Below are 57,671 nucleotides of genomic sequence, written 5' to 3' on the forward strand. Positions count from 1 at the left end.
GGGAAGACTTATTAATCAGCGCAAACCGGGAAATTGATGAAATTGCCATGTACCGGATTACACCATAGGTGGAATAACCGGGTTTCTAAAAGAGAATAGACAATTATACCTTTGTGAAGTATACTGAAATTAAGTTGAACAGCAGATTTATCCATAAATTTTCTGCTGAGACACAAAGGAGGAATTGTCATGAAGAGCATAAAAAACAAAATATTTCTTTACATGGCTTTAACTGTTTTTATCTCACTCACAGTAGTTGGCGGCATCAGTATTTATTTAAATTATTACAGCATGATCGGAACCATGAACCAGTCCATGACAGAACTGGCTGAGACAGCGTCTGAGCGGGTGGCAAAGGAGCTGGATATTTATAAGAATCTTGCTTATGAAGCGGGAAGTATTGCAAGACTGGCTAACCCTGAGACAGGTATTGATGAAAAGAAGTCTATTATTGATCAGAGGGCCAAGACCCATGAGTTCCAGAGAGGGAATATTATAGGGACCGACGGTATCAGCATTTTTGATGGAAAAGACTATTCGGACCGGGATTATTTTAAGCGTTCAATCAAAGGAGAGATGGCGGTATCAGAACCATTAATCAGTAAGGTCACAGGGCAGATGACGATTATTATATCAGCCCCTTTGTGGGAAAAGGGAATTCCCGGTACGAAGGTGGTTGGAGTTGTTTATTTTGTTCCCAGGGAAACCTTTTTAAATGATATTGCTGCATCCATACAGGTCAGTAAGGATTCCAATGCCTATCTTCTCAATCAGTCCGGAAAGGTAATTGCCGATCCCAATATGGAAAAGGTTACCAACGGAATCAATGTCCAGGAAAGTGCATCAAAGGACTCAGGGCTTTCCCAGCTTGCAGCGCTTGAAGCAGAGATGACCCAGGGAAAAAGCGGTTTCGGACGTTATGAAAATCAGGGGCATAAGATGTTTCTTTCCTATGCGCCGATCGCAGGAACCGATGGCTGGAGCATTGGAATCAGTGCACCCATGTCAGATTTCATGGGATCCACTAAAACAGCCAGCGGGGTTACACTTATACTGATTGCAGTATTTCTCGTAGTTGCAGGAATTGTATCCGCTGTTCTGGCAGGCAAGATAGCAAGTCCCGTTACTTCCTGTGCAAACCGGTTAAAGCTGCTGGCAGAGGGGGATCTGGATTCTCCTGTAGCAGAGATGAAAAACAAAGATGAAACAGGTATCCTTGCAGATGCCACCAGAGAACTGGTTTCCAGACTTGGTATGATTATTAAGGATGTGGATTACGTTCTTCATGAGATGGCAGCAGGAGATCTGACAGTCAGCACCACCTGTGACTCTGCCTACGTAGGAGGATTCAAAGGCATACATGAGGCGATGCATCAGTTAAAAGCACAGCTGGGGGATACTCTTTTAAGCATCAGCCGTTCTTCCGGTGAAGTGGCGGCAGGAGCCGACCAGGTATCTGCAGGTGCTCAGGCATTGTCACAGGGAGCTACGGAACAGGCAGGCTCTATAGAGGAACTGGCTGCTACGATTGGTGATATCTCAAAGCAGGTGGAAGGAAATGCAAGAAGTGCCAGGGAGGCCAGTAACAAGGCGAAAGAAATGGCTGAGGAATTAAGCAGCGGAAAAGAACAGATGCTAAGGATGACAAAAGCCATGGATGAGATTTCCCAGACGTCAGGGGAAATCGGTAAAATAATAAAGACAATTGAAGACATCGCTTTCCAGACCAATATTCTGGCACTGAACGCGGCAGTAGAAGCTGCGAGGGCGGGGGAAGCAGGAAAGGGCTTTGCAGTCGTTGCAGATGAAGTGAGAAATCTGGCCTCAAAAAGTGGGGAAGCATCAAAGAATACATCTTTCCTGATCGAGAATTCCTATCAGTCTGTTCAAAATGGAGCACTGATTGCAGCAGAAACAAAAGAATCCTTAGACCGGATCGCTGCTTCTTCTGAAAGAACCGTATCTTTGATCAATGAAATTTCCAATTCATCAGCAGAGCAGGCTGTTTCCATTGGGCAGGTAAATCAGGGGATTGATCAGATTTCCAGTGTGGTTCAGACAAACTCCGCAACAGCCGAAGAGAGTGCAGCAACCAGTGAGGAACTTTCCGGTCAGGCACAGATTTTAAAGAACTTAATCGATCGGTTTCGACTTTAATCGACTTTATTAAAATAGCGTTAAGATTCCATCCATTCTCTATCTTTTTATAGGATATATTACTAAAATAGAAGGGTAGAAGGAGGGATAAATTATGGGGTTTATGATTGTTTTGCTTATGGCGGTATATGCTGTGATCGGTGGACTGACAACGCTTTATCTGTTTTTCAGCTTCCCGGCAGTGATCATTTGGAAATTTTACAGAAAACTGAAATATGGAATTTCTGTCTTTAACTGAACATGCAAGGAAAAGAAACAGGCACCAGATCATCCTGATATCAGGAACTCTGGTGCCTGTTTCTTAAAAATCAGATGTTGGTAAGCCGTTCAAATAAATTATTTACATTGATTCGTCCGTACCCCCATACATTGTTAGGATAAACTTCTGAGGGGCTTCTTACGGCACCCCTTATAATTAACCGGTTGACGTCATATCCGGTCAGAGAAGTATAGTTGCCTCTTGGAATTCCCCATTCAAGCACCATGGCAATAATTCCTGCTGCATGGGCACAGGCGGCTCCGGTGCCGGTTGCAGTCCCGTACTGGTTGCCGGGAGCAGCACAGGGGATCTGGTAGCCGGGTGCTGCAATATCCGGCTTAACCAGACCGCTTCTGGTATAACCCCTGCTGGATTCAGGAAGAATGCCATCGTTAAACTGATTATAAGCTGTTACGGTCAGCTGGTTGGCACCATTGCCCGGAGATGTAATGGTAGTATCCGGATTCGGTGCTAAAAAATAGGTGCTGTCAGATATGATTGATCCACTTGGGAGCCAGCAATGAAACGAAAAGGATTCATTTTCAAGACTCTGAGCCCGTAAAGACCATACTCCGGGCTGAGGATTTAAAAAACGGATTAAAATAAGCTGATCTCCGGTTTCCTCTTCAAAAATAATATTATTCACCCAGACCACACTCTGGGTAAAAATAAAATTAAATTTCCGGCAGTCTGAGATGGAAGGATAAATCCTCTGGGTGGATTCCCTGTTTGGAGTAGATATATCAATGGAGATTCGTTCTGGTGCGTATGGCCAGATTTCCATCCAGAATTCTTTGTCATTTTCTCCAATTCTCAATTCGAAATCATTATAAAAAGGCACAGCAGATGTACTGTTAAAATAATGCCTTTGTGTATTTCCTTGATTTCCGGCGGAGGTACACACGCCAATTCCAGGAAGCTGTACCAGATAGGTTAAATAGCTGCTTAATGTCCCTTTGCCATCATGGCTGCCCTGGCTTGTGCCAAGTGAAATACAGATAACAAGGGGAAGACTCAGTTTCTGAGCAGTCAAAAAGAGATATCTGATCCCCAGCAAAATGTCTGATTCCTGGAAGCAGTAGGTATCTTTTGGTATGGTAAATACATTTTTTAAGTTTTCTTTCGCATCTTTCAGTTTTACTATTACAATCTGGGAATTGGGAACCACTCCGGCAAAGACCTCATCAGCACTGACGCTGCCGGCTGCAATGCTTGCCATAGCAGTTCCATGTCCGTTGGTATCAGTAGATGGAACAATGGAAAGAGGATCTTCTGAGGTTAAGGCCAGATTGATGGCCTCTCGGTTATATTCACTGCCAAAGGTAAATCCTTCCGGAATAATCCCGGTCTGCACCGTCTGATCCCATATAGAAACAATGCGTGTGGTTCCGTCGTTATTGCGAAATGCGTTATGCTGGTAGTCAATGCCTGTATCCACAAAGCCCATTAGAACGCCCTGACCGGTCAGATTTAAAAATGGATTTCTCTGAACCGTGCCAATACCCGATTTTTCTATACTGATGGTGGATTCAAGCGTATAAAGTGAGGGAAAGACGTTATAGGGGTGTGTTCCTAAATCACAGGGATCCGTTCCAGTTGTGGGAATATGAAGCAGTGAGCTTCGCTCTGTGAGTGGTGTGATATTGTCTCCCGTATCATAGGAGGGGACCGAAATATTATTAATGATTAAGTCGTAATAATTATTATCCAGTATTTTATTCAAAATCAGGCCTCCTCACTGCACCAATATTAAGAATTAAAACACCCGTTCAAGACAACCGGATCAGATATTGGTCAGCCTTCGAAACAGGTTATTTACATCAAGCCGGCCATATCCCCAGATGTTGTTTGGGTAGATGATAGAGCTGTCACGTGCAGCTCCCCGGATCAACAACCGGTTCACGTCATTTCCGGTCATGGATGTGTAATTCCCCCTTGGTATTCCCCATTCCAGTATCATGGCGATGGCTCCCGCTGTATGTGCAGCGGCGGCACCAGTTCCAGTCATGGTTCCATAGAGATTTCGCGGAATCGCACATGGTATCTGATATCCGGGAGCGGCAATGTCTGGCTTTATCAGCCCGTTTCTTGTATAACCTCTGCTGGATTCAATGAGAATACTGTCATTAAACTGATTATAGGCAGTAACGGTCAGCTGACTGATTCCATCTCCGGGAGAGGTAATGGTAGTATCCGGATTCGGATTTAAAAAAAATGTGTCATTTGTAATAATATCACCGGAAGGAAGCCAGGAATGAAATGAAATGGGCTCATTTTCCATGCTTTGTACCCGGATATTCCAGACTCCCGCAAGGGGATTTTGAAAACGCAGGAGAATCAGCTGATCGCCGGATTCTTCTTCAAATATAAAGTTATTTACCCATACGGTACTTCCTGTAAAAATAAAATCAAATTTTCTGCAGGAACCAATGGTTGGGTAAATGGGCTGAGTGGATTCTCTGTTTGGGGTGGAAACATCAATGGAAACACGGCCCAGTGCATAAGGCCAGATTTCCATAAAAAACAAGGAATCATTTTCTCCTATTCTTAATTCAAAGTTATTATAATAAGGCGGTGCTGTGGTACTGTTAAAATAATGACGTCTGTCATTGCCTTCATTTCCTGCTGAAACAGATATTCCGATTCCCGGCAGTCTGGAAAGATAATTTAAATAGTTGCTAAGTGCATCTGTGCCGTCATGACCTCCCTGGCTGCTGCCAAGGGCAATGCAGATAACTAACGGGCGGCTGGCATTCTGTGCATATGTTTCCAGATACCGGACACCCAGCATAATGTCAGATTCCTGGTAGCACAATACGTCCGGCTTTACAAAGTTCATACTCCTTAAATTCTGTTTGGGATCTTTCAGTTTTACAACGACCAGTTCCGCTTCCGGTACCACACCGGTAAAGGAATTCGCCGGATTATATCTGCCTGCGATGATGCTTGCAACAGAAGTTCCATGCCCTACAGTATCGACGGAAGGTACAATCGATAAGGGTTCATCTGATCTCAAAGCTATATTAATGGATTCTCTGTTATATTCTGTCCCATATGTAAATCCCACCGGCGGATTGTTGCTTTGAATGGATTGATCCCAGATCGAAAGAATTCTGGAAGTGTTATCATTGTATAGAAACGCTTCATGTCTGTAATCGATCCCTGTATCAATCACTCCCACAATAATTCCCCGCCCTGTGAGATTTAAAAAAGGATTTCTCTGTACAGGACCAATTCCCGATTTTTCTATGCTGATGGTGGAGTTGAGCGTATAAAGTGTGGGAAATGTATGATATGGATATTCTCCAAGCAGGCATGGAGTTGAACCGGCTGCCGGAATATGGAGCAGGGAATGTCTGAAATTAATCATGGTTATATTATCTGAGTTATAATTGGGAATTGAAACATTGTTAATGATCAGATCATAATAATCGTTATCCAGAATCTTTTCCAAAAGACAGTCCTCCGGTCCATTTTTCCATATTTGCCGTTACAGATTTGTAAGCTGCTGAAAAACTTTATTTACGTCAAGCTGGCCATACCCCCAAAGGTTATTTGGATATGTGTTAGCTGTCCCGTGCCTGGCGGCTCTCATGAACATTCGGTTAATATCATATCCGGTTAAAGTCGGGAGATTTTTTCTGACGATTCCCCATTCAAAAATCATGGCTGCAGCACCGGCAGCATGTGCAGCAGCAGTACCAGTCCCCGTCGCGCTGCCGTATGAATTCCCTGAAACAGCGCAGGGAAGCAAAAAACCGGGAGCGGAAATGTCTGGTTTGATCATACCCGCCGTTGTATAACCCCTGCTGGCATCTGTAAGGACGCTGTCATTAAATTGATTGTAAGCAGTAACTGTTAACTGATGAGTCCCATTTCCGGGAGAGGTTATGGTCACAGAGGAATCTGGATTTAAAAAGTAAGTTTCATCGGACAGGAAATTCCCGTTGGGAAGCCAGCAGTGAAAGGAAAAAGGTTCTTCCTTCATTGACTGCACCCGCAGATACCACACTCCGGGCATAGGATCCTTAAATCGCATTACGATTACCTGATTCCCTGTTTCATCATCAAAAAGAATATTATTCACCCAAATGATGCTTTGTGCAAAAATAAAATTAAATTTTCTGCATTCGTTCAGGGTAGGATAAATTCTCTGTGTGGATTCTCTGCTGGGTGTTGAAATATCAATGGATATCCGGCTTGTTGCATAAGGCCAGAGAACCATACAAAATTCTTTGTCCTTTTCGCTGATTTTCAGCTCAAAATCATGATACCAGGGGATCTGGCTTGTAATATTAAGATAATGTCTGGCGTTGTTTCCTTCATTTCCAGCGGAAGCAACAAAACAGATTCCCGGATCTTGTGTTTTAGCGGTCATGAAACTGCTGATTGCCCCGTTGCCGTCATGACCACCCAGGCTGCTTCCCAGGCAGATACATATTACTATGGGTCTTGCCGCTTTCTGGGCAACTGACAGCAGGTAACGGAGCCCCAGATAAATATCTGATTCCTGAAAACAGTAGGTATCTTCAGGAACAAAGAAAATATTTTTCAGATTATTTTTGGCATTCTTTAGTTTTACTATCACAAGCTCTGATAATGGAGCGACTCCTGAGAAAGAGAGGTCTGCTGAGGGCGATCCGGCAGCTATGCTGGCAATGGCGGTTCCATGACCGTTGTTGTCTGTGGAAGGAACCACAGACAGCGGCTGGGAGGATAATAAAGCTTCATTTAGCTGTTCTTTGCTGTATTCGGTTCCAAAGGTAAAACTATCTGGAGGAGTTCCTTCCTGTATTGTCTGATCCCAGATGGAATAGATCCGGCTGGTACCGTCCGGATTTTGAAATGCCGGGTGTGTGTAATCAATTCCGGTATCAACTACGCCGATCAGTACTCCTTTTCCCATGAGACCCAGATATGAGTTTTGCTGAACAGAACCGATGCCTGATTTATCAAGGCTTACCTCAGATTCCAATGCATATAAGGTAGGAAAGCTGTTATAGGGGTATGTTCCCAGATCACAGGGATCCGGGGACGTAATTGGTATATGAAGCAGAGAGTAGCGGTCGCTCAGCGGGGTTATATTATCGCCCGTGCCGTACCCCGATATTATGGTATTGCCCATAATAAGGTCGTAATAGTTATTGTCCAGAATTTTATTCAATAAAAGTCCTCCTGTCTTATACTGAGGGCATATATGATAAGTTTATGCAGCAGGAATTCTAATATGAAAGGAGGGGGGAGAATGGAAAAATGTTACATCCATTAAATATTGGTAAGTCGTTGAAACAGTTCATTCACATCTAACATTCCATAACCCCAGATATTATTGGGATATATAATAGAAGATTGCCGTCGTGCTCCACGGGTAATCAGACTGTTAATCACATTACCTGACAGAGTGGTATAGTTGCCTCTGGGAATACCCCACTCTAAAATCATTGCAATAGCACCGGTGGCATGGGCGGTTGCAGCGCCTGTGCCGGTTAAGGTCCCAAATCGGTTTCCAGGAAGTGCACAGGGGATCTGGTGCCCTGGAGCGCTGATATCCGGTTTCACGAAATTATTTCTGGAATAACCTCTGCTGGCCTCTGTTAAAATGCTGTCATTAAACTGATTATAAGCGGTGACTGTCAGCTGGTGAGATCCATTTCCAGGGGAGTTAATGGTTGTGCCGGGATTGGAATTTAAAAAGAACGTATCATCGCTGATCAGGCTGCCTGCTGGAAGCCAGGAATGAAAAGCAAGCGGTTCTTTTTCCATACTTTGCACGTTAAAACTCCAGATGCCTGGCATGGCGTTTTGAAAACGCAGCAGAATCAGCTGGTCCCCGCTTTCCTCCTCAAAGCTCATATTATTAACCCATAAGACAGATGGGGTGAAAACAAACTTAAATCTTCTGCATTCCCCCAGTCCAGGACGTATGAGCTTAGTCGATTCCCGGTTGGGCGTGTTAATATCAATGGAAAGTCTGCCGAGAGCGGATGGCCATATCTCCATGGAAAACATGCTGTCTTTTTCCCCGATTCTCAATTCAAACCGATTGGTAAATGGTTCCTGCTGTGTAGAATTATAATAATGCCTTCGGACATTTCCCTGATTTCCGGCTGAAACAGCAATTCCATAACCGGGGAGCCGCACCAGATAATTCAAATAATTGCTCAAAGCCCCATTGCCATCATGGGCTCCCTGACTGCTTCCCATGGCAATACAGATGGCAAGAGGGCGGTTGGCTTTCTGCGCGATGGAAAGAAGATAAGTGATGCCCATCATCAGGTCAGTCTCCTGATAGCAGGAAATGCCATCTGGAACAAAAAACAAATCCTTTAAATTTTTCTTCGCTTCCTTCAGCTTGACAACTACCAATTCGGCGAATGGAACAATTCCGGAAAAAAACTGTTCTTCTTCCGGTGCTCCGGCAATGATACTGGCGATTGCAGTCCCATGCCCATCTGCGTCATTGGAAGGAACAATGGATAACGGATTGTCAGAAGCCAGAGCCAAATTGATCAAGTCCCTTGAATATTCAGTCCCATATGTAAAATGTTCCGGTGGTGTTCCATCCTGAACAGACTGATCCCATAAAGACAGAATTCTTGAAGTGCCGTCATTAAAAAGAAATGTATGGTGCTGGTAATCAATTCCTGTGTCTATAACACCAACGATAATTCCCCGCCCATTGAGATTTAAATATGGGTTACGCTGTACGGCTCCCATTCCGGATTTTTCATGGCTTACGGTGGAGGTAGGAGTATAAAGGGATGGAAAGTTGTAATAAGGATATTTACCCAGATTACATGGATCAGCGTTTCCTACAGGGACATTCAGCAGAGAATGTCTGATATTTAAAGGTGTGATATTATCCCCTTCGTCATACAGAGGCACAGAGACGTTATTAATAATGAGATCATAGTAATTATTGTCCAGTATTTTTTTCAAAAGGGGCCTCCCTTAAAAAAGGTAGGAGCATTTGTTCTATATTATGCTGAAAAAAAGTGAATATGAGAGAGTGGGTTATATGGTGGGAGGAGTTTTGGGGTTTGAAGAGAAATAATTTATCAAGGTTATTTTGATACAGTCTGAGGATTAAATATTGATTATTCCGAACTGATATATTATTATAATAGGAAATCGTTGAGTAGGAGATAAAAAGAATGGATGAAATCAGATTAATAAAGCCAGCAATGGAATATGCAGACGATATCATGAAGTACCGTCAGGAATTTTTAGATTCCGGTGACAGCCTGGATGGCTGCGGTAATTTAAAGCTGTGCTCTTCAGCAGATGAATGGATTAGAACCATTGATCTTTTGGAACATGATGAAACCTGCCCCGAAGACAGGGTCACATCTAATACATTTATTGCGGTCAGGACAGCAGATCATAAGATTATTGGAGTTATTGATTTCAGACATCACATAAACCATCCTATTTTGAGCGTTTGGGGCGGTCATATTGGATACTCCGTTCGACCTGATGAAAGAAGAAAAGGTTATGCAAAAGAGATGCTGCGGCAGAATTTAAAAAACTGTAAAGATTATGGTTTAGATAAAGTCTTAATTACCTGCGATTATAATAATGTGGGAAGTGAGAAGACGATTCTGGCAAACGGAGGGATTTTTGAGAAGGAAGTAGTTGTGGATGGGGACAGGATTAAACGGTACTGGATTCATCTATAAATAATTTATATAATAATAGTAATCATAAACTGCTAACTATCAGTACTAGTTAGTGGTTTTTTTATTCATCGCAACAGGTGGGGTTATCTGTTGAAGGAGTGTTGTTTGTACAAGAATTCGATATTGAACGCCTGACAGCAATTGCGCTTAAAGCATCGCTCAGTAAGAGTATGTCGGCTGCAAACAAAGATAATTCATCGTCGTCTAAGCAATCTGCTATTTGACAAGCTAATGTAGAAATTAATAATACATCACAACAATAACTCATTGTATCACCTCAGTTATGTATCTATCATTAATACTATTTTATGCTGTTAAGCCAGAATTATTTTAGAAAAAGGAGTTGCACAATTTGTACAACTCCCATATGTGATGTACTGATGATTTGTTGCAGATATTGTTCTGCTTGAAACCACCTTTTTCGTTGTATTATCAATACAATCGACCCTTATTTTTGCAGTTTTAGGCAATGAACATTCAGCATCTATTCTTACTGGGAGTGTAGTTCCGTAATCCCATTGTTGGAACTATAAAATGAGTATATCCGCCACTCATATATGGATCGTCATACAAATCGCCATCTAAATAATAATCAAAAACAATTCTCTATAGGGTATAGTAACATGTTTCCGCTTTGCATTGCCTCTTTCCGCTTGGTAAAAAAGTAATTAAAAAGACAATTTCTGGATGTAGTATTGAGTATTAATAATAAACCACATTTGGGTATCAAATCTCATAATAGTCCATAGGGATAAACCTTGAAGATCATATTCTGCTACCAGCCCGGCTCTCGCCTCAAAACTTCTCGCATCATTAAACCACACTAAGTGATGAATCCCATTACTATCCATATAATAGAAAAAAGGTGACTGTGCTGCTTCGTTAAATTGTATTGGTATATTGTTATCTGCTGCAATCTGTATTGCATTATTGTTTGCTATAGCAGTTGCTTCTGTTGCACCCGGAACATAGGGTAGTGTCCAATCATAACCGAGTGTAGTGATTCCTAAGAATAATAAGTCCTGTGGAATAATACTGGTTACGTAGGCTAATAGTTGTCTTAAAACATTAACTGGGAAAATCGAGCTTGGATAACTATAAAATCTAGCCCAATCATAAGAAGCAAATAGAATTCCATCTACATATTCAGATAATCGTGAATAATCCAACTTTTCAAAACTGACAATAGGCCCCTGAATATTCATAATTGGCGTAGTGGTGATTAGTACTCTATAACCTTCAGAACGAAATATAGCAGAAGCCTTTTTTATGTATTCTACAATACTATTTATGTTATCCGGTGTAATATCTTCGATATACATATTCACTCCATAATAACCCTTTGCTTTTATCATTTGTAGAATATTGTCAATAAGACGATCTTGCACAGAAGACTTATTTAAAATATTCTGAGTTACTTCACGAATAATAGTTCCCTCTTCCGTAATCGTAGAAACAAACATCATGGGCGCAACACCATAAGTTTTAGCCAACTGAATTACATCAGCATCCTCAGCAATAGTAATAATTTCTCCTTCACTTGTAGCTCTATAATTGAATATAGTCAAATATGTTAAAAAAGGAAGCGTTTTTACTAAAACAGATTTATCTATATATGAAAAAGTATAACCACTAGTAGCAATTGTTCTTGTTTTATTCGATTGATAGCTTATAACTATGGATTCACCGATATACAAAATTTCTCTATCGGAAAGATAGGGATTATTTCTTAATAATTCCATTGGAGTAGTACCATGCTGCTTTGCTATACTTTCCAAAGTGTCGCCTGCCTGAACAACGTAGAGTGTTTCCGGTTGTACAATTATGATGGTTTGGCCGACTGCTAAATTATCGGGGTTTGTAATTTCATTTTCCAATATCAATCGGTCAACTGGGATTTTATAATACTCTGATATGGAAACGATGGTATCACCTGGTTTGACAACATGAATGATCATGAATTCCCTCAAATGATCTTATTAATTCTATTATATGCTAATGTGTTGTATTTATGGGTATATACATGCTTTATTAAGCAAATTGTTACGAAACAAAACCACCGGAATCCCCTGTATACACAAGTGATTCCGGTGGTTTGGCTGTTTATAGAAAAATGGAAGTAATGGGGCTCGAACCCATGACCTTTCGCGTGTGAGGCGAACGCTCATCCCGGCTGAGCTATACTTCCATTTCGTGGAGATAGCGAGACTCGAACTCGTGGCCTATGCGTTGCGAACGCATCGCTCTCCCAGCTGAGCTATATCCCCTTGTCTAAATTATAGCATGAAGATTCTGAATTACAAGTATTATTTGCACAAATAGAAAAATATTTTTCGATCTTTTCTGTGGATTTTGTTGTAAAAAACTTCCAGTAATAACATAGAAAAGAGGCATCTAATTGTGAGATACCTCTCTGGTTCTTAATTATAAAATTTTATTAATCTGGTCGCCTTCCATCCATTTTTTCAGGTTCTCAAATACGATCTGGGCTCTTAACTTCATCGATTCTGCAGAGGCAAAAGCAATGTGGGGAGTAACAATGGTATTTTTACAGTTTAAAAGTGGGTGGGAAGTATCAATCGGCGGCTCGTTCTCAAACACATCGATACCGGCACCTGCCAGATATCCGCTGTTTAAAGCTTCCGCAAGGGCTTTGGAATCCACTACCGGACCTCTTGCAGCGTTAATAATATAAGCACCCTGTTTCATTTTAGCGATTGTATCTTTGTTTATTAAATGACGGGAATCTTCATTTAACGGGCAGTGGAGGCTCACGATATCAGAATTAGATAGAAGTTCATCCAAAGACACAAATTCCATGAAATCCGGTTCATTTCCAGTAATAGTACGCTTGCAGCCAAGAACGCGGCAGCCAAAGGCTTTGCAAAGTTCTGCAGTTCTTGTTCCGATTGCGCCAGCGCCAACAATACCGATGGTCTTTCCTCTCAACTCGCAGCCTACCAGACCATCCTTTGTCTTTCCTTCCCGGCAGCGGGCATCTGTCTGCATCACATTGCGTAAAAGGGAGAGCATAAGACATAAAGACAGCTCGGCAACCGCTTCAGTTGAGTAACCGGCGGCATTGCTGACGGAAATATTATTTTTTCTTGCTGCTGCCAGATCTACGTGGTCCACCCCTGTAAAAGCAACATCTATAAATTTTAAGTTCTTACAGGCGTCGATGACTTCACCGTTTAGTGGCATGTTGGCAATCATAATGACATCGGCATTTTGAGCTTGTTCAATCTGAACTTTGGTATCTGTGCTTTTTTCAAAAGCTGTAAAAGTGTGACCTGCATCAATTAATGGTTTTGCACATTCATTTAACAGGCTGTCAGGTATTCCAAGAGATTCTAATAATACGATATTCATATGTATCACTCCGATCAATCATAAAATTACAGGGACGAATAATAATAGTCCTGTAAAAACAATTATAACACCATATGACAGAATGAAAAGGGATAGTTATGAATTTGTTAAAATGTATGGGAGTTTCCGGATTTTTTCGATTAAGTATTTCCATTGTCCTGTTTCTATATTATAATCTCATAGATAGTGTGTCAGATGACTAACAGTGACAAAAATAATATTTGACAACAGAAAGGCACAGGCAATGGATAAATTGGATCATTTTATAAACGGAGAACTGGCGAAAAAAATAATCAGTATTATTCTTTTGGCAGTTTTTCTTTATTTTTTAAGAGGAATGATAAATCAGTTTTTGCTGATATTTATGGTTACTTTCATCTTTGGCCAGCTTCAAAAATTTATATATGATAAGGTAAATAAGTATATAAAGATCAGCCGGAAGCTTATTACCATTTTAATGTATCTTATATTTTTACTTATTTTTATCATTACCATGATAGCTTATATTCCTAAAGTTACCCAGCAGCTGATTGATGTAATCAATCTGATTTCTACCTTTGACTTAAATCAGTTACAGAATTATGACCGGTTTAATCTGTTAAGCAGCATTCCGGAGGATCAGATCAGCGACTACATTCGTATGGCGGAAAGCCATTTGCTGACCTTTGTAACGACTGCAGGAACTTTCAGCATTAACATTTTGCTGTCTCTGTTGATCAGTTTTCTCTTTCTTCTGGAAAAGGAAGAGATTATAGCATTTTTTAAGCATATGGAGCAGAGTAAAGTGTCATTTCTCTATAAGTATTTTACATTTTACGGAAAGAAGTTTTTGAATTCCTTTGGAAAAGTCATTGAATTGCAAATCGTCATTGCATTTATTAATTCGTTCTTGTCTGTAATAGCATTAACAATTATGGGATTTCCCCAGACGCTGGGACTTGGAGCCATGATTTTCATACTTGGACTGGTTCCGGTTGCAGGAGTGATTATATCACTCATACCTCTTTGCATTATAGCGTTTAACATCGGAGGTGCGTTTAAAATTATAGAAGTTATCATTATGATATTTGTACTTCATTCACTGGAGACCTATGTGCTCAATCCTAAATTGATGTCGGCTAAAACCAAATTACCGGTATTTCTGGTTTTTCTTATTCTTTTAGTCAGTGAGCATTATATCGGAGTGTGGGGACTGCTTTTAGGTATTCCCATGTTTATGTTCTTATTGGATATTTTAGATATCAGAGTGAAAAATGAATAAATTTATCACCCATTAAAAAGGGGGCTGCATTAAATAGAAGATTCTATTAGGGCAGCCCCTCACTTTTTAATGATACTACATAGGCTGACTGTAAATAGAATAAGCCAGCTGATTGGCAGCTTCCTTTCCTGTATACAGTGCTCCCTGCATCCAGCCGTGCTTTGTGGATACATGCTCGCCGGCAAAGAAAACCCTTTGATTATATTCAGGCTTCAGCATCTCATAAGCGAATAATTGCTTCTGACCTGGGAGTGACTCGGCAAAAGCCCCCCGGTTATAAGGCTCATTATCCCAGACCACGGTTTTATGGTCTGCCACAATGGGATCTAAGAATCCTCTTGGCAGTCCATGAACTTCCTCCACGCTTTGCTTTATATATTCAAACCGTAGAGGTTCTGACATATTCCCCACTCTTGTTGAGTTTAAATGATAATTATAGGAAGCGATGAGTACACCTGGTTCATTTGGTGAGCAGAAAGAAGGATCCGGACACAGAAGATGATCTCCAGGATAGAAAATGTACTGAATCGGCAGATCTGTCTGAGAAAATCCTCCAACAATACGACCATAATCCGTATCCTGTTCCCAAAAACGTTCTTTGCATAGAAAAAAGGTTTTTTGAGAATTGGTATAATTGTATTCTAAGATCGCCTGCATCTTTGGATTACTGAAACTTGGTTTGATTTCCACTTCCCGCAGAGTGGAGTAGGGGATTGCACAGATAACGTAATCGAACGTATCAGAAGTACTGCTTAAATCCCGTACATTGCGATGGGCAAGAACAACCTGATCGCTGTTTTCCTGCTGGTAAATACCTGTGACCGACTGACCGGGCCAGTAAGTGACAGTGCCTAGCTGAGAGGGCGGAATATTTTGATATTGGGGTAAATTGTCTTTGTAGAAGGATTGAATAAAGGCGTAGGGCAGGTTTACAATCCCGTCTTCAATGGTATAGGTATTACGGTAGTCAATGGTATATTCCTCCTGGACAGTTTCAGCGTAACTGGCATCAATTAAAGACCCGGTTCCCGGATCCACCCCTGAGATCAGGCTGATTGCCCCCTGGCTGAGACCCAGATTTTCCAGAGTCTGCCGCACAGAATTGTTCATAAGAGACAAAATTTCCGGAGAATAACGGGGTAAGATCTGTATCAGCTCCGATCGAATGTCAGGCGAAAGCTGCATCATTGGATACGTAAAGGCGTAGTCATTTAGCTCTGACCAGGGAGTATTTCGTTCCTGGGGAGTTAAGTCATACAGGGGATAAAGATTCTGCTCGATGGATTCTGTTGTTCTTAAGCGGGTGTTATGTACATACAAAAAATTGTTGCGCTGCCTTACAGAGAGAGGACGGGTATTGAGACCAAACAAATTAATATAATGCCAGGTGGTTTCGTGGGTAACCGGGATTCTGTGGGCGCCGAATTCGTTATAATATTCCGTGTTAAAATAGTAGGTATATACTCTTCCTCCTACTCTGCTGTCATTAGCCTCAAGGATGGTAATGTCAGCCCCCAGCTTTCGAAGCTCAAATGCAGCGGACAGACCGGCGAGGCCTCCTCCAATCACGCCGATTTTTACGCCCTTTAGTGCCCCTGGCTGTGCATAATTTGTAATGTCCGGAGGCGGACTCAGCAAACGGACAATATTTTCGTAATCTTCCGGACGGCCAGCCATCTCCAATGAATTCCTGATCATTTCCTGCCGCTGCTCATTGGTGGGATTCAGTATCTGAGTGAATGGAGCATTCATTGATTTCACCTCATAAAGTCACTATGATAAGGGGACAATTGCCTGTGCAATGTCCCCTTTGTTGTTGAGATAATTATTTGGCAGCCTTCTCAGAATACTCAGTCGTCACAAGATTTTCATAAGGAACCCGGTCTTTTAACTGACCAGCCTCCTCCAGAATATTCTCTAAAAGCTCAAAGCTGTCTTTGTTAAATACAGTATCCTTTTTCCAGGTATCCTGGGCTTTGTAACGGTCTACGATGGCAGCAATGGTTTTTACATCGGTTTCCTTAAACTGGGGCTGGATTACTTTTGCAATTTCTTCCGAGGAATGAGAATTTACATATTCCAGGCCTTTTTGAATGGCGTTGGTAAATTTCTGTATTGTTGCCGGATTCTTTTCCAGGTAACTTTTTTTGGCACTGTAGGCGGTATATGGAATATAGCCTGAGTCTACGCCCAAAGAAGCGACTACGAAGCCATTGCCTTCCTTTTCCAGTCCTGTTGCAAACGGTTCAAATTCAACGGTATAATTTGCATCATTGCTGGTAAAGGCTGCTGCCGTCAGTCCAAAATTAATGCTCTGATCGATTGTCAGATCTGTGGCAGGATTAATTCCGTTCTTTTTCAGGATATATTCAAATACCATTTCCGGCATCCCACCGGCTCTGCCGCCCAGTACTTTCTTCCCTTTTAAGTCGGCCCATTTAAAATCAGGCTGTTCACTTCTTCCAACAAGAAAATTGCCTGCACGCTGAGTCAGCTGTGCAAAATTAACTGCGTAATCCTGGGAACCGTTTGCATAAGTATAGATTGAGGCCTCAGAGCCCATAAAACCAATATCTGCATCACCGGATATAAGGGCGGTCATAACCTTGTCAGCGCCGGCTCCGTTTACTAAGGTTAAATCAATGCCCTCATCCTCAAAGTATCCCAGCTCTATGGCTGCATACTGAGGGGCATAAAAGATGGAATGGGCAACTTCATTTAATTTGACCGGGGTTAAGTCCGATGACTTTGTCTTTGAACCGCAGGCGGTTAAGCTGAGTAAAGACGCTCCGGTGAGAACGGCCATGATAAATGTACGATAGGCTTTTCTCATAAAATCCTCCTTTTTCATATCTTAATACTACATTGTATTGTTGTAATACGGGAAAGTACCTTGTCTTAAAAAATTTTAAATAATAAAGATCTGGGCGGATACGTGGGAAAAAAGGGGTTTGATGTGTTTTCTGGATGTTGTTCTGCAGCTGGTCAGTAAAGCAGCGACCACAATTACAGCCAGAAAGATTGCAATTGCTTTCTTCATTTGGTTCTCCTCCATTCATCCTCCTGTTAAAATTCTATGTAGTCTGACAGGCAGAGTTTACGACCTATTCCATATTTTCTTATTTAAAGATGGTATATAGGTTAAAACTGTGCTATACTGCTATAGTAAAATTTACAAAAGCAGGTGAAGTACAATGAAATATCGTATAATAGTGCTTGATTTGGATGGGACGCTGACGAACCGGGATAAAGAAATCACGCCCAGAACAAAAGAAGCACTTTTTGAGTTGCAGCGCCAGGGCGGAGTGATTGTGCTGGCTTCCGGCCGCCCGACTTATGGAATCATGCCCATTGCAAAAGAATTAAAGCTTCATGAAACCGGCGGTTATATTTTATCCTTTAACGGAGGACGTATTATAGACTGTAAATCAGGAGAAACCATCTTTGCAAAGGAGCTGCCGGTATCTTCTAACCAGAAGATAATCCGGATGGCGAAGGAGCACGGGGTTAATATCTTAACTTATGAAGATGATTTAATCATAACCGGGAATGCCAAAGATGAATATGTAGGCAAGGAATCTGCCGTGAATAAACTGGAAGTCAGAGAAGTGGAAGATATGGAAGGCTATGTACAGTTTCCCGTAGTCAAATATCTGATGCTGGAAGAAGGGGACTATCTTGCCATGGTAGAACCCAAGGTGAAGGCTGCACTGGGACGTGATTACAGCGTGTACCGATCAGAACCTTACTTTCTGGAGATTCTTCCCAAAGGAATTGATAAAGCGGCAAGCCTGGAACGGCTTCTTACGCATCTTAACATGAGCAGGGAGGAGATGATTGCCTGCGGTGACGGATACAATGATTTGTCTATGATTGAGTACGCCGGACTTGGAGTGGCCATGGAAAATGCAGTTCTTCCAGTCCGAAAAGCAGCTGATTATGTGACTGCTTCCAACAATGATGACGGAATTGCTCTGGTAGTAGAAAAATTTATGCTTTCCTGATACCACAGGGGTGGATTTTATAACGTTAATATGTTAAAATACAGATAGACCATAAGGAATAAAAAGGGGATAGATCTCATATGAATAAAAAAATTAAGACAGATGCAGTTGATCATCTGTTTGAAGCAATTCTAACCTTAAAAACACCGGAGGAGTGCTATACGTTTTTTGAGGATGTGTGTACGGTGAATGAGCTGTTAAGCTTATCCCAGAGATACGAGGTAGCAAAGATGCTGCGGGAAGGCAGAACCTATCTGGAGATTGCAGAGAAGACCGGTGCATCCACAGCGACCATCAGCCGTGTGAACCGTTCCTTAAATTACGGGAATGACGGTTATGATATGGTATTTAAGCGTCTGGAAGAGAAGAAAGAGATATAGAAAACAGGGGACAAGTCCATACCGGTTCTTGTCCCCTGTTCGTTATTTCTTCTTTTTTAAAGAAGGATCTTCTCTTAAATCGTCAATAAGCTGTTCGATCACCTGTTTTTTTACGTATACATCCAGTGACAGCTCGCAGATCCAGGAAAAGAGGCGTAAGTATTCCAGGTCATCACCCTCAATTCCTTTTTCCTCAAAGGTCTTGCTGGAATGCTGGTACTTTTCCAGTATGTCAGATTTAATACGTTCTAAATCAGAATCTTCCTGGGAAAATACTTCCTTATAGATTGCTTCCAATGGCATGCCGTCAGAAGGATTAAAGTGTTTTTCGGTAATTGGTCTGAAAAGCTGTTCAATATCATTAAAGGATAATAAATTTTTAAAATAGTAGATGAATATAAGCAGAAGAATATGTTCTTTCGTATATTTCTTTTTACTAGGAGCGGGAAGAAGATTATTCTTGGCATAATTGTTGATCATAGTCTTGGTTAAGACCTTATCATCCGGATAACGCTTTGTTTCACTTAAATGCTTATCCATAAACGTAGTGACCTGATCCATATATAAATCAATGTTTGGAATGGTTTCCGGCGAGATATAGTCAAGCCCATCCAAATGCTCTAAAATTTTTTGTAATCGTTCCTCGTTGGTTTTCATATGTCCTCCGTTCTGCACGGGAAAGCTCCGCACATGTGATAATCCCCTTAGTCATATTATATAGTATTCAATACCAGATGACAAGGGGTAAAAACTCCACTTAAACTAAATATTTTTGAGCATACCAAAATAATTTTCTTGACTTTTGAAGAATGTGTGTTAATCTAGAAATATCATTGAAATGAACGAAAGGAGATACATAATTATGAAAAAAGTTTTGGCGACAGAAAAGGCTCCGGCAGCAATTGGTCCTTATTCTCAGGGTGTTTGCGGAGGCGATTATGTGTTCGTGTCCGGCCAGCTTCCCATTGATCCGGCAACTGGTGTATTTGCAGGTGAGGATATTGCATCTCAGACAAGACAGTCTTTAACCAATATAAAGTCCATACTGGAGAGCGGTGGTTTATCCATGGATCAGGTGGTTAAAACAACGGTATTATTAAAGAATATCAATGATTTTGCAGCAATGAATGAAGTGTATGCAACCTTTTTTGAAGGAGAATGTCCAGCCAGAGCAGCATTTGGAGTGGCAGCTCTTCCAAAAGACGCTTTAGTGGAAATTGAAGCCATTGCATATTGCGGAGAATCATAAATTGTATCAGATAAGCAGAAAGGGGATGCCGGTTAACTGGCATTCCCTATTTTAAATTCAGGCAAATTTTCCCTTTCCGGGAATGCACGGGGGACAAGATGTAGAAATAAAGGACTTTTTGCGAAAGAAATGGGTTGCATATTGGCAGACTTATATTATAATTAATTGAGGAAGCTGGATCAGTCCGTTTTCTATGAATTTAAGCAGGAAGTTGGTACTTTAAGGATGAGATTTGAAGAAACGGCAGAGGAATATTTAAGCCGTATCCCGATGTGGGCGAAAAAGAAGAATTCACTGGAAGTGATCAGGACGTTTTTAAAAGAGATGGGAGAGCCTGATGAAACCATGAGAATCATTCATGTTGCAGGGACCAATGGGAAAGGTTCTGTATGTGCTTTTTTGCAGTCTGTGTTCTTAAGTGCTGGATATAAAGTGGGTACATTTACATCCCCTCATCTGATTGATATAAGAGAACGTTTTTGTGTAAATGGAGAGATGGCATCGGAATCAGCTTTTACAGACAGCTACCGGACAGTAAGATCACTTTCTGAACGGATGTCAGAACAAGGATACTGCCATCCGTCTTATTTTGAATTTCTATTTTATATGGCTATGGATTTATTTCAGAAGTCGGGGGTTGATCTGGTTATACTGGAAGTTGGCTTAGGCGGAAGGCTTGACACAACCAATGTCATCCGTCATCCGCTGGTATCTGTTATCACCTCCGTCAGTCTGGATCATACGGAATATTTAGGTAATACAATAGAAAAGATCGCTTCTGAAAAGGCAGGTATAATTAAGAAGAATGTTCCGGTTGTGTTTGACGCAAATGACCAGATTGTTTCGGACGTGATCCGAAAAAGGGCTTTGGAGCAGGACGCACCTTATTTTGAAACGGACAGGCATTGTTACCAGATCACAGGATCAGAAAACAACGGCTTCCAGGTAGAAATGAAAGGGATAAAAGGGGAGGTATATCAGGTAATGATTCCTTCTCCAGCCAGATATCAGGTTATGAATGCCCTTCTCGCTTTGCGGGCAGTGGAAGTATCCGGATTACTGGGAGATATGAGACTGAATAAAGCAAGGGAACAGATCAGGACAGGCTTTTTAAAAATGCGCTGGCCTGCCAGAATGGAAGAAGTCCAGCCAGACGTATTTTTGGATGGGGCTCATAATCCAGGGGGAATGGAAGAATTTGTAAAGACTGGGTCTGAACTGTGTGCAGACAGGAAAAAAAGGGCGAATCTTTTGTTTTCTGCCGTTTCCGATAAGAATTATCACGAAATGATAAGATTGATCGCAGCCAGTCTGCCACTGGATGAAGTGGCAGTGACCCATATAGATTCCGACAGAGGTATTAAGACAGAGACAGCCTTACATGAGTTTGAAGAAGTAACTCACTGCGAAATAACAGGATATCAAAACACAGAGGATGCATTGCTTTCTATGCTTCATAAACAGGATGAGGATCATCTGCTGTTTTGTGTAGGTTCACTCTATTTAATGGGTGAGATAAAAGCCGTTTTAAGGAGGATTAAACATGATTGATTTTGATTCTGAGATTAAGGACTACAGGCCAAGCCTGGAGGTCGATGCAGTTGAAGATGCCATTGTAAGAAGTGATTTAACCGATATGAATGATCTTATGATGAATCTGATTAAAGAAGTCAGCAAGGAATAGGCGGATAAAATATGGATTATGAACGAAGAATCCGGGTGATTGCAAACAGCTATTATAATATGGGACTGGAGAAGGCCAGGCTAAGAGATTTAACCGGATCAGTTGATTGTTTAAAAAAGTGTCTTCATTTTAATAAATATATGACAGATGCAAGGAATCTTCTTGGTCTCATCTACTATGAGGTAGGAGAGGTGGGAGATGCACTGGTTCAATGGGTTATCAGTAAGAATTTACAGTCTGAGGATAACCGGGCCGATTACTACCTGGAAGTGATTCAGAAGAAAAAGGGCACCATGGATCTGGAGCGGAGGGCAGTGCGCCGGTTTAATCAGGCTCTGGCTTACGTCAAAAGCGAAAGTGAGGATCTGGCCATTCTGCAGCTTAATAAAGCCGTGGAGGACAAGCCCAATTATGTAAAAGCCCAGCTTTTATTTGCACTCCTGTACATCGTCAGGGAGGATTACCAGAAAGCCGGGAAAGCAGTAAATAAGGTGCTTCAAATTGATCATAATCATCCGAAAGCACTTTATTATAAATCAATTATGAAAGAAACCGGTACCAGGGTTAAGCCAGAACGGGAACCGGAAAAAAGAAAACTAAAGAACGTGGTTTCCCACAGGCAGATGCAGGATGATGATGTGATTATCCCGCCAAGCTATAAGGAAAACACCAGGGATCAGGCGGTTTTAAACATACTGGCAGGACTTTTGCTGGGAGCCGCAGTGGTGTTCTTTATGGTTATGCCGGCGAACACCAAATCCATTAACGATAACCACAACAAAGAGATGTTAAAATACAGCGAGCAATTAAGCCAGGCCAATCAAAAGGCGGATCTTTTGACCCAGCAGCTTAATACTCTGGAATCAGAAAAGAAGACAGCAGAGGATTCCCTGGCATCCTTAACCAATAACTCTGACAGCGTTCTGGCTCAGTATCAGTCGGTTATCGGTATTTTACAGGCATATAAAAAGGATGATTTTCCGTCTGCCGTCAAAATCTATGCAGATCTCAATCCCGGGCTGATTGCTTCCGCAGATGTTCAGGCGATTATTGTTGAGATAAAAAAGGATATGGCACAGAAGGGCTGCCCCATTTTAGAGAGTCTGGGTGATAAAGCCATGGAAGCAGGGGACAGTCAGTCCGCCCTTAATTATTATGCAAAATGTATTGAGTTAAAACCAGACAGCTGGCAGGCGAAGTTTAAGACTGCCGTTATCTACAAGGGAATGGATCAGAAGGATCAGGCCAATGGTTTGTTTTCTGATATCATAAATAACAGCAAAGACGAAACGTTATCTGCTAAGGCGAAAACAGAACGAGGTTTTTAATGGCAGAATTCGAAAAGACACTACAGAAGAAACATATTTTTGTGGTGTCTTTTTTTATTCACCCGGATTATTTTTCGGTATAAAAAACACTCTTCTCTGGTATTACGGACAGACAATAAGAAATGGAGGAGTATTGCATATGAATCAACCACACTTTACGTATGAGGCAGAAGGTCATACATTAATCGTTCATCTGCCGGAGGAACTGGATCATCATAACTGTTCCGGGTTAAAATATGAAACAGATTTAATCCTTTCCGAGAATTATATCCGCCGTATTATATTCGATTTTTCCAGAACAAGATTTATGGATTCCTCCGGAATCGGAATCCTGCTTAACCGTTACAAGCAGATGGCATTAAGCGGAGGAAGTGTAGCCATTTACGGTGCGGGATCTCAGGCTCTCCGCATTTTAAAAATGGGAGGAATTTTAAAATTAATGAAATTATATGACTCTAAGGAAGCAGCAGTCACAGGTTGAGGAGGAACATATGTCAGAACAAAACAAACCAGAAATTCTGAAAATGGAATTGGAAGCCCTGTCCCAAAATGAAGAATTTGCCAGAGTAGCAGTAGCCGTTTTTATGGCCAGACTGGATCCTACCCTGGAGGAGGTGGAGGATGTGAAAACGGCTGTCTCAGAGGCAGTCACAAACGCAGTCATCCATGGATATCAGGGGAAGGGAGGAATCATCTACATAGAAGTGACGGTTGAGGGACAGGAACTGACTGTTTCCGTCAGGGATACAGGAATTGGGATTACGGATATTAAACAGGCGATGGAACCCATGTTTACCACGGATCCTGATGGAGTCCGGTCTGGTATGGGATTCTCTTTTATGGAAGCATTTATGGATCAGGTGGAAGTTAAATCAGAGCCAGATAAGGGAACTGCGGTGATTATGAAAAAGAAGATTAGCAGGTGAGCCCTATGGATGAGACCATGAGATTGATACAAATGGCTCACGATGGAGATAAAGCGGCAAGAGACCGGCTTGTGACCGAGAATTTCGGTTTGATCTGGAGTATTGTGCGCAGATTTACAGGGCGTGGTTATGAGCCTGAGGATTTATTTCAGATTGGAAGCATTGGTTTAATGAAAGCCATCGATAAATTTGATTTATCCTATGAAGTCAAGTTTTCCACCTATGCAGTTCCAATGATAACCGGAGAGATCAAACGTTTTTTAAGAGATGACGGAATCATAAAAGTCAGCCGGTCCATTAAGGAAATGGGAATGAAGGTAAAAAATGTGCGGGAGGAGCTGGTTTACCGATTTGGAAGAGAGCCTACGGTAGAAGAGATTGCAGGAGAAATCGGGGCCAGTAAAGAAGAAGTGGCAGCTTCCATAGAAGCTGGAGCTGAGGTGGAATCGTTATATCGTTCTGTCAATAAAAATGACGAAAACAGTCTGCTTCTGATTGATAAAATAGAAGAAGAAAGTTCTGCACAGGAAGAATTGTTAAACCGTATGGTGCTTCGGGAATTGTTAACCGATTTATCGGATAAGGACAGGGAAATTATTATACGACGGTATTATTACAACGAGACCCAGAGTCAGATTGCGGATAAGCTTGGCATTTCTCAGGTTCAGGTTTCCAGGCTGGAAAAAAAGATTTTAAAACAGATGCGCGAAAAATTATAGAATAAAAAATTTCATACGGCTCATACTAATTTTGAAAAACCAGAGAAAAGGATGTGAGCATGTATGGAATCCATGAAACATAAGCTAGTCATGACGCTACTGGTCATATGCTTAATTGCAATCGCAGCTGCAATCTGGTATATGATCGCCGTTATGCCCGATGGGACTCAAAAGGAGGGAACACTTGTTGAGGCCGCTCCCAGATGGGAGATGGTTGCATGAGTAAGACCGTATATTTAAACATCAGTGAAATTACAGAGGTACACCACAAGGAAGTGCAGCTGAAAGATGTAGCTGATGTCTATTGTGACGATTCTGCCGTTATGAATAAGTGTAATGCACTGCGGATTAAAACCATTCATTCGGATCGTAACAAACGATATATTGAGAGCACACTTGATGTGATTAAAAAGCTGGTGGAAATGGACCCGGCTATTTCCGTCAATAACGTGGGCAAGGTTGATTATATCATTGATTACCACAGACCCAAATCTCCAAACTGGGTGTGGCAGTGGATAAAAACTATTTTTGTCTGCGTGATTTGTTACTGCGGTGCAGCTTTTGCAATTATGACATTTAATAACGATGTAAGCGTTACCGATGTATTCAAGGAAATTTATAAGATTATTATGAGAGAGGAATCCAATGGTTTTACAATTCTGGAAGTCAGTTATTCGGTTGGACTGGCAGTTGGAATTGTTGGATTTTTTAATCATTTTGCAAAAATCAAGATCAATACCGATCCGACCCCACTGGAGGTGGAAATGCGTCTTTATGAAGATAATATCAGCAAAACCCTGATCCAGAATGAAGGGAGAAAGGAGTCTGATATCGATGCTTCTTAAAGAGGTGTTGCTATGCTTTGTCGGATTAAGCGCTGGCGGCATCATAGCAGCCGGCGTTTTTGCCTTTTTGGCAATTATTGGAGTGTTTCCCCGCCTGATTGGATTTACTCATACAAAGAAACACATTATGCTGTATGAGTCATGTATCATTCTTGGTGGTGTGCTTGGAAATATCGGTGATATTTACGAAACACCCATTGGATTTGGAGGTAATATATTTTTAGGCGTCTTTGGACTTGCTGTGGGAATATTTATCGGCTGCCTGGTGATGTCTCTTGCAGAAACGTTGAAAGCGCTTCCTGCTATCAGCAGAAGAATTAATCTGGGCGTTGGACTGCAATATATCATTTTGTCCATCGCCCTTGGAAAACTGACCGGTTCCCTGGTGTTTTTTGCAGAACGCATCGGACAATAACAGCTTTTTACAGAATGGAGGAAAAAATGGAAGTTAATAAAAAAGCCTATGAAGCTTATGTAAAGGAAGTAACTCCGGTAAATAAAAAACTTCCCAATATCATCAAAGCTTTTTTGGTAGGAGGAATTATCTGTACCATAGGTCAGATTTGCACCACACTGATTATGAACCAGGGAGTGGAAAAGGATACTGCATCCGCCTGGACAACTTTGATTTTAATTGCGGCCAGCGTGATTCTTACAGGATTAAATATCTATCCTAAAATAACCAAGTTTGGGGGTGCAGGAGCATTGGTGCCCATAACTGGCTTTGCAAACTCTGTGGTGGCGCCTGCGGTTGAATTTAAAGCAGAGGGACAGGTATTTGGAATCGGCTGTAAGATATTTACCATTGCCGGTCCGGTAATTCTTTACGGCATATTAAGTTCGTGGATACTGGGAGTGATCGCCTATGTCCTGAAAGCCTTCGGCATAGTGTAGACCAGACTGAAAGAGAAATGGAGTGAGTAAAATGCAGGTTGGAAAAGCAAGCATAAAATTTGAAGAGCCTCCGGTAATTGAAAGTATGGCTTCCATAGTCGGAAAAAAAGAGGGAGAAGGACCCCTTGGCAAGCTTTTTGATGTAGTGGAACAGGATGATATGTTTGGGGCAGATACGTGGGAGAAGGCGGAAAGTGCACTGCAAAAGCAGACCGCAGATCTGGCAATTGAAAAAGGAGATGTCCGGAAAAAGGACATCCGTTATTTGTTCGCCGGGGATTTACTGGGACAGCTGATTGCAACATCATTTGGTACAGTTGATCTGGAAATTCCTTTATTTGGTCTTTTTGGTGCCTGCTCCACCATGGGTGAGGCCTTAAATCTTGGCTCTATGACAGTGGCTGCAGGTTATGCGGATAAAGTAATGGCAATGGCGTCCAGCCATTTTGCAACAGCTGAAAAACAGTTTCGATTTCCGCTGGGTTACGGAAGTCAGCGCCCGTCTTCTTCTTCCTGGACAGTGACCGGCTGCGGAGCTGTTATTCTTACCAAACACAGAAAAGAAGGAATTGCGGCAATTACCGGTATTACCACCGGCCGTATGGTGGATATGGGAATCAAAGATTCCATGAATATGGGAGCAGCTATGGCACCTGCCGCATTTCATACCATACAGCAGAACTTTGACGATTTTAATGTAGATGAAAATTATTATGATAAAATCATAACTGGAGATCTTGGCCAGGTCGGCCGTACCATTCTCCTGGATTTCATGAAAAATAAAGGGCATGATCTGGAGACCATCCATACAGACTGCGGGATTGAGATATTTGATCCTGATTCCCAGGATACCCATGCAGGAGGAAGCGGCTGTGGCTGTGCAGCGTCAACGCTCTGTTCTTATATATTACCAAAAATCAAGGACGGAACGTGGAAGCGGGTTCTTTTTGTACCAACTGGAGCACTGCTGTCCACAGTAAGCTTTAACGAAGGAGAAACCATTCCTGGCATTGCTCATGGAGTTATGATCGAGCATATAGACAACTAATCTGGAAAGGAGAACGCTATGGAATTTGTAAAAGCATTTCTGGTAGGCGGAGCAATCTGTGCAGTGGTTCAGGTTGTGATGGACAATACCAAGTTGATGCCTGGGCGGATTATGGTGCTTTTGGTAGTAATCGGAAGTATTCTTGGAGCCCTTGGAATCTATCAGCCCTTTAGTGACTGGGCAGGAGCAGGTGCAACGGTTCCTCTGCTGGGATTTGGCAATTCTCTATGGAAAGGCGTCTTAAAGAGCATGGGAGAGGACGGTTTTCTGGGAGTGTTTAAAGGTGGATTTACTGCAAGCGCAGTGGGCATATCCGGTGCTTTAATTTTTGGATATCTGGGATCCATTATATTCAAGCCGAAAATGAAAAGCTGATTTTTATATAAGGAGAGGGCATCAGACCTGGTTTAAGGTTTGATGCCCTTCTTCATTTTATCAATAATCTTCCCAGGGATAAATGGGTTTGTTTGCGCCGGGATTTTGTGGAATGTAGCCCGGTGCGTATTGCTGGGGCGATGTCTCATCCTCGTAAGGATAACTGCCTGGAGGTATGGTAATGGAATTTGCTGAATGAATGGTGCAATATCCAGGCATTGCGTATTTGGAATCATCTGTCTGACCGGTCTCGCCGTTTGGAAGAACCATAAATACGGCAGTTGTCCGTTCCGGACAATAAGGAGTGGGCAGCTGATGGGATACAGAACAAACAGTTGCTCTTACGTGATTGTTACATACGTCTGTAGGTACCGTTCCTTTTGCAAAGTATTCCGTATAAACAGCATTGCCTCTGGGATCTTCCGTGCAGACACCGGTCACTGCCAGTTTGCCGGATTTTCGGCAGATCTGAGCCGTTTCTACACTGTCAGGCATAGGGAAACCGGGATCTGGCTTACCTTCATGGATTCTGGTCATGATCTTGCGCCAGATTGCCTTGTGGAAGGAGGCACCTCCGTTTTGCTTTGTCAGTTTCTGGTTATCGTCGCATCCAGCCCAGATACCGGCAGTATAGTAGGGGGTATAACCTACAAACCAGATATCGTTGTTGGCTGAGGTAGTACCACTTTTTCCTGCAGCGGACATTCCCGGTATTTTAGCAGCAGGGCTGGTGGAACTGGGTCCTGAGCTGGAAAATTTCCGGCTGCTATCCATGGAAGCTGCCATCGCATCGGTTAAGAGAAATGCAGTGGAGTCTTTTAAAACACGATGGGTCTCAGGTGTATTATCAATTAATACCTTGCCGTCGTGATCCAGGATCTTGGTGAAAAAGACCGGTTTTGTATAGACTCCGCCATTGGCAATGGTGGCAAAAGCGCCGGTAAGCTCTAAGTTTGAAACTCCCTTGGTGATTCCTCCCAGTGCAAGAGCCGGATTGTAATCGGTGTCAGTCAGGGAAGTAATTCCAAAGTTTCTTGCATACTCCACACCCAGCTGGGGCTTCACTGTTTCAACCAGACATCGCACTGCCACAATGTTCATGGAATAAATGATACCGTCACGGATGCTTGAGTATCCCTGATATCCGGAGCTGTACCAGTTGGAAAATGTTTTATTGCCAATCGTATAAACAGAATCATAATAAACGGATCCCAGGGTGGCACCGCAGGTGTCCAGTGCCGGAGAGAATGCGGTGAGGATTTTAAAGGTAGAACCTGGCTGACGATAGGTGTTGCTGGCACGGTTTAATGTCAGGCTGGCCAGTTTTTGTCCCCGTCCTCCGTTAATTGCTTTTACTTCTCCTGTTTTCTGATCCATAATGACAAAGGATGCCTGAGGCTGCAGGGTTTTATGAAGGCTTTCTCCAATTATGGTATCTCCTTCTTTCAGCTGATAGCTTTTATAGCCCTGTATATCTGCCTCCGCCGCTTCTTCGTTATTGTATAAGCCATCATAGCCGTTGTCCCCCATCTCCTTGTGATAGCGCTTGACATTTTCTTCGGAGTAGTGGGTGGTTGTTCCATCCTTGTGAGTGACGGACAGCCGGTATTCGATGGAATAGCGTGCTGCAGTATAATTTTCCGGATTATTGATTTCCTCATCTACAATGGTCTGGATACCAGGATCCTGGGTTGTGTAGATGGAGAGACCTCCGCTGTATAGCATATTATGAGCCTGAGTATCGGTATAGCCTAACTTTTCTTTCATGGAAGTAATCACTTCTTCCACCAGTTTGTCTGTAAAATAACTGTATGGAGAAGCAGTTTCCTTGGTTGCAGTGTCAACATTCTGGATTCGGGAATAGACGTCATCTGCAAGAGCCTGATCTTCCTCTTCCTTTGTAATATATCCCTGATCATGCATGTATTGAAGAATGACTTTTTGCTTTTCTGCGTTATTCTTCTGACCGGAAATAGGGTTAAACTTAGAAGGGTTCTGGGTAATTCCTGCTAAAACTGCACATTCCGATAAAGTCAGTTCCGATACATTTTTGTTAAAATATCTCTTGGCAGCCACTTTGACGCCCAGGGTATTGTTGCCTAAGTTAATGGTGTTTAAGTAGTTGGTAATGATCTGCTCCTTTGACATAACACCGTCAAGTTTAATGGCCAGAAACCACTCCTGAAATTTTCGTTCCAGGCGTTCTCCAAAACTTTTTTCCATACCACCGCCAAACACACTGTTTTTGATCAGCTGCTGTGTAATGGTGCTTCCGCCTCCGGCTGTGGAATCGCCGGTCAGTACGCCTCTTACCGCTCTCATAATGGAGCGCAGGTCGATTCCGTTATGTTCCCAGAATCTGGAATCTTCATAAGAAACAAAAGCATTGACCAGATTTTTAGGAAGTTCCTCGTAAGTGGCTTCCTCTCTGTTTGAACCTGCGGTTACCAGGGTCTCAGTGACATTGCCTGCACTGTCGTAAACGGTAGTGGCATATTCGTTGGGGACAATGGTTGAGATGTCCACATCAGGAGCATTGTCTATGATTCCTTTTACCATGCCTAATAAGACGCTTGCAGCCACAATGCTTCCAAACAGGCATAGAATAAACAGACTTTTTAAAAAGGCAAGAAAAACCTTTGTAGTGTATTTCCTCGCTTTTGAATTGGCAGATTTGATCTTTCTCTCTGTCGATTGCTTGCCGTAATTCATGGGAAACCTCCTTTACCGGTTCATTATACCAAAAATTGTCGTGCAATTCAACACTTACCATTTTCGGAAGAAATTTATCCATTTATACATGGAACCTTGATCCTGCACCTTATTTTGGATATAATGGGAAAGGATTGTTTATATAGAAGAAATGAGGATGCGTATGAGAAAAGCCTATAAAATATTATACAAAGAAGGTACGGGAGAAATTATTGAGAAGAAATCCCGTTTTATAGCCAGTTTTCGGCCTGTTAAAACAGAGGAAGAGGCTCAGGCATTTATAGAGGAAATAAGAAAAAAATACTGGGATGCCAGCCACAATTGTTATGCCTGGATTTTGGGAGAGAATGGGGAAGGAAAGCGCTGCAGTGACGATGGAGAACCCAGTCAGACAGCCGGAAAGCCCATGCTTGACGTTCTGGAAGGGGAGGAAATCGTGAATCTCTGTGTGGTAGTCACCCGGTATTTCGGCGGGACCCTTCTTGGCACGGGAGGTCTTGTAAGAGCGTATTCCGGCGCGGTAAAGGAAGGCCTTAAGTCATGCACGGTACTTAATCTGGTACCGGCAAAAAAACTTATTATTGATACAGATTATAATGGAGTGGGAAAAATACAGTATCTCTTGGGCCAGTCAGATATTACGACGTTAAACAGCGAATATACGGATCGTGTCATGCTCACCGTGCTGGTGCCTGATGAGGAAGTTCTAAAGCTTCAGGCAGATATTACCGAGGCTACAGGAGGGAAAGCAAATCTTGAGACAGGCGATTCTGTATTTTTTGGCATACACGAAAAAGAAGTCTTATTGTTTCCGGAAGGATCATAGATTTGCAGAAAATAAAAAAAATCTTGCAATATTATATTTCAGGTGTTATACTAATAAATCGTGATAATGTAGATGAAACTAAGGGCATAGCAGGTCCTTAGTTTTTTATGATATGGGAGTGAATTACCTGTATTATGCTTGAATAACAGAAAGAAGAGTACATTTATGAAGATGAAAAGAGAAGACGTCAGGAATGTGGCAATCATTGCCCACGTCGATCATGGTAAAACTACGCTTGTGGATGCCCTGTTAAAGCAGAGCGGTGTATTCCGTGAGAATCAGGAAGTGGTAGAGCGCGTTATGGATTCCAACGATATTGAAAGAGAGCGCGGAATCACCATCTTATCCAAGAATACGGCAGTTCATTTCAGAGATACAAAGATTAACATTATTGATACGCCTGGACATGCGGATTTCGGCGGAGAAGTAGAGCGTGTATTAAAGATGGTTAACGGAGTTATTCTGGTGGTAGACGCTTATGAAGGTGTTATGCCCCAGACCAAGTTCGTATTAAGAAAAGCACTGGAATTAGGACTTTCTGTGGTAGCCTGTATCAATAAGATTGACAGACCGGAAGCAAGACCGGAAGAAGTAGAAGAAGAAGTGTTAGAGCTTCTTATGGATCTTGATGCAAGTGAAGAGCAGCTGGATTGTCCGTTCCTTTATGCTTCCGCAAAAGCTGGATTTGCAAAAAAAGAGCTGGGAGATGAAGGCGTTGACATGGCTCCTTTATTCCAGACAGTCATTGACCACATTCCTGCACCAGAAGGAGATCCGGAAGCTTCTACCCAGCTTTTAATCAGTACCATTGATTATAATGAGTATGTGGGACGAATCGGAGTTGGTAAAGTAGATAACGGTAAAATCAGAGTTAACCAGGAATGCGTTATAGTCAATCATCATGATCCTGACAAATTCCGCAAGGTTAAGGTTGGTAAGCTGTATGAATACGAGGGTCTTAATAAGGTAGAAGTACAGGAAGCAGGAATTGGTGCCATTGTAGCGATCTCAGGTATTGCAGATATCCATATCGGTGATACTCTCTGTTCTGTAGAAAACCCGGAAGCCATTCCGTTCCAGAAGATTTCTGAACCAACAATCGCCATGAATTTCATGGTAAATGACAGCCCTCTCGCAGGACAGGAAGGTAAATTTATCACTTCCCGTCATTTAAGAGAACGTTTATTCCGCGAATTAAATACAGATGTCAGCCTTCGTGTGGAGGAGACAGAATCTCCGGACTGCTTTAAGGTTTCCGGCAGAGGAGAACTTCATTTATCTGTACTGATTGAGAATATGAGACGGGAAGGCTTTGAATTTGCAGTAAGTAAAGCAGAAGTTTTGTATCATTATGACGAAAGAAACAGAAAACTGGAACCAATGGAAATCGCTTATATCGATGTACCGGAAGAGTTTACCGGAGCTGTTATTCAGAAGCTTACAGGCCGTAAGGGTGAGCTTCAGGGCATGAGCCCGGCTAACGGCGGATATACAAGACTGGAATTTTCCATTCCATCCAGAGGATTAATCGGCTACCGTGGTGAATTTATGACAGACACCAAGGGTAACGGAATTATGAATACTACATTTGATGATTATGCTCCGTTTAAGGGTGAATTGTCTTATAGAAAGTCCGGATCCTTAATCGCTTTTGAATCAGGCGAATCCATAACCTATGGTCTTTACAATGCCCAGGAGAGAGGAATCCTGTTTATTGGAGCTGGTGTGAAGGTATATTCCGGTATGGTAATCGGACAGAATCCCAAGGCGGAAGATATTGAAATTAATATCTGTAAGGCAAAGAAACTGACCAATACCCGTTCTTCCGGAGCAGATGACGCTTTGAAACTCAGCCCTCCAAAGGAGATGAGCTTAGAGCAGTCTCTTGACTTTATTGATGTTGATGAGCTATTGGAGATCACCCCGGTCAGCCTTCGAATCAGAAAGAAAATTCTGGATCCAACCATCAGAAAACGTTCTTCTCAGAATAAAAAATCTTTAGTATAAATTGTTATAAACAGGAGAATACTGACGCAGATCGCCGAAATATCGCCGATCAGTCAGCATTCTCCGTTATTTTTTGTGCATTCTGCCTCCTTCTGTCGATATTTTTGGTATGCTTTTTATCATTTTCATGTATTCTGCCACATAAATTTAATATTAGCTGTGAAGCATATTAGCAAATTAGTGAAAGAAGAGGAGAAATACTATGTCAGAAAAAATGATTGAAAACAACAAAGTAAGCGTTATCGGAGAGATTGTCTCCGGCTTCACCTTCAGCCATGAGGTTTTTGGAGAAGGATTCTATATGGTGGACATTGCGGTAAACCGTCTCAGCGATCAGGCAGACGTGATTCCGCTGATGATCTCCGAACGTCTCATCGACGTGGAAGGAAATTACGAAAGTTGTACCATAGAAGCGGTTGGTCAGTTCCGTTCCTATAATCGTCATGAAGGAACAAAGAACCGCCTCGTACTTTCCGTATTTGTCCGCGAGATCCATTTTATGGAAGAGTTTACAGATTACACAAAAACCAATCAAATTTTTCTGGATGGATATATCTGCAAAGCACCCATTTACAGAAAAACCCCGTTAGGCAGGGAAATTGCAGATTTACTCCTTGCAGTTAACCGCCCTTATGGAAAGTCCGATTACATACCCTGTATTGCATGGGGAAGAAATGCAAGATATGCTTCTGGTTTTACAGTAGGCACCAGAGTTAAAGTCTGGGGAAGAGTTCAGAGCAGAGAGTATACCAAAAAGCTCACGGATACGGAATGTGAAAAGAGAGTGGCTTACGAGGTATCGGTCAGCAAGCTGGAATGCTCCGAATAAAATATTATTAATATATTAAGGAAATAATAAGAAAACTTGAAAAAATATTAATTTTATGATACGATAAGCAGGTTCTAACATAATAAGTAAATAATTGCTTTTTAGCTGTTATGAGGTGCTGAAAGATGAATCGAGGTACGATACAGGTTATATGCGGGGAAGGAAAAGGTAAGACGTCTTCTGCACTCGGCATGGGAATCGAGGCTCTGACGAAGAACAGAACTGTCATCATGATCCAGTTTTTGAAAGGCTGTCAGGGACGTGGATCTCTGGAGATTATGAAAAGACTGGAACCGGAGATGAAGATCTTCCGGTTTGAAAAGTGCGATGGATTATTTGAGAATCTGTCCATGGAACGGCAGGAAGAGGAACGCATGAATATCCGCAATGGTCTTAATTTTGCCAGAAAAGTAGTCTCTACAGGAGAATGCGATATGCTGATCCTGGATGAAATTCTTGGACTTTTAGATCAGGGAATTGTAGAAGCGGGAGAACTCATAAAACTTCTTCAGTCTAAAGTGGATGAGATGGAGGTCGTATTAACCGGTAAGGTATTTTCAAAAGAGATAGAACCTTATGTAGACAGTATTCTGGAAATCAATCATGTTAAAGTTGACAATACAAAATAATAATGTTAGTATGGTAACATACATAATAGAGTAGAGGTTGCGTTGCTTATCAGTATATTGTCCGATGTATCAGGTACAGAGGAGGACAGTGGAAAGGAAGAGACGCCGAAGAACGGTATGGCCTGAACATATCTGTTCTGGGCATATGGTTAAGAGCCATATGACTGTCATCCGTATGGATGGGGAGCTACTTAAAGAAAGATGAGATTACCAGATTCTGGACTTTAAGAGCTGACCCTGTTGTCAGCTCTGTTTTTTCGTTTTGACAGGAAGAACAGAGTGTCAAAGGGCCCTTAGAAGTTTACTATGTATAACGATAAAGAATCAGGAGGATAAGACCATGGCAATTTTTGAAGGCGCAGGAGTAGCGCTTGTAACACCGTTTCAGGAAAACGGATTAGTCAATTATGAGGTACTTGAAAAATTGGTAGAGGAGCAGATAGCGGAGGGAACCGATGCCATTGTTGCATGCGGAACCACTGGAGAAGCTTCCACCATGACTCATGAGGAACATCTGGATGTAATCAGATATGTATGTGAGGTAACGAAGAAAAGAATTCCAGTCATAGCCGGAACTGGTTCTAATTGCACAGATACAGCTGTTTATCTGTCTGTGGAAGCACAAAAGCTGGGAGCGGATGGACTTCTTCTGGTATCTCCGTATTACAATAAGGCGACGCAGAACGGATTAAAGGCTCATTTTAAAGCTGTGGCAGATGCTGTGAATATTCCGATTCTTCTATATAATATCCCAGGCAGAACCGGTGTCACCATAAAAGCTGAGACCATTGCAGATCTCTGTCTTACTGTTCCTAATATTTTAGGCGTGAAAGAGGCCAGCGGTGATTTTTCTGCCATTGCTGATTTAATGAGTCTGACGGATGGGAAGGCCGATGTTTATTCCGGCAATGATAATCAGATTGTTCCCATGATGTCTCTGGGCGGAAAAGGAGTTATCTCTGTTTTATCCAATGTTGCTCCTGCAAAGACACATGAGATCTGTCAGGCGTATTTTGACGGTGATGTGAAGCGCAGTGCAAGACTTCAGCTGGAAGCAATTCCATTAATTAATGCGTTATTCAGTGAAGTCAATCCCATTCCTGTAAAAGCAGCATTAAATATTATGGGAAGACAGGCAGGACCAATGCGTCTTCCGTTAACTGAAATGGAAGAGAAAAATCAGGAAAAATTAAAAATTGCCATGAAAGAGTATGGAATTTTATAAGAAGTATATGCTATACATATGGAGGAAATCATGATTAAGATGATAATGCACGGCTGTAACGGGGCTATGGGACAGGTCATTTCCGGTATTGCAGCGGAAGAGAATAATATAGAAATTGTTGCCGGTATCGATCCCAACATGACGAAAGAAAATCCGTATCCCGTATTTTCTTCTTTAGAGTCCTGTGATGTAGAAGCGGATGTAATCGTTGATTTCACTTCTGCTAAAGCTGTGGAGGGTCTCCTTCATTACAGCATTGAAAAGCAGATTCCGGTAGTTTTGTGTACAACGGGACTTTCTGAGGATCAGGTAAAGATGGTTGAAGAGGCATCCAGACAGGTAGCAGTGCTTCGGTCTGCCAATATGTCTCTGGGCGTTAATCTGTTAATGAAGCTTATAAAGGATGCTGCGCTTGTCCTTGCCAGCGCTGGTTTCGATATTGAGATTTTAGAAAAACATCACAATAAGAAACTGGATGCCCCCAGTGGGACAGCACTTGCTCTTGCAGATTCCATTAATGAGGCGATGGATCAGGAATTCCATTACGTTTATGAAAGAAGCCAGGTAAGAAAAGCAAGAGACAAAAAAGAAATTGGAATATCTGCAGTTCGCGGCGGCACCATTGTAGGAGAACACGACGTGATTTTTGCCGGAACTGATGAAGTTGTTACCTTTCAGCATACCGCGTATTCCAAAGCTATTTTTGCAAGAGGAGCAGTTTCTGCTGCCAAATTTTTAGCAGGGAAAAAGCCCGGACTCTATACAATGAAAGATGTGATAGAAAACTGATTTGACAAAATTTTCCACTATAATTCATTTCTCCTTGACACATACTAAGCATAGAACATGAAAGGAGAAGTATTATGAAGAAGATAAAACCATATGTATTTGCAATTCTTGTCATTATGTCAGTAATGTGCCTGACAGCATGCGGTACAACCAAAGGAACTGACGGAACAACAAAAGCAGGAACAGGAACTACTACAGCAGCTCAGACAACTGCAGGAGCCACAAAAGAACCGACTACAACCACAGCTGGTACGACAAAAGCTGATCAGGGCAAGGAAAGTACAGGCGTTATCAATGGTGCTGTAAAAGACGTGGAAAAAGGCGTTGATAAAATTACCGGTGAAAGTAATGGTCAGCCTACCACAGAAAGTACAACAGCAGCAAAATAATTTTTTATAAAAAGCTTCGGCATAAAATTTATGCTTGAAGCTTTTTTTACTTTCGTATATAATCTAATCAGACACATATCTTAAATTCTATTGATCTGTTTTCCCGTTTTTCTTCCATACCCCTTAATGTTATGCCTTTTATCAGTCAGGAGCCTGTTTATGAATTATATTTTAAAAAATTATTGCATACTGAGATATAATAAAAGAAAGAAGCCATGGAGAAGTTTGAAATGGGCATTTAACCGCGAGAAAAGTCGCAGCAGGCTGCGTTATCTTTTATATTGCTGCCTGTTTATCGAAGCTGCCCTGGCCTTTCCCAGTGAAAGAGACCGAATTTGCAGAGAACTGGTAAAAATATATACAGTGAAAGATGAGATCATGGAAGAAGCAATTACTGAGATTACTTCTTTTGAAGGAACAGAGGGAGAAATGAGAGAACGTGGCGTTCTGCTGAATTTAAAAGAAGGCGAATTAAAATTCTGGCAGAAAGTGGAGCGGCAGATCCTGGGCGAATCACATTGAGAAACAGACATGTATATTGGTCATTAGTATTTATAATAATAAAACCAGTTGCATTCCAATTTTCACTGTATTATAATTTCTACTGAAACACCAGAGTTTTATTTGAAAAACTTATAAATTAATTCAGAAAAGGACAGGTGGATACCGTGGAGAAAAAAGAAATGCTGTATGAGGGAAAAGCAAAGAAGGTCTATACTACTGAAGATCCGGACGTGTTAATTGTTTCTTATAAAGATGATGCCACAGCTTTCAATGGTCTTAAAAAAGGTACCATTGTTGGAAAAGGTGCAATCAACAACCGTATGACTAATTTCGTTTTCAAAAAATTAGAAGCCAAAGGTGTTCCGACTCATCTGGTTGAAGAGTTAAATGACCGTGAAACTGCAGTAAAAAAAGTAGAGATCGTTCCTCTTGAGGTAATCATCAGAAACTATTCTGCAGGTAGTTTTGCAAAAAAGATGGGTATGGAAGAGGGAATTAAGTTTGCCTGTCCGACACTTGAATTCAGCTATAAAAATGATGATCTGGGAGATCCGTTTATTAACGATTATTACGCTCTGGCTCTTAATCTTGCAACAAAGGAAGAGATTGAAGCTATCACAAAGTATGCGTTTTTAGTAAACGAGGTTCTCATTGAGTATTTTGACACCTTAAACATTGATCTGATTGACTTTAAGATCGAGTTTGGCCGTTACCACGGACAGATTATTCTTGCCGACGAGATTTCTCCTGATACATGCAGACTGTGGGATAAGGACACCCACGAAAAACTGGATAAGGATCGCTTCCGCAGAGATTTAGGCGGTGTGGAAGACGCATATGAGGAGATATTCCGCCGTCTTGGAATTCAGTAAACAGCACAGAGAGGGTAGATATTTCATGAGTAACGAATTGAACTTCAATATAGAAGAAGAGTTACATGAGGAGTGCGGCGTCTTGGGCATCTATGATTTTGACGGCGGCGACGTTGCTTCCACCATTTATTACGGTCTGTTTGCATTACAGCACAGAGGACAGGAGAGCTGCGGAATTGCTGTCAGTGATACCGAAGGTCCGAAAGGAAAAGTAAGTGCGCATAAGGGGATGGGATTATGTAACGAAGTTTTTACTCCCGAGGTTTTGGAAGGTCTTCATGGAAATATCGGAGTAGGCCATGTTCGTTATTCAACGGCAGGCAGCAGTACACGGGAAAATGCCCAGCCTCTTGTTCTTAATTATGTAAAAGGTACTCTTGCCATGGCTCATAACGGAAATCTGGTGAATGCGCCGGAGCTTCGCAGAGAGCTGGAGTACAGCGGTGCGATTTTTCAGACTACAATCGATTCAGAAGTAATCGCGTATCATGTTGCCAGAGAGCGGGTTAAAACCCCTTCCGTAGAGGCGGCAGTTGCCAATGCCATGAAAAAAATCGTGGGAGCTTATTCCCTGGTTGTTATGAGTCCCCGTAAGCTGATCGGAGCCAGGGATCCATACGGATTTAAGCCGTTGTGCATTGGGAAACGGGATAATTCTTACATCATTGTATCAGAAAGCTGCGCCCTTGATACCATAGGTGCGGAATTTGTCCGTGATGTTCTGCCTGGTGAAATTGTAACTATAACAAAAGACGGAATTGCTTCAGACACAAGCCTCTGCTTTAAAGAAAGATCCAGGGAGGCCAGGTGTGTATTTGAATATATTTATTTTGCAAGGCCGGACAGCGTATTTGACGGAGTGAGTGTCTATCATTCCAGGCTTTGTGCAGGCCGTGCGCTGGCTGTGGATTCACCGGTAGAGGCAGATGTTGTTGTGGGAGTTCCGGAATCCGGTAATGCAGCTGCCCTTGGATATTCTCTTCAGTCAGGAATTCCTTATGGAACTGCATTTGTGAAGAATTCCTATGTAGGCCGGACTTTCATTAAGCCAAAGCAGAGTTACCGGGAATCATCGGTGAGAATCAAGTTAAACGTACTTAAAGAAGCAGTTGTGGGGAAACGGGTAATCATGATTGACGATTCCATAGTCAGGGGAACTACCAGCGCCCTGATTGTAAACATGCTTCGGGAGGCCGGTGCCAAAGAGGTTCATGTACGGATCAGTGCGCCGCCCTTTTTACACCCCTGTTATTTCGGAACGGATATTCCAGATGAAGATCAGCTGATCGCTCATAACAGAAGCATTGACGAGATACGGGATCTTCTTGGAGCAGACTCCCTGTCTTATTTAAATATAGATCGTCTGAATGAGATGGCGGAAGGACTGCCCATCTGTACGGCATGCTTCAGCGGAAACTATCCCATTGAACCGCCGAAAGAAGACATACGCGGTGAATACAGCAGATAATATGACTTAAAAATCAGGGGCTGTCATGCCGGTTTGCGTTGCATAACCGGAAGGCGGTCCCTGACTGCTCTTCCCATAATAAAGAAACTATGATAAAATAACTCTACAACGAAACCCAAGGAGGAATGAAAATAACATGACAGATCGTTACCAAAGCCCGCTGTCTGAGCGTTATGCCAGCAAGGAGATGCAGTACATTTTTTCTCCTGATAAGAAATTTAAGACCTGGAGAAAACTGTGGATTGCTCTGGCAGAAGTAGAAAAGGAACTTGGACTTCCCATTACGGAAGAACAGATAGAGGAACTGAAGGCGTTTCAGGATGATGTAAATTACGAGGTAGCCATACAGCGGGAAAAAGAAGTCCGCCACGATGTAATGTCTCACGTATATGCATATGGAGTTCAGTGTCCCAAGGCAAAAGGCATTATTCATCTTGGAGCCACCTCCTGTTATGTGGGTGATAATACAGATATTATTGTTATGACAGAAGCACTTGTGCTGGTGCGGAAAAAACTGATTAACGTAATTTCTGAGCTGGCAAAGTTTGCAGACAGCTATAAGGAGTTACCAACTCTTGCATTTACCCATTTTCAGCCTGCCCAGCCTACGACTGTAGGGAAAAGAGCTACGTTATGGCTCCATGATCTTACCATGGATCTGGAGGATCTGGATTATCTTCTTGATTCCATACGCCTTCTTGGTTCCAAGGGAACAACGGGAACCCAGGCAAGCTTTTTAGAACTGTTTGACGGAGACATGGACAGAGTGAGAAAAGTGGATGCCATGATCGCAGAGAAGATGGGATATAAGGGCTGTTATCCGGTATCTGGTCAGACCTACTCCCGTAAAGTGGACAGCCGTGTGGTCAACGTTCTGGCAGGAATTGCTCAGAGCGCTCATAAGTTCTCCAATGATATCCGCCTTCTTCAGCATTTAAAAGAGGTGGAAGAGCCATTTGAAAAGAGCCAGATCGGTTCTTCAGCCATGGCTTATAAGAGAAACCCCATGAGAAGTGAGAGAATTGCCTCCCTGTCCAATTACGTGATGGCAGATGTGATGAATCCCATGCTTGTTTCTTCCACCCAGTGGTTTGAACGGACACTGGATGACTCTGCAAACAAACGTCTGAGTGTGCCGGAAGGCTTTCTTGCAATAGATGGAATTCTGGATCTCTATCTCAATGTGGTAGACGGCCTGGTGGTTTATCCCAAGGTTATTGAAAAACATATGATGGCAGAACTTCCTTTCATGGCGACAGAGAACATCATGATGGATGCGGTAAAAGCAGGCGGCGACAGACAGGAACTCCATGAGCGGATCAGGGAGCTTTCCATGGAAGCCGGAAAGAATGTGAAAGTAAACGGACTTGATAACAATCTGCTGGAACTGATTGCAGCAGACCCATCTTTTAATCTTTCATTAGAAGAACTGAAAAAAAGCATGGATCCTAAAAAATATGTAGGCTGCGCCCCGGCTCAGGTTACCATATACCTTGATGAGGTAATTCGTCCTCTTCTTAAGGACAACCAGGAACTTCTTGGTATGACAGCAGAAATCAATGTATAAGAAAGCTGCGGACAGACTGATCTTTATCAATGAGTCTGTCTGCAGTTTTTTGTGTGTCAGGAGGAACAATGAGCAGTAGTCTGGAATATTATAAAGTTTTTTACTATGTGGCAACCTTAGGCAGCATTACACTGGCATCAGAAAAACTCTGCATCTCCCAGCCGGCAGTCAGCCAGGCGGTCCGGCAGCTGGAACTGTCACTGGACTGCCAGCTTTTTATGCGGATGTCAAAAGGAGTAAAGCTGACCAGAGAAGGAGAATTTTTATTCGATTATGTAAAATCCGGTTTAGAGAACATCTGGCACGGGGAAAATATGTTAAGACGGATGCGGGATTTAGAGACCGGTGAAGTTCGCATAGGAGCAAGTGATATGACACTTCAGTTTTATTTACTCCCTTATCTGGAAAAATTTCACGAACTATATCCGGGAATTAAAGTAACGGTTTCCAATGGTCCCACGCCGGAAACACTCCGCTTTCTATATGAAGGGAAGATTGATTTCGGTGTGGTCAGCACTCCCTTTGAGGCAAGGAGCGAGGTGAAAAGTGCTCCTGTAAAGGAAGTCCGCAATGTTTTTATTGCAGGTGAGAAGTTTAAGCATCTGGAAGGGAAAAAACTGAGTTATGATATCCTGAAGGATCTCCCCTGTATTTTTTTGGAAAAGAATACCAGCACCCGGACCTTTATGGATCAGTTCTTAAAAGAGCGGGAGGTGGAGGTGGAACCGGAATTTGAGCTTTCCACCAGCGATATGATCGTTCAGTTTGCCATGCGGAATTTAGGAATTGGCTGTGTAATGTCAGGATTTGCCCAGATGGAGCTTGAGAAAGGTAACCTGATAGAACTGCAGTTTGAAGACCCCATGCCTGGACGGCAGTTTGCTATTATTACAGACAGTAAAACTCCCATTTCTCCTGCTGGGAAGAAGATTCTGAAACTGATGATTGATGATATAAGTTAAACTTATGCCAAATATAAATAATATTGACTTTACTTATGTGAATCTTTGCGCTATCATAGGGAAGTAAAAGGTATTTTTTCACTCATAGGAGGATTAATCGAATGGTAAGAGCAATCGTAGGCGCCAACTGGGGCGATGAAGGAAAAGGTAAAATCACAGATATGCTGGCAAAGGAGTCCGATATCATTATCCGTTATCAGGGCGGTAGCAATGCCGGGCATACCATTATCAACAATTATGGCAAGTTTGCCCTTCACCTTCTGCCATCAGGTGTTTTCTACAACCACACAACCAGCATTATCGGCAATGGCGTGGCATTAAACATCCCTTATTTAATTAAGGAAGTGAATGATCTTGTGAGCAAGGGAGTTCCAAAACCGGCTATTCTGGTTTCTGACCGTGCACAGATTCTGATGCCATATCACATTCTGTTTGATCAGTATGAAGAAGAGCGTCTGGGAAAACGGTCCTTTGGTTCCACAAAATCAGGGATTGCACCATTTTATTCAGATAAATACGCGAAAATCGGTTTTCAGGTATGCGAACTGTTTGATGAAGAGTCATTAAAAGAAAAAGTGGAACGCGTTTGCGAGATGAAGAATGTTTTAATGGAACATTTATATCACAAACCAGCCATTGATCCGGAAGAATTATTTAAGACTTTACTTGAGTATCGCGAGATGGTAAAACCGTTTGTTTGTGATGTTTCCAATTATCTTCATAATGCAATTAAGGAAGGTAAGAATATTTTGCTGGAAGGACAGCTGGGATCTTTAAAGGATACCGATCACGGAATCTATCCCATGGTTACCTCTTCTTCCACACTGGCAGCATACGGTGCAATTGGAGCAGGCATTCCTCCATATGAAATCAAGAATATTACCACAGTTGTAAAGGCATATTCCAGTGCAGTTGGTGCCGGCGCATTTGTCAGCGAGATCTTCGGAGACGAGGCAGACGAGTTAAGACGCCGCGGCGGTGATGGCGGTGAATATGGCGCAACGACAGGAAGACCAAGACGTATGGGATGGTTTGATGCAGTGGCTTCCAGATATGGCTGCAGAATTCAGGGAGCTACCGAAGCAGCGCTTACTGTTTTGGATGTACTGGGTTATCTGGATGAACTTCCTGTTTGTATCGGATATGAGATTGATGGAAAAGTCACAAAGGATTTCCCCAATACCATAGAGCTTAATAAGGCAAAACCGGTTTATACCACACTTCCAGGCTGGAAATGTGAGATCAGAGGAATTAAAAAATACGAGGATCTGCCAGAAAACTGCAGAAACTATATTGAATTTATTGAGAAAGAGCTTGAAACCCCGATTACCATGGTTTCCAATGGACCGGGAAGAGATGATATTATTTATCGCTAGGAATTGAAAAATAAGCAGAGCATTAGGATTATTTCCTATTGTCTCTGCTTATTTTTGTCTGGTTAAATCTGCACCAGGGTCCGGCTGCAATAATATAAAGTTCGATTGCAGAACACCTGTTCTTGCGGTAATATAGTAATAGGGAGCAATCATGTTATTACAAGGAGTTGGCCTTCCATTTTACATAAGATGGGAGGTGATGCAGATGAATTTTGACTTTAAAGATCTTATGGCTTTTGGCATGTTCATTATTGCATTACTTACCTTTATTTATAATAATCGTAAGTAAAGTTTTTCTCTAAATCCCAGGAATGGGTACAGAAAAACCACCCTTGTATACTTTGACCGGTATTAGGTGGTGATTCTGTCTGCTTATGAAAGGCCAACCTCTTGTGTGAGGTGATTGTTCCTCTTTATATTTCTATTATAGTCAATTCTCTATTTAATTTCAAGTGATTTCGGGAAAATACCCAAATACCCCAATATACCAATACAAACATAAATTATTCTTTTTTTATAGTATCAGTATCGTTATGATTATCATTGGGTCTAATGACCCGGACAACCAGCTGAGCAGCATATATAAATACAGGAATAACTACTGTGGAATAGATAGCCGCCATCAGCCATTTCTTTGATTCCGGACTATGAGAAAATGCTAATACCAGCGCAATAAGATAAAGGGAACAGATTAGTACCAGACCTGCAATAGCCAGGGCGCGTTTCCATTTCATGGGGAAACCTCTCTTTCTGAAAAATTATACTGGGTTTATTATATCCCAAAACAGTACATTTGGAAAGAAATGTTTGGAAAATGTTCACAAAATCTTCAGATATTGGAAACTGTACATTTCTCTCAATCTATAGTACACTTTTAATAGATTACAGACAATGGGGAAGGAGTGCTTGGTACCCTTGAGGAAACAATGGTTGGTAGTAATTTCAGCGGGGATCCTTCTGAGCATGGGAGGAATGATGAGTTCCCTTGCTTCAGAAGATAATGGGCAGGAGCAAAGCACCCCCATTAATCTTATGGAAGCCACTAAGGAATGGCAGTGGAAAGAAGATTCCGGAGGCTGGAGATACATAAAAAAGGATGAAACCTATAAAAAGAACTGCTGGGAAAAGATTGACGGAAGCTGGTATTATTTTGGCTTTGATGGTTATATGAGCACAGACTGGACAACGATCCGCGGTATGGATTATCTTTTTGCCGAGACCGGGGAGCTGCAGCTTGGCTGGTGCTATAACGACGAAGAGGAAAAATGGCATTATTACAAGGAAGATGGTACTCCGCAAAAAGGCTGGTTTCAGGACCAGGATGGAAGCTGGTACTGGTTTTCTGCAAAGGGTGAGATGACTTCTTCCGGATATAAGTATGTAACCGGAGGGAAGTATTATTTCTTTGATAACGGACAGATGGCGGCTAACCAGTATGTCGGTCTTTTTTATATGGATGAAACCGGAAACAGGAACAAAAATTTTGATATTATAATTGAAAGTAAGAAAAAGAATACTACCGTCTCTGCTGAAGTAAAGGAAGGATTTACAGAAGCCTCCAAGAATCTGCCACGGGAGTGGGTGAAGCGTTTTACGGATCAGGGCTGGGAAATTCTTTATTATCCGGATAAACTGTATTTTTCTGCACCTAATACCGGGAGTGGTGTTTATTATGTAGGCCATTCGCTGGATACCACTTATAAGAAAATAAAGATATGCAATCCGTCTGAACTTACGGAAGCATTTTGCGAATATATCGGATATGAGTACGGTTTATATAAGGGAACGCTTCAGGAGGCGACGGATTTATCCATGGATAAATCTTTGGTGGACGAATATGTTTACATACCGGATTACTATGCAGATGATATGAAATTTTATTTTGGAAAGCTGGCAGCAGCATATCTGGGAAGTGCATCAACCAGGTCAGAGATGGAGGCAGAAGCCCCGGATGTGACCCGGATATTAAAAAAGATATTATACAGGCAGAGTTGAATTACGAATAATTCTTATAGCAGGCATATAGTCTGATATAAATTATATCGATTCAGCGCTGCTTTTTTATTTAAAATCTGGTTGACAATTTAATTGATATATAATATTATAAAATTATATTTAATAAAATTGAATTTAGCAATATAAAAGGAGAATGAGAATGGATCTAATACCCCGCATCGTTGTTCAATTGATTGCAGCAGAACATTTATACATTTTATGGATGGAGATGTTTGCCTGGAAGACAGCTGGAAAAAAGATGTTACCTGGTTTTGAATCGTCATTTTTTGAGGAAACAAGAGTAATGGCGGCAAATCAGGGATTGTATAATGGGTTTCTTTCTGCAGGTCTTATTTGGTCCCTGCTTGTGAGGGAAGGAATATGGGCAGACAGAATTTCCGTATTTTTTCTTTCCTGTGTGATTATCGCAGGGGTATATGGAGCACTGACTTCATCGAAAACTATTTTTTTTAAACAGGCGTTGCCTGCTATTGCAGCACTTTTTATAGTAATAATTATTTAAATTAAAGGAGTAATATATATGAATGAGACTATAAGAACAATTCAGAATCACAGATCAATCAGAAGCTTTTTGGATAAAGAGATTGATGACGTTATCATCGACGAGATCCTAAGGGCTGCACAGTCCATGCCCAATTCGATTAATGGCCAGCAGAGTTCGGTAATAGTAATTAAGGATAAGGAAACAAAGGCAAAAATAGCCCAGCTGGCCGGTGGCCAGAAATGGGTGGAAGATGCACCTGTATTTCTTCTGTTTGTACTGGATTTTTATAAAACTAATCTTGCGGCTGAGAAAAACGGGCTGACTCAGGTGATACATGAGAGTGTGGAAGGAACCATGGCAGGAACCTTTGATGCAGGACTTTCCATGGGTGCTGCAATTATAGCTGCAGAGTCGCTGAATCTTGGAATTGTACCAATCGGCGGAGTCCGTAAAAATCCAGGTGAAATCATAAAGCTTTTAAATCTTCCTCCCTATACCTATCCGGCAGTTGGCCTGGCAGTGGGATACCCCAAAGACGAATCACACAAGAAACCAAGACTTCCATTTTCCACATTCCGTCACAATGAAGTTTACCACACAGAGGAAATGAAAGAAGCCATCGACCAGTACGATATGGAGATGGAAGATTATCTAAAAGAAGTGGGGCGTCAGCAGGAAGGAAACTGGAGTAAATATACCTCGGGAATTTATCAGAATGTTTATTACCCTGATGTTTATCCAACCATGAAAGACCAGAAGTTTTTAAACGATAAATAAAACAAGGGGAAAGCTGCAAAAAACAGCTTTCCCTTTTTTTATTCTGCCAGCTCACCCCAAAGCTCATACAGCTCTTCCAGACGTTTGCTGATCATCTCTTTTTCCTGGTTTAATTCCATAAGTTTTGGTACATCTGTAAAAATCTCTTCTTTTACAAGAAGTTCATCGATTTCCCCGTCTCTGGTTTCCAGTTTATGAATTTCTTCTTCTGTTTTTTTCAGTTCGTTCTGGCGTTTGCGGATCTTAGCCTGTTCTTCCTTTTGGGCTTTCCAGTCAAGCTTTATCCCGGAAGTGTCTTCGACGGTTACAGCTTTAGCTTCGCCAACCGGGGTTAAAAGACCAGTCATAATATCCTTCTTTTCCAGATAATAATCGTAATTACCAATATAGTTGACAAGGGTCTGGTTGGTCAGATCCAGAATTCGTGTGGCAGTTTTATTAATAAAATAACGGTCATGGGATACGTAAAGCACGGTACCGGTGTAATTGACCAGGGCGCCCTCCAGTATCTCTTTGGAGGTAATATCCAAGTGGTTGGTCGGCTCGTCAAGGATCAGGAAATTGGCTTCAGAAAGCATAAGCTTTGCCAGAGAAACACGTCCCCGTTCCCCGCCGCTTAGGTCCTTGATCCGTTTATATACGTCATCCCCTGTAAAGAGAAAGGCGGCCAGGATATTGCGAATTTGGGTATTGTTCATATATGGATAGGTATCCTGAAGTTCATCGAATAAAGTTTTATCCATATGAAGAACCTGATGCTCCTGGTCATAATATCCGATATGTACCTTGGAGCCTAAGGAAACTTCCCCCTGATCGGGCGCCAGTATGCCGTTTAATATTTTTAAAATTGTGGTTTTTCCGGTCCCGTTGCCGCCGATAATGGCAACCCGTTCTCCACGCTTGACTTCAAACCCGATGTGTTCAAAAAGAAGATTGTCTCCAAATGATTTTTTTAGATCTTTAACAGTCAGAACGTCATTTCCACTGATTACGTTGGGTTCCAGCTGGATGCGCATCTCGTCGTTCACCTCGGCAGGTTTTTCTAACAATTCGATCTTGTTAAGCATCTTTTCCCTGCTTTCGGCCCGCCGTATGGATTTTTCCCTGTTAAACGATTTTAATTTTGTAATTACTTCTTCCTGATGCCTGATTTCCTGCTGCTGGTTTAGATAGGCCTTCATCTTAGCTTCCCGGATCATGGCTCTTTTGTTGCTGTACTCCGTATAGTTACCCTGATATACGGACAAAATGCCATTATCCAGCTCAATGATCTTTGTCACCACACGATTTAAAAAGTATCGGTCATGGGCAACGATGATTACGCTGCCGTCATAATTAATCAGATAACCTTCCAGCCAGGCAATGGAGTCCATATCAAGATGGTTGGTAGGCTCATCAAGCAGGATGATATCTGGTTTTGTAAGGAGAAGGCGACCTAAAGCTACCCTGGTTTTCTGTCCGCCGGATAGAGCAGATACCGGCTTCCCGAATTCATCTTCTGTAAAACCAAGACCCTTCAATACGCCGGTAACCTCACTTCGGTAAGCATAGCCGTTTTGCAGCTCAAATTCATGGTTTAAGCGGCTGTAAACGGTAAGCATCTCATCCAGTTCCTCACCAGTGGCGTGCTTCATATCCAGCTCAAGTTTGCGGATTTTCCCTTCCATATCCATAAGGGGGCGTTTCACTTCCAGAACCTCTTCGTAGACCGTCCGGTCTCCGGATAAATCCTGATGCTGTGATAAATAGCCTAAGGTTTTACCCTTGGATATGACTACCTCTCCTTCATCGGATGCCAGTTCACCGATAATCATTTTTAATAAAGTGGATTTACCGGCTCCGTTAATTCCTACAATGGCGGCTTTCTCATGGTCTTCTATATGAAAGGAAGCGTGTTTAATCACTTCGTTGGTGCCAAATGCTTTACTGATATTGCTGCATGAGAGAATCATGGTTTCTTACCTCCTGAATAAAATGGGACAATAGTACCAGTATAATATAGGTCCATTTATTTTTCAAGGATACAATCGTAAAACTCGTTTGACATTGTTTTATCACGCAGTTATAATGGTGTTAGTAAAATTCTAAGTAAAAGAAGGTGAAGATGTGGCAGATAAAGAAATTTCAAAAGCAGTGATTGCCAGGCTTCCCAGGTATTATCGTCATCTGGGAGAGCTTATGGAGGATGGAGTGGAACGTATTTCCTCTAATGAGCTGAGTTTGCGTATGAAAGTGACCGCTTCTCAGATACGCCAGGATCTTAATAATTTCGGCGGATTCGGACAGCAGGGTTATGGATATAATGTGAAATACTTATATACAGAGATAGCGAAGATATTAGGAATTGACAGACAGCACAATCTAGTGATTATTGGTGCGGGCAATTTAGGACAGGCGATTGCAAATTATGCAAATTTCGAAAAGCGTGGTTTTTTAATCAAAGGAATGTTTGATATCAATCCACGTCTGATCGGTCTGGTTGTTCGCGGAATCGAGATCCGAAGTGTAGATGATCTGGAACAGTTTGTAAAAGATAATGATGTTCAGATTGCAGCCCTGACCATACCAAAGACCAAGGCACCGGAAATTGCAGACCGTCTTGTAAGGGCAGGCATCAAGGCTATCTGGAATTTCGCTCATACAGACTTAACCGTGCCGGATGATGTTGTGGTAGAGAATGTACACTTATCAGAGAGTCTGATGAGACTGTCTTACCGGGTCTGCAGCATGCAGGATAACTCGGTTGATGAAAAGCAAAGACAATCAGCAAAGAACAGTTAATATGCCTGCCGGCAGCCAAAGAGGTATTTTCCCTCTTTGCTGCCGGTAGTTTGCTATGGAGAAAGGCGGGTGCAGTATGAGATATCTGGTAACGGGAGAACAGATGAAGCAGGTTGACCAATATACCATAAAACAAATTGGTATCCCATCGCTGGTACTGATGGAGCGGGCAGCCCTGGCAGTTTTTAAAGAAGCAGTCAATCATGTGAAACAGACGGAACCGGTCTGGGTGCTGTGCGGGAGCGGTAACAACGGTGCTGACGGAATCGCTGCCGCCAGAATGCTTCATCTAAGCGGTTATCATGTTCTGGTTATTCTTGCTGGAAAAAAGGACAAAGGAAGCAGTGAATATTTAACCCAGCTCTCCATTGCAGAGAAAACAGGAGTAAAAGTAATGGAAGGCATGGAGGAAAACCCGGGAACCTGCAATCTGCTCATTGACGCGCTGTTTGGCGTAGGGCTTGACAGGGAGATTCTTGGTACCCATCTGGAGATTATGAAATCCATAATCAGTTGTAAACCGGAATTTACAATAGCAGTGGATATTCCTTCCGGCATTCACTCCAATACCGGACAGATTATGGGAACAGCAATCCCTGCAGATATAACGGTTACATTCGGATATGAAAAACTTGGCACCATGCTGTACCCTGGAAAAGAATACAGCGGCAGGGTTCTTGTGGAGGATATTGGTTTTCCTCCTGAGAGTATGAAAAATGTGAAAACCGAATATTTTACATTACAAGAGACTGACATGACGATGATCCCCAGCCGGCCAGCCTATTCCAATAAAGGCAGTTTTGGCAAAGTTCTCCTGGTTGCTGGTTCCAGAAACATGAGTGGGGCGGCATATTTAAGTGCGCTTTCTGCCTACCGGACTGGTGCTGGTCTGGTCCGGATCTTTACCGTAGAGGAAAACAGGGAGATTTTGCAGACCTTGCTTCCTGAAGCAGTGATTGTTTCCTACCGGTCAGCAGATGCTGAACGGGAAACAGAGAGCTTTGAACAGCTTTTGATTGAACAGTGTGAGTGGGCCAGTGTGATTGTTTTGGGACCGGGACTGGGGCAGGGTGTCTACGTGAAAAATCTGGTGGAATCTGTTCTTGTAAATGCCTACGTTCCGGTAATTGTAGATGCTGACGGGCTGAATACCATTGCCAGTAATCCGGAGCTTACCAGTTATTACACGGAGAACATTATCATTACTCCTCATCTGGGAGAGATGGCAAGACTTACCGGAAGCTCGGTAGATCTGATAAAAAAACATCTTATTCAGACAGCCAGAGAGTATGCAGACCGGTTTGGTATAACCTGTATATTAAAAGATGCGGTTACCATTGCTGCGCTTAATGATCAGAGAACCTATGTAAACAGCAGCGGGAACAGTTCCATGGCAAAGGCAGGAGCAGGAGATGTACTGACCGGAATTCTGGCCGGGTTACTGGCAATGGGAATGGAAGGACCGGATGCAGCGGCACTGGGTGTATGGCTTCACGGTCTGGCGGGGGATATGAGAAAGAAGAAATATGGAGATTACAGTCTTCTTGCCAGAGAACTGGCAGATGAGACTGGTATAATATTGCAGGAGCGAACGAGGGAATAAATCATGAAAACATATGGAAGGGTATATGAAGCAGTAGATTTAGATGCAATCCGGTATAACATGGAAGAGATGAAAGCCAATTTAAAGCCGGAGACAAAGATGATCGGGGTTGTAAAATCCGATGGATATGGTCATGGTTCTGTCCCTGTGGCTCAGGCAATTGATCCTTATGTGTGGGGATATGCAGTGGCTACCGTGGAAGAAGGCGTAATACTTAGAAAACATGGAATCACAAAGCCCATTCTGGTTCTTGGGGTGGTTCCCTTTGATGGCTATCAGCTTCTGGTGGATTATGATATCAGCTCTGCCGCATTTCAGCTGAAGAAAGCCATGCGTCTTTCTGAACTGGCGGAAAAAGCAGGAAAGAAAGCTGTGGTTCATCTGGCGCTTGATACTGGTATGAGCCGGATTGGATATCCGGTGACAGAAGAGGCAGCGGAAGAAGCGGCAAAAATCTGCAGACTGCCGGGAATATATGCGGAGGGGCTCTTTACTCATTTCGCAAAAGCAGATGAAACGGATAAAAAAGCAACGGGATCACAGATTGAGAAATTTCAGACATTTGTAGATATGCTGGGGGAAAGAGGAATCACCATTCCTGTCCTTCACTGTTCCAACAGTGCAGGAATTATTGATTTGCAGGAGGCTAATTTTCATCTGGTTCGTGCAGGAATTTCCATCTATGGATTATATCCTTCCACAGAGGTGAAAAAAGAATCTGTAAAGCTAAAACCTGCCATGGAGTTAAAGAGTACCATTACCTACATAAAAAAAATCGGACCTGGAACTTCTGTCAGCTACGGTGGAACGTTTACTGCCCGGCAGGAAATGACAGTGGCTACAATCCCCGTGGGATATGGAGACGGGTATCCCAGAAATTTATCTGGAAAAGGCGAGGTCTTAATCAGGGGACAACGGGCTAAGATTCTTGGAAGGGTGTGTATGGATCAGTTTATGGTTGATGTCACATCCATTCAGGGAGTGGAAGAAGAGGATGAGGTTGTTTTAGTGGGAAGACAGGGAAAGGAACAGATTACAGTGGAAGAACTGGCCGAGCGGTGCGGAGGCTTTCATTACGAAATTCTCTGTGACATCAGCAAACGGGTACCAAGGGTCTATGTGGAACACGGTGAAGTAGTGGGAACCAAAGATTATTTTAACGATTGTTACAGCTCCTTTTTAAAGGTGTGATAACCAACTCCATGTCCATATCATATGATAAGGTATGCGGCGGAAAAACTTAAGTGAATACACGAGTCAAAGTAGGTCAATAATAGACTTAAATAAATTGACGGAGTGTGAGAATGTGATAATCAGACGTGGAGACATTTATTATGCCGATCTAAGACCGGTAGTAGGCTCTGAACAGGGCGGGATTCGCCCGGTTCTTATTATACAAAATGACATCGGTAATAAGCACAGCCCCACTGTGATCTGTGCAGCGATTACCTCAAGAATGAATAAGGCAAAGCTGCCTACCCATGTGGAACTGGATACAAAAAAGTGCGATATGATCAAAGATTCAGTTATACTTTTGGAACAGCTGCGGACCATTGACAAGCAGAGACTGAAAGAGAAAATTTGTCATATTGATGAAAAACTGCAGCAGGAAGTGGACTGTGCATTAAGAATCAGCTTAGAACTGAATACATAGTTCACCATTGACGGAATGCTGATAAAATGGTATATTCTTAAATAGTTGTGAGAAAAAATACGAAAGAAAATCAACAAAAGGAGTAGAATTTTCAGATGGACGATGGCAATCCGCTTATACGCGTGATTATTTTTATTGCTTTTATCGTATTGGATGCAATTTTTTATGGATTTGGTGCAGCAATTCAGAATGTGAATACGACAGAATTGGAACATCAGATGGAAGAAGGCAGCGAGAAAGCTGCAAAACTGCTGCATATCGTTAACAGACCAACCAGATTTGTGAACACCATTCAGATCACCACCAACTTAATTGGTATGGTGACGGGAGCGTTTGTATTAGGACAGTTTAAGATCTGGCTTGAGGCAATCTTAAGCCGGGGGAGCGATGGCCCCAACCGGTGGATTTCTCTTTTCAGTCTTTTCCTTGTAGGTGCCTGCCTGATTATTCTGCTGATCAGCTTTGGTATTATTATTCCAAAGCGCTGTGCAGCTGAGAATCCGGAAAAGTGGGGATACCGTATGCTTCCCGCAGTAACTTTTATTATGATTCCCCTGATTCCCTTTGCGTGGGTTGCAAACCTGATTGCTTTCGTAGTTCTTAAGGTTATGGGCATTGACATGGCATCAGACAATGAGAACGTAACCGAAGAGGACATTATGTCTATGGTAAATGAGGGGCATGAACAGGGTGTATTAGAAGCCAGGGAAGCGGAGATGATCACCAATATCTTTGAACTCAATGACAAGGAAGCTGCGGACATCATGACTCACAGAAAGAATCTGGTTTCCCTGGACGGAGAGATGATGTTAAAAGAAGCGGTGACATTTATCCTGACAGAGGGGTATAATTCCCGGTATCCGGTCTATAAAAAAGATGTGGATGACATCATTGGTATTCTTCACATGAAGGATGCACTGATTGCTGCTGAGATAGAGGAGAATGGCAGCCGGCAGCTCTGGGAGATTGAAGGACTTTTAAGAGAGGCTCATTTCATTCCCGAAACCAGGAATCTTGATACGCTGTTTAAAGAGATGCAGTCCAGAAAGATCCACATGGTAATTGTGGTTGATGAATATGGTCAGACTTCCGGTATTGTTACCATGGAAGATATTCTGGAAGAGATTGTAGGCAATATTCTTGACGAGTATGACATGGATGAGGAATTTATCGTACCATCGGATGACGGTACTTACGTTATGAATGGTATGACTACCCTGGAAGACGTGGAACGGGCATTAGACATTGAATTTGATGAGGAGGATTATGACTCCTATGATACAATAAATGGTCTGCTTATTTCCAGACTGGACCGGATTCCCCAGGAAGGGGAAGAATCAGAAGTATCCATTATGGGGTATAATTTTAAGATCCTTCAGGTGGAGAACAAGATGATTCAGACAGTACGTGTCTGGAAGGAAGAGCCAGAAGTGCTTTCTGAGGAAGAAAAAACGGTCAGAAAAACGGAATCCGAGTTAAAAGACTCAGAAAAAGAATCATAAGCACACAGCTGCCAGGACTTTCCTGCATCAGACAGGAAGGATATGGCAGCTGTGTATTGTTTTTTTCTTGCAAGATGAAATAAATAGTGATAGAATAGAAAAGATGTTATTTTCTGATATAAAGAGGACGAAATAGAGAAAGAAAAGGAGTGTTGGAAGCGATGTCAGGTCATTCAAAGTTCGCAAATATTAAGCACAAAAAAGAAAGAAACGATTCCGCAAAAGGTAAAATATTTACTGTAATCGGAAGAGAAATTGCAGTAGCGGTTAAAGAAGGCGGATCAGACCCTGCGAACAACAGTAGGCTCCGTGATGTTATTGCGAAAGCAAAAGCCAACAACATGCCCAATGACACCATTGACAGGGGCATTAAAAAAGCTGCCGGAGATGCCAATTCTGTTAACTATGAGACAATTACATACGAGGGATACGGCCCCAATGGAGTGGCGATCATCGTAGATACTCTGACAGACAATAAAAACCGGACTGCTGCCAACGTAAAGAACGCATTTACAAAAGGCGGCGGAAATGTGGGTACTCCAGGCTGTGTATCTTTTATGTTTGACAAAAAGGGACAGATCATTATAGATAAAGAAGAATGTGATATGGATGCAGATGAGCTTATGATGATTGCTCTGGATGCAGGCGCAGAAGATTTCTCAGAAGAAGAGGACAGCTACGAAGTACTGATTGCGCCAGAAGAGTTCAGCGCAGTACGCGAAGCATTGGAAGCAGCAAAAATCCCCATGATTCAGGCTGAAGTTACCATGATTCCACAGACATGGGTGGAGCTGACTGATGAGGATTCTTTAAAGAAGATGAACCGGATTCTGGATCTGTTAGATGCAGAAGATGATGTACAGGCGACCTATCATAACTGGGACGAATAAAATAAAAACGGGCATGCACGGGAATCAGTGCATGCCTTTTTATTATAGACACCTTACACAATCTCAGTTAAGTTTCTAACCGACTTCTGAATATCTGCCACCAGTTCATGAATCCGTTCGTAGACCTCACCAGAGCTTTTGGAGATTTCCCCGAATTCTCTTGCTACTACTGCAAAGCCAACCCCTGCCTCACCGGCTCTGGCCGCTTCAATGGAGGCGTTAATGGAAAGAATGTTTTCCATGGAAGCCACCTTCTGCAGGTCATGGGTTTTTGCGGTTACTTCGTTCAATGAGATTTTGATGCTGTCAATTTCTTTATCCAGTACGCTGTCTCTTTTGCCGGAGATTGCCTGTATGTATTCCATATTAACCAGCTGGTTCACTATGCTGCCAAGCATCTGTGCAGCTGCCTTGATGGTGGCTTCCGATCGTACCGGTACTTTTCTTAGTGCACGGATGTATTCCTCTTCGTTAATTCCCAGCTCTCTGGCAATGACACGAAACTTTTCTTCATCTGGCTGAGAGGGCAAAACCTGTCCTCCGATGATTGCTCCCACCTTTTCGCCTTTCACAACGATATCAGAGGAAAAATCCATAAGCCCCGCATGGCAGAAATAAGCTCCGCTTCCTTCTTTGTCACAGGCTTCACACCGCTTTAAGCCTTCTTCACTGTTTCTTGTGTATTTCATGCAAAACTCAGTGAAATTGCTGCCTTTTGTGATATAATTACCCTCTGCATCCACCGCGATTGCTGCTAACCCTGTCGCTTCCGAAAACTGGTCCTGAATCGACTGCAATGCCTTCAAATCAATAAACTTTTTGATATCGATCATAGTATGCATGCCCCTCTCTTGTAATTTGCGGTACCTTTTTATCATATTTATTATATAATAATGGTAGGATAAATACAAGCAAGGAAGTTAGCAGTAATATCTGCGAAATCCATTGAAGCTTGATGATTATTGTGCTACAATCACCGTGAAAAAGATAATAAAAGAGGCTCAAGGATTATGGAAAGTGACCGATTGTACCGGGTGCAAAAAAAAGATATTGAGAAATTGAAGCAACTGCTGACAGAATGTTTTGAGGGGGACCCACTTTATTGCAATCTGATCCCGGACGCAGATACAAGGAAACGTCTTCTCCCCGAACTGTTTGAATGTGATATGGAAGAATTTTTTGAGACTTGTGAGATTTATGCGGACAGTCCGGATATTAATGGAATTATGGTTGTAGATGATGAATCGGAAGTTTACAATCCTGTTCATTATTATCTGGCAGAAGCAGCAGCGACTTTGAAAACGGATAGTTATTTAATCAGGGAAGACAGGTCGCTAAAGACATTCTGGAAATTTTTTCAGGGAAGGGATTATTTAAATTCCAGATGGACTGATCAGCTTCATCAGGAAGAACGGCTTCACATTATCTATCTGGCAGTGAGACCCAGTATGCAGCATCACGGGATCTCTGCCTGCCTTCTGAAAGAAGCCATTGAATTTGCAGACAGAAATCATCTCATGATATCACTGGAAACCCACAAACACAGCAATGTCAGCTTTTATGAACATTTTGGTTTCAGGCTTTTCGGCGTGGTAGAAAAGCATTTTGAGTTAAAACAGTACTGTATGA

Annotated in this window: 59 protein-coding genes, 2 tRNA genes and 1 riboswitch (2 of these 62 running past the window's edge); of the genes, 44 read left to right on the forward strand and 17 right to left on the reverse strand. The window is 42.2% G+C overall.

What is annotated here, in order from left to right; translation table 11 throughout:
- The 3 genes from BXY41_RS21855 to BXY41_RS26870 form a co-directional block, all read left to right on the forward strand.
- Positions 1-68, forward strand: partial view of a hypothetical protein gene (locus BXY41_RS21855; RefSeq protein WP_104439002.1) — the end only. Its footprint begins 982 nt before the window's first position; only the last 68 of its 1,050 coding nucleotides appear in the window; its start codon lies off the left edge, out of view; it ends in the stop codon at positions 66-68.
- Between the two features lie 121 nt (positions 69-189).
- Entirely contained in the window at positions 190-2,157 is a 1,968-nt protein-coding gene (locus BXY41_RS21860) for a methyl-accepting chemotaxis protein (protein WP_104439003.1), read from the forward strand.
- A 94-nt stretch (positions 2,158-2,251) separates the two neighbouring features.
- The gene (locus BXY41_RS26870; protein ID WP_170072530.1) at positions 2,252-2,395 is read left to right on the forward strand and encodes a hypothetical protein; all 144 of its coding nucleotides are present in this window, start codon (positions 2,252-2,254) and stop codon (positions 2,393-2,395) included.
- Positions 2,396-2,465: 70 nt separating this feature from the next.
- Here the strand turns inward: BXY41_RS26870 and BXY41_RS21865 are convergent, their stop codons facing one another.
- From BXY41_RS21865 to BXY41_RS21880, 4 genes are all read right to left on the reverse strand, one after another.
- Complete coding sequence (locus BXY41_RS21865) at positions 2,466-4,139, reverse strand: S8 family peptidase (protein ID WP_104439004.1); 1,674 nt, start codon at positions 4,137-4,139, stop codon at positions 2,466-2,468.
- 60 nt (positions 4,140-4,199) lie between these two features.
- Positions 4,200-5,870, reverse strand: a complete 1,671-nt coding sequence (locus BXY41_RS21870; protein ID WP_185140385.1) for a S8 family peptidase — start codon at positions 5,868-5,870, stop codon at positions 4,200-4,202.
- Between the two features lie 36 nt (positions 5,871-5,906).
- Positions 5,907-7,580 carry a S8 family peptidase gene (locus tag BXY41_RS21875; protein WP_242980316.1) on the reverse strand — a complete coding sequence of 558 codons (1,674 nt, stop codon included), beginning with the start codon at positions 7,578-7,580 and terminating at the stop codon, positions 5,907-5,909.
- Between the two features lie 101 nt (positions 7,581-7,681).
- On the reverse strand, positions 7,682-9,355 hold the full coding sequence (locus BXY41_RS21880; RefSeq protein WP_104439005.1) for a S8 family peptidase: 1,674 nt from the start codon (positions 9,353-9,355) through the stop codon (positions 7,682-7,684).
- Positions 9,356-9,570: 215 nt separating this feature from the next.
- Here BXY41_RS21880 and BXY41_RS21885 point away from each other — a divergent pair, with 215 nt between their 5' ends.
- Positions 9,571-10,095 carry a GNAT family N-acetyltransferase gene (locus BXY41_RS21885; protein WP_104439006.1) on the forward strand — a complete coding sequence of 175 codons (525 nt, stop codon included), beginning with the start codon at positions 9,571-9,573 and terminating at the stop codon, positions 10,093-10,095.
- A gap of 61 nt (positions 10,096-10,156) precedes the next feature.
- On the opposite strand, the gene BXY41_RS27515 is transcribed toward BXY41_RS21885, so the two are convergent.
- From BXY41_RS27515 to BXY41_RS21905, 5 genes are all read right to left on the reverse strand, one after another.
- Entirely contained in the window at positions 10,157-10,363 is a 207-nt protein-coding gene (locus BXY41_RS27515; protein ID WP_432765527.1) for a DUF6774 domain-containing protein, read from the reverse strand.
- A gap of 400 nt (positions 10,364-10,763) precedes the next feature.
- On the reverse strand, positions 10,764-12,053 hold the full coding sequence (locus BXY41_RS21890; RefSeq protein ID WP_104439007.1) for a LysM peptidoglycan-binding domain-containing protein: 1,290 nt from the start codon (positions 12,051-12,053) through the stop codon (positions 10,764-10,766).
- A gap of 156 nt (positions 12,054-12,209) precedes the next feature.
- Positions 12,210-12,283: transfer RNA gene (locus BXY41_RS21895), tRNA-Val, on the reverse strand.
- A 6-nt stretch (positions 12,284-12,289) separates the two neighbouring features.
- Positions 12,290-12,362: transfer RNA gene (locus BXY41_RS21900), tRNA-Ala, on the reverse strand.
- A 157-nt stretch (positions 12,363-12,519) separates the two neighbouring features.
- The gene (locus tag BXY41_RS21905; RefSeq protein ID WP_104439008.1) at positions 12,520-13,467 is read right to left on the reverse strand and encodes an NAD(P)-dependent oxidoreductase; all 948 of its coding nucleotides are present in this window, start codon (positions 13,465-13,467) and stop codon (positions 12,520-12,522) included.
- Positions 13,468-13,672: 205 nt separating this feature from the next.
- Between BXY41_RS21905 and BXY41_RS21910 the strand changes: the two genes are divergently transcribed.
- On the forward strand, positions 13,673-14,728 hold the full coding sequence (locus tag BXY41_RS21910) for an AI-2E family transporter (protein WP_242980317.1): 1,056 nt from the start codon (positions 13,673-13,675) through the stop codon (positions 14,726-14,728).
- Between the two features lie 75 nt (positions 14,729-14,803).
- Here BXY41_RS21910 and BXY41_RS21915 read toward each other — a convergent pair whose 3' ends face one another.
- From BXY41_RS21915 to BXY41_RS27360, 3 genes are all read right to left on the reverse strand, one after another.
- Entirely contained in the window at positions 14,804-16,480 is a 1,677-nt protein-coding gene (locus BXY41_RS21915) for a flavin monoamine oxidase family protein (protein ID WP_104439009.1), read from the reverse strand.
- A 73-nt stretch (positions 16,481-16,553) separates the two neighbouring features.
- Complete coding sequence (locus BXY41_RS21920) at positions 16,554-17,561, reverse strand: ABC transporter substrate-binding protein (protein ID WP_104439010.1); 1,008 nt, start codon at positions 17,559-17,561, stop codon at positions 16,554-16,556.
- A gap of 75 nt (positions 17,562-17,636) precedes the next feature.
- Positions 17,637-17,768 (reverse strand): hypothetical protein, encoded by a 132-nt coding sequence (locus BXY41_RS27360; protein ID WP_278321434.1) that lies wholly within the window; start codon positions 17,766-17,768, stop codon positions 17,637-17,639.
- Positions 17,769-17,922: 154 nt separating this feature from the next.
- Between BXY41_RS27360 and BXY41_RS21925 the strand changes: the two genes are divergently transcribed.
- Both BXY41_RS21925 and BXY41_RS21930 read left to right on the forward strand, forming a co-directional pair.
- Entirely contained in the window at positions 17,923-18,732 is an 810-nt protein-coding gene (locus BXY41_RS21925) for a Cof-type HAD-IIB family hydrolase (protein ID WP_104439011.1), read from the forward strand.
- A gap of 80 nt (positions 18,733-18,812) precedes the next feature.
- Positions 18,813-19,112 (forward strand): YerC/YecD family TrpR-related protein, encoded by a 300-nt coding sequence (locus BXY41_RS21930; protein WP_097005014.1) that lies wholly within the window; start codon positions 18,813-18,815, stop codon positions 19,110-19,112.
- Between the two features lie 42 nt (positions 19,113-19,154).
- Here the strand turns inward: BXY41_RS21930 and BXY41_RS21935 are convergent, their stop codons facing one another.
- Positions 19,155-19,769, reverse strand: coding sequence for a DUF1836 domain-containing protein (locus BXY41_RS21935; RefSeq protein WP_104439012.1), 615 nt, complete (start codon positions 19,767-19,769; stop codon positions 19,155-19,157).
- A gap of 205 nt (positions 19,770-19,974) precedes the next feature.
- Between BXY41_RS21935 and BXY41_RS21940 the strand changes: the two genes are divergently transcribed.
- From BXY41_RS21940 to spoVAE, 13 genes are all read left to right on the forward strand, one after another.
- Positions 19,975-20,361, forward strand: a complete 387-nt coding sequence (locus tag BXY41_RS21940; RefSeq protein WP_104439013.1) for a RidA family protein — start codon at positions 19,975-19,977, stop codon at positions 20,359-20,361.
- A 225-nt stretch (positions 20,362-20,586) separates the two neighbouring features.
- Positions 20,587-21,912, forward strand: a complete 1,326-nt coding sequence (locus BXY41_RS21945; RefSeq protein ID WP_104439014.1) for a bifunctional folylpolyglutamate synthase/dihydrofolate synthase — start codon at positions 20,587-20,589, stop codon at positions 21,910-21,912.
- Positions 21,905-22,045 carry a hypothetical protein gene (locus tag BXY41_RS26875; RefSeq protein ID WP_170072532.1) on the forward strand — a complete coding sequence of 47 codons (141 nt, stop codon included), beginning with the start codon at positions 21,905-21,907 and terminating at the stop codon, positions 22,043-22,045. Before BXY41_RS21945 ends, BXY41_RS26875 begins: the two co-directional genes overlap by 8 nt.
- Positions 22,046-22,056: 11 nt before the next feature.
- The gene (locus BXY41_RS21950) at positions 22,057-23,373 is read left to right on the forward strand and encodes a tetratricopeptide repeat protein (protein WP_104439015.1); all 1,317 of its coding nucleotides are present in this window, start codon (positions 22,057-22,059) and stop codon (positions 23,371-23,373) included.
- 139 nt (positions 23,374-23,512) lie between these two features.
- The gene (locus BXY41_RS21955) at positions 23,513-23,854 is read left to right on the forward strand and encodes an STAS domain-containing protein (RefSeq protein ID WP_104439016.1); all 342 of its coding nucleotides are present in this window, start codon (positions 23,513-23,515) and stop codon (positions 23,852-23,854) included.
- Between the two features lie 10 nt (positions 23,855-23,864).
- Complete coding sequence (gene spoIIAB / locus BXY41_RS21960; RefSeq protein ID WP_104439017.1) at positions 23,865-24,299, forward strand: anti-sigma F factor; 435 nt, start codon at positions 23,865-23,867, stop codon at positions 24,297-24,299.
- 5 nt (positions 24,300-24,304) lie between these two features.
- On the forward strand, positions 24,305-25,018 hold the full coding sequence (sigF, locus tag BXY41_RS21965; RefSeq protein WP_104439018.1) for an RNA polymerase sporulation sigma factor SigF: 714 nt from the start codon (positions 24,305-24,307) through the stop codon (positions 25,016-25,018).
- A gap of 63 nt (positions 25,019-25,081) precedes the next feature.
- Entirely contained in the window at positions 25,082-25,240 is a 159-nt protein-coding gene (locus tag BXY41_RS26880) for a hypothetical protein (RefSeq protein WP_170072536.1), read from the forward strand.
- The gene (locus BXY41_RS21970) at positions 25,237-25,863 is read left to right on the forward strand and encodes a stage V sporulation protein AA (protein WP_104439019.1); all 627 of its coding nucleotides are present in this window, start codon (positions 25,237-25,239) and stop codon (positions 25,861-25,863) included. Before BXY41_RS26880 ends, BXY41_RS21970 begins: the two co-directional genes overlap by 4 nt.
- Positions 25,853-26,278, forward strand: a complete 426-nt coding sequence (locus tag BXY41_RS21975) for a stage V sporulation protein AB (RefSeq protein WP_104439020.1) — start codon at positions 25,853-25,855, stop codon at positions 26,276-26,278. The genes BXY41_RS21970 and BXY41_RS21975 overlap by 11 nt, the downstream gene beginning before the upstream one ends.
- 26 nt (positions 26,279-26,304) lie before the next feature.
- Complete coding sequence (locus tag BXY41_RS21980; protein WP_104439021.1) at positions 26,305-26,757, forward strand: SpoVA/SpoVAEb family sporulation membrane protein; 453 nt, start codon at positions 26,305-26,307, stop codon at positions 26,755-26,757.
- Positions 26,758-26,788: 31 nt separating this feature from the next.
- On the forward strand, positions 26,789-27,805 hold the full coding sequence (gene spoVAD / locus BXY41_RS21985; protein WP_170072538.1) for a stage V sporulation protein AD: 1,017 nt from the start codon (positions 26,789-26,791) through the stop codon (positions 27,803-27,805).
- A gap of 18 nt (positions 27,806-27,823) precedes the next feature.
- On the forward strand, positions 27,824-28,180 hold the full coding sequence (gene spoVAE, locus BXY41_RS21990) for a stage V sporulation protein AE (RefSeq protein WP_104439023.1): 357 nt from the start codon (positions 27,824-27,826) through the stop codon (positions 28,178-28,180).
- 60 nt (positions 28,181-28,240) lie between these two features.
- Here the strand turns inward: spoVAE and BXY41_RS21995 are convergent, their stop codons facing one another.
- Complete coding sequence (locus BXY41_RS21995; protein ID WP_104439024.1) at positions 28,241-30,892, reverse strand: transglycosylase domain-containing protein; 2,652 nt, start codon at positions 30,890-30,892, stop codon at positions 28,241-28,243.
- A 163-nt stretch (positions 30,893-31,055) separates the two neighbouring features.
- Here BXY41_RS21995 and BXY41_RS22000 point away from each other — a divergent pair, with 163 nt between their 5' ends.
- From BXY41_RS22000 to BXY41_RS27265, 14 genes are all read left to right on the forward strand, one after another.
- Positions 31,056-31,718 (forward strand): YigZ family protein, encoded by a 663-nt coding sequence (locus BXY41_RS22000; protein ID WP_104439025.1) that lies wholly within the window; start codon positions 31,056-31,058, stop codon positions 31,716-31,718.
- A gap of 165 nt (positions 31,719-31,883) precedes the next feature.
- Positions 31,884-33,725, forward strand: coding sequence for a translational GTPase TypA (gene typA, locus BXY41_RS22005; RefSeq protein WP_104439026.1), 1,842 nt, complete (start codon positions 31,884-31,886; stop codon positions 33,723-33,725).
- 202 nt (positions 33,726-33,927) lie between these two features.
- A complete protein-coding gene (locus BXY41_RS22010; protein ID WP_104439027.1) occupies positions 33,928-34,554 on the forward strand; it encodes a single-stranded DNA-binding protein in 627 nt (208 codons plus the stop codon).
- Between the two features lie 125 nt (positions 34,555-34,679).
- A complete protein-coding gene (locus BXY41_RS22015; RefSeq protein ID WP_104439028.1) occupies positions 34,680-35,183 on the forward strand; it encodes a cob(I)yrinic acid a,c-diamide adenosyltransferase in 504 nt (167 codons plus the stop codon).
- A gap of 23 nt (positions 35,184-35,206) precedes the next feature.
- Positions 35,207-35,381: riboswitch (Lysine riboswitch) on the forward strand.
- Positions 35,382-35,523: 142 nt separating this feature from the next.
- Positions 35,524-36,408: a 4-hydroxy-tetrahydrodipicolinate synthase gene (dapA, locus tag BXY41_RS22020; RefSeq protein ID WP_104439029.1), complete on the forward strand. Its 885-nt coding sequence runs from the start codon at positions 35,524-35,526 to the stop codon at positions 36,406-36,408.
- 30 nt (positions 36,409-36,438) lie between these two features.
- Positions 36,439-37,197, forward strand: coding sequence for a 4-hydroxy-tetrahydrodipicolinate reductase (dapB, locus tag BXY41_RS22025; RefSeq protein ID WP_104439030.1), 759 nt, complete (start codon positions 36,439-36,441; stop codon positions 37,195-37,197).
- A 74-nt stretch (positions 37,198-37,271) separates the two neighbouring features.
- On the forward strand, positions 37,272-37,586 hold the full coding sequence (locus BXY41_RS22030) for a hypothetical protein (protein WP_104439031.1): 315 nt from the start codon (positions 37,272-37,274) through the stop codon (positions 37,584-37,586).
- Between the two features lie 159 nt (positions 37,587-37,745).
- Positions 37,746-38,108 (forward strand): hypothetical protein, encoded by a 363-nt coding sequence (locus BXY41_RS22035; RefSeq protein ID WP_104439032.1) that lies wholly within the window; start codon positions 37,746-37,748, stop codon positions 38,106-38,108.
- 146 nt (positions 38,109-38,254) lie between these two features.
- Entirely contained in the window at positions 38,255-38,962 is a 708-nt protein-coding gene (gene purC, locus BXY41_RS22040; protein WP_104439033.1) for a phosphoribosylaminoimidazolesuccinocarboxamide synthase, read from the forward strand.
- 25 nt (positions 38,963-38,987) lie between these two features.
- Positions 38,988-40,430, forward strand: a complete 1,443-nt coding sequence (gene purF, locus BXY41_RS22045) for an amidophosphoribosyltransferase (protein WP_104439068.1) — start codon at positions 38,988-38,990, stop codon at positions 40,428-40,430.
- Positions 40,431-40,566: 136 nt separating this feature from the next.
- Positions 40,567-41,997 carry an adenylosuccinate lyase gene (gene purB / locus BXY41_RS22050; RefSeq protein ID WP_104439034.1) on the forward strand — a complete coding sequence of 477 codons (1,431 nt, stop codon included), beginning with the start codon at positions 40,567-40,569 and terminating at the stop codon, positions 41,995-41,997.
- 68 nt (positions 41,998-42,065) lie between these two features.
- A complete protein-coding gene (locus tag BXY41_RS22055; RefSeq protein WP_104439035.1) occupies positions 42,066-42,959 on the forward strand; it encodes a LysR family transcriptional regulator in 894 nt (297 codons plus the stop codon).
- 101 nt (positions 42,960-43,060) lie between these two features.
- On the forward strand, positions 43,061-44,335 hold the full coding sequence (locus BXY41_RS22060; RefSeq protein ID WP_104439036.1) for an adenylosuccinate synthase: 1,275 nt from the start codon (positions 43,061-43,063) through the stop codon (positions 44,333-44,335).
- A 229-nt stretch (positions 44,336-44,564) separates the two neighbouring features.
- Positions 44,565-44,624 (forward strand): putative holin-like toxin, encoded by a 60-nt coding sequence (locus tag BXY41_RS27265; protein ID WP_278246313.1) that lies wholly within the window; start codon positions 44,565-44,567, stop codon positions 44,622-44,624.
- A 214-nt stretch (positions 44,625-44,838) separates the two neighbouring features.
- Here the strand turns inward: BXY41_RS27265 and BXY41_RS22065 are convergent, their stop codons facing one another.
- A complete protein-coding gene (locus tag BXY41_RS22065) occupies positions 44,839-45,069 on the reverse strand; it encodes a hypothetical protein (RefSeq protein ID WP_104439037.1) in 231 nt (76 codons plus the stop codon).
- Positions 45,070-45,250: 181 nt separating this feature from the next.
- On the opposite strand from BXY41_RS22065, the gene BXY41_RS22070 reads away from it, so the two are divergent.
- The 3 genes from BXY41_RS22070 (at position 45,251) to BXY41_RS22080 (ending at position 47,612) form a co-directional block, all read left to right on the forward strand.
- Entirely contained in the window at positions 45,251-46,330 is a 1,080-nt protein-coding gene (locus BXY41_RS22070) for an N-acetylmuramoyl-L-alanine amidase family protein (RefSeq protein WP_104439038.1), read from the forward strand.
- 160 nt (positions 46,331-46,490) lie between these two features.
- Positions 46,491-46,853: a DUF1304 domain-containing protein gene (locus BXY41_RS22075; RefSeq protein ID WP_104439039.1), complete on the forward strand. Its 363-nt coding sequence runs from the start codon at positions 46,491-46,493 to the stop codon at positions 46,851-46,853.
- 18 nt (positions 46,854-46,871) lie between these two features.
- Positions 46,872-47,612 (forward strand): NADPH-dependent oxidoreductase, encoded by a 741-nt coding sequence (locus BXY41_RS22080; protein ID WP_104439040.1) that lies wholly within the window; start codon positions 46,872-46,874, stop codon positions 47,610-47,612.
- A 38-nt stretch (positions 47,613-47,650) separates the two neighbouring features.
- Here the strand turns inward: BXY41_RS22080 and BXY41_RS22085 are convergent, their stop codons facing one another.
- Positions 47,651-49,564 (reverse strand): ABC-F family ATP-binding cassette domain-containing protein, encoded by a 1,914-nt coding sequence (locus BXY41_RS22085; RefSeq protein ID WP_104439041.1) that lies wholly within the window; start codon positions 49,562-49,564, stop codon positions 47,651-47,653.
- A gap of 154 nt (positions 49,565-49,718) precedes the next feature.
- Here BXY41_RS22085 and BXY41_RS22090 point away from each other — a divergent pair, with 154 nt between their 5' ends.
- The 6 genes from BXY41_RS22090 (at position 49,719) to BXY41_RS22115 (ending at position 56,042) form a co-directional block, all read left to right on the forward strand.
- Positions 49,719-50,393, forward strand: a complete 675-nt coding sequence (locus BXY41_RS22090; protein ID WP_104439042.1) for a redox-sensing transcriptional repressor Rex — start codon at positions 49,719-49,721, stop codon at positions 50,391-50,393.
- Positions 50,394-50,469: 76 nt separating this feature from the next.
- Positions 50,470-51,996 (forward strand): NAD(P)H-hydrate dehydratase, encoded by a 1,527-nt coding sequence (locus BXY41_RS22095; RefSeq protein WP_104439043.1) that lies wholly within the window; start codon positions 50,470-50,472, stop codon positions 51,994-51,996.
- Positions 51,997-51,999: 3 nt separating this feature from the next.
- The gene (gene alr, locus BXY41_RS22100) at positions 52,000-53,187 is read left to right on the forward strand and encodes an alanine racemase (RefSeq protein ID WP_104439044.1); all 1,188 of its coding nucleotides are present in this window, start codon (positions 52,000-52,002) and stop codon (positions 53,185-53,187) included.
- A 115-nt stretch (positions 53,188-53,302) separates the two neighbouring features.
- On the forward strand, positions 53,303-53,650 hold the full coding sequence (locus BXY41_RS22105; protein WP_104439045.1) for a type II toxin-antitoxin system PemK/MazF family toxin: 348 nt from the start codon (positions 53,303-53,305) through the stop codon (positions 53,648-53,650).
- 95 nt (positions 53,651-53,745) lie between these two features.
- Positions 53,746-55,152, forward strand: a complete 1,407-nt coding sequence (locus tag BXY41_RS22110) for a hemolysin family protein (protein WP_104439046.1) — start codon at positions 53,746-53,748, stop codon at positions 55,150-55,152.
- A 161-nt stretch (positions 55,153-55,313) separates the two neighbouring features.
- Positions 55,314-56,042: a YebC/PmpR family DNA-binding transcriptional regulator gene (locus tag BXY41_RS22115; protein WP_104439047.1), complete on the forward strand. Its 729-nt coding sequence runs from the start codon at positions 55,314-55,316 to the stop codon at positions 56,040-56,042.
- 53 nt (positions 56,043-56,095) lie between these two features.
- Here BXY41_RS22115 and BXY41_RS27365 read toward each other — a convergent pair whose 3' ends face one another.
- Positions 56,096-56,875, reverse strand: coding sequence for a PocR ligand-binding domain-containing protein (locus tag BXY41_RS27365; protein WP_104439069.1), 780 nt, complete (start codon positions 56,873-56,875; stop codon positions 56,096-56,098).
- Between the two features lie 177 nt (positions 56,876-57,052).
- Between BXY41_RS27365 and BXY41_RS22125 the strand changes: the two genes are divergently transcribed.
- A protein-coding gene (locus BXY41_RS22125; RefSeq protein ID WP_104439048.1) for a GNAT family N-acetyltransferase crosses the window boundary here: on the forward strand, positions 57,053-57,671 show its 5' portion. The gene runs 17 nt beyond the window's last position; only the first 619 of its 636 coding nucleotides appear in the window; the start codon lies at positions 57,053-57,055; its stop codon lies beyond the right edge, outside the window.

The organism is Lacrimispora xylanisolvens (assembly GCF_002934545.1).
Taxonomy (GTDB): domain Bacteria; phylum Bacillota; class Clostridia; order Lachnospirales; family Lachnospiraceae; genus Lacrimispora; species Lacrimispora xylanisolvens.

What these genes read in the sequence shown, in the direction of transcription:
- BXY41_RS21860 (WP_104439003.1), top strand. Translation starts at nt 190, where the DNA reads ATGAAGAGCATAAAAAACAAAATATTTCTTTACATGGCTTTAACTGTT.
- BXY41_RS21925 (WP_104439011.1), top strand. Translation starts at nt 17,923, where the DNA reads ATGAAATATCGTATAATAGTGCTTGATTTGGATGGGACGCTGACGAAC.
- sigF (WP_104439018.1), top strand. Translation starts at nt 24,305, where the DNA reads ATGGATGAGACCATGAGATTGATACAAATGGCTCACGATGGAGATAAA.
- BXY41_RS22085 (WP_104439041.1), bottom strand. Translation starts at nt 49,564, where the DNA reads ATGATTCTCTCATGCAGCAATATCAGTAAAGCATTTGGCACCAACGAA.
- BXY41_RS27515 (WP_432765527.1), bottom strand. Translation starts at nt 10,363, where the DNA reads ATGAGTTATTGTTGTGATGTATTATTAATTTCTACATTAGCTTGTCAA.
- BXY41_RS21920 (WP_104439010.1), bottom strand. Translation starts at nt 17,561, where the DNA reads ATGAGAAAAGCCTATCGTACATTTATCATGGCCGTTCTCACCGGAGCG.
- BXY41_RS22080 (WP_104439040.1), top strand. Translation starts at nt 46,872, where the DNA reads ATGAATGAGACTATAAGAACAATTCAGAATCACAGATCAATCAGAAGC.
- BXY41_RS22055 (WP_104439035.1), top strand. Translation starts at nt 42,066, where the DNA reads ATGAGCAGTAGTCTGGAATATTATAAAGTTTTTTACTATGTGGCAACC.
- BXY41_RS21995 (WP_104439024.1), bottom strand. Translation starts at nt 30,892, where the DNA reads ATGAATTACGGCAAGCAATCGACAGAGAGAAAGATCAAATCTGCCAAT.
- BXY41_RS21975 (WP_104439020.1), top strand. Translation starts at nt 25,853, where the DNA reads ATGCTTCTTAAAGAGGTGTTGCTATGCTTTGTCGGATTAAGCGCTGGC.
- BXY41_RS27365 (WP_104439069.1), bottom strand. Translation starts at nt 56,875, where the DNA reads ATGATCGATATCAAAAAGTTTATTGATTTGAAGGCATTGCAGTCGATT.
- BXY41_RS21930 (WP_097005014.1), top strand. Translation starts at nt 18,813, where the DNA reads ATGAATAAAAAAATTAAGACAGATGCAGTTGATCATCTGTTTGAAGCA.
- BXY41_RS22030 (WP_104439031.1), top strand. Translation starts at nt 37,272, where the DNA reads ATGAAGAAGATAAAACCATATGTATTTGCAATTCTTGTCATTATGTCA.
- BXY41_RS21955 (WP_104439016.1), top strand. Translation starts at nt 23,513, where the DNA reads ATGAATCAACCACACTTTACGTATGAGGCAGAAGGTCATACATTAATC.
- BXY41_RS21890 (WP_104439007.1), bottom strand. Translation starts at nt 12,053, where the DNA reads ATGATCATTCATGTTGTCAAACCAGGTGATACCATCGTTTCCATATCA.
- BXY41_RS21980 (WP_104439021.1), top strand. Translation starts at nt 26,305, where the DNA reads ATGGAAGTTAATAAAAAAGCCTATGAAGCTTATGTAAAGGAAGTAACT.
- BXY41_RS21950 (WP_104439015.1), top strand. Translation starts at nt 22,057, where the DNA reads ATGGATTATGAACGAAGAATCCGGGTGATTGCAAACAGCTATTATAAT.
- spoVAE (WP_104439023.1), top strand. Translation starts at nt 27,824, where the DNA reads ATGGAATTTGTAAAAGCATTTCTGGTAGGCGGAGCAATCTGTGCAGTG.
- purF (WP_104439068.1), top strand. Translation starts at nt 38,988, where the DNA reads ATGAGTAACGAATTGAACTTCAATATAGAAGAAGAGTTACATGAGGAG.
- BXY41_RS22115 (WP_104439047.1), top strand. Translation starts at nt 55,314, where the DNA reads ATGTCAGGTCATTCAAAGTTCGCAAATATTAAGCACAAAAAAGAAAGA.
- dapB (WP_104439030.1), top strand. Translation starts at nt 36,439, where the DNA reads ATGATTAAGATGATAATGCACGGCTGTAACGGGGCTATGGGACAGGTC.
- BXY41_RS26870 (WP_170072530.1), top strand. Translation starts at nt 2,252, where the DNA reads ATGGGGTTTATGATTGTTTTGCTTATGGCGGTATATGCTGTGATCGGT.
- dapA (WP_104439029.1), top strand. Translation starts at nt 35,524, where the DNA reads ATGGCAATTTTTGAAGGCGCAGGAGTAGCGCTTGTAACACCGTTTCAG.
- BXY41_RS27360 (WP_278321434.1), bottom strand. Translation starts at nt 17,768, where the DNA reads ATGAAGAAAGCAATTGCAATCTTTCTGGCTGTAATTGTGGTCGCTGCT.
- BXY41_RS22010 (WP_104439027.1), top strand. Translation starts at nt 33,928, where the DNA reads ATGTCAGAAAAAATGATTGAAAACAACAAAGTAAGCGTTATCGGAGAG.
- BXY41_RS26880 (WP_170072536.1), top strand. Translation starts at nt 25,082, where the DNA reads ATGGAATCCATGAAACATAAGCTAGTCATGACGCTACTGGTCATATGC.
- BXY41_RS22095 (WP_104439043.1), top strand. Translation starts at nt 50,470, where the DNA reads ATGAGATATCTGGTAACGGGAGAACAGATGAAGCAGGTTGACCAATAT.
- BXY41_RS21935 (WP_104439012.1), bottom strand. Translation starts at nt 19,769, where the DNA reads ATGAAAACCAACGAGGAACGATTACAAAAAATTTTAGAGCATTTGGAT.
- spoIIAB (WP_104439017.1), top strand. Translation starts at nt 23,865, where the DNA reads ATGTCAGAACAAAACAAACCAGAAATTCTGAAAATGGAATTGGAAGCC.
- BXY41_RS21905 (WP_104439008.1), bottom strand. Translation starts at nt 13,467, where the DNA reads ATGAATATCGTATTATTAGAATCTCTTGGAATACCTGACAGCCTGTTA.
- BXY41_RS21970 (WP_104439019.1), top strand. Translation starts at nt 25,237, where the DNA reads ATGAGTAAGACCGTATATTTAAACATCAGTGAAATTACAGAGGTACAC.
- BXY41_RS22035 (WP_104439032.1), top strand. Translation starts at nt 37,746, where the DNA reads ATGAATTATATTTTAAAAAATTATTGCATACTGAGATATAATAAAAGA.
- BXY41_RS22015 (WP_104439028.1), top strand. Translation starts at nt 34,680, where the DNA reads ATGAATCGAGGTACGATACAGGTTATATGCGGGGAAGGAAAAGGTAAG.
- BXY41_RS22060 (WP_104439036.1), top strand. Translation starts at nt 43,061, where the DNA reads ATGGTAAGAGCAATCGTAGGCGCCAACTGGGGCGATGAAGGAAAAGGT.
- BXY41_RS22000 (WP_104439025.1), top strand. Translation starts at nt 31,056, where the DNA reads ATGAGAAAAGCCTATAAAATATTATACAAAGAAGGTACGGGAGAAATT.
- BXY41_RS21915 (WP_104439009.1), bottom strand. Translation starts at nt 16,480, where the DNA reads ATGAATGCTCCATTCACTCAGATACTGAATCCCACCAATGAGCAGCGG.
- BXY41_RS22110 (WP_104439046.1), top strand. Translation starts at nt 53,746, where the DNA reads ATGGACGATGGCAATCCGCTTATACGCGTGATTATTTTTATTGCTTTT.
- BXY41_RS21940 (WP_104439013.1), top strand. Translation starts at nt 19,975, where the DNA reads ATGAAAAAAGTTTTGGCGACAGAAAAGGCTCCGGCAGCAATTGGTCCT.
- typA (WP_104439026.1), top strand. Translation starts at nt 31,884, where the DNA reads ATGAAGATGAAAAGAGAAGACGTCAGGAATGTGGCAATCATTGCCCAC.
- spoVAD (WP_170072538.1), top strand. Translation starts at nt 26,789, where the DNA reads ATGCAGGTTGGAAAAGCAAGCATAAAATTTGAAGAGCCTCCGGTAATT.
- BXY41_RS22075 (WP_104439039.1), top strand. Translation starts at nt 46,491, where the DNA reads ATGGATCTAATACCCCGCATCGTTGTTCAATTGATTGCAGCAGAACAT.
- BXY41_RS21885 (WP_104439006.1), top strand. Translation starts at nt 9,571, where the DNA reads ATGGATGAAATCAGATTAATAAAGCCAGCAATGGAATATGCAGACGAT.
- BXY41_RS26875 (WP_170072532.1), top strand. Translation starts at nt 21,905, where the DNA reads ATGATTGATTTTGATTCTGAGATTAAGGACTACAGGCCAAGCCTGGAG.
- BXY41_RS21945 (WP_104439014.1), top strand. Translation starts at nt 20,587, where the DNA reads ATGAGATTTGAAGAAACGGCAGAGGAATATTTAAGCCGTATCCCGATG.
- alr (WP_104439044.1), top strand. Translation starts at nt 52,000, where the DNA reads ATGAAAACATATGGAAGGGTATATGAAGCAGTAGATTTAGATGCAATC.
- BXY41_RS22065 (WP_104439037.1), bottom strand. Translation starts at nt 45,069, where the DNA reads ATGAAATGGAAACGCGCCCTGGCTATTGCAGGTCTGGTACTAATCTGT.
- purB (WP_104439034.1), top strand. Translation starts at nt 40,567, where the DNA reads ATGACAGATCGTTACCAAAGCCCGCTGTCTGAGCGTTATGCCAGCAAG.